The 57671-nt window shown below is 71.8% G+C and carries 49 protein-coding genes (1 of these 49 running past the window's edge); 20 read left to right on the forward strand and 29 right to left on the reverse strand.

What is annotated here, in order from left to right; genetic code table 11:
• Positions 1 to 84: 84 nt before the first annotated feature.
• Positions 85 to 708, reverse strand: a complete 624-nt coding sequence (locus OG841_RS43440; RefSeq protein ID WP_328636335.1) for an HIT family protein — start codon at positions 706 to 708, stop codon at positions 85 to 87.
• A gap of 77 nt (positions 709 to 785) precedes the next feature.
• Here OG841_RS43440 and OG841_RS43445 point away from each other — a divergent pair, with 77 nt between their 5' ends.
• The gene (locus OG841_RS43445) at positions 786 to 1751 is read left to right on the forward strand and encodes a TauD/TfdA dioxygenase family protein (RefSeq protein ID WP_328636334.1); all 966 of its coding nucleotides are present in this window, start codon (positions 786 to 788) and stop codon (positions 1749 to 1751) included.
• 438 nt (positions 1752 to 2189) lie between these two features.
• Here OG841_RS43445 and OG841_RS43450 read toward each other — a convergent pair whose 3' ends face one another.
• The 3 genes from OG841_RS43450 to OG841_RS43460 form a co-directional block, all read right to left on the reverse strand.
• Positions 2190 to 3218, reverse strand: a complete 1029-nt coding sequence (locus tag OG841_RS43450) for an LLM class flavin-dependent oxidoreductase (RefSeq protein WP_328636333.1) — start codon at positions 3216 to 3218, stop codon at positions 2190 to 2192.
• Positions 3219 to 3309: 91 nt separating this feature from the next.
• Positions 3310 to 4818, reverse strand: a complete 1509-nt coding sequence (locus tag OG841_RS43455; protein WP_371569860.1) for a metallophosphoesterase family protein — start codon at positions 4816 to 4818, stop codon at positions 3310 to 3312.
• 110 nt (positions 4819 to 4928) lie between these two features.
• Positions 4929 to 5807 (reverse strand): MHYT domain-containing protein, encoded by an 879-nt coding sequence (locus tag OG841_RS43460; RefSeq protein WP_328636331.1) that lies wholly within the window; start codon positions 5805 to 5807, stop codon positions 4929 to 4931.
• 276 nt (positions 5808 to 6083) lie between these two features.
• Between OG841_RS43460 and OG841_RS43465 the strand changes: the two genes are divergently transcribed.
• Positions 6084 to 6857: an SDR family oxidoreductase gene (locus OG841_RS43465; RefSeq protein ID WP_371569863.1), complete on the forward strand. Its 774-nt coding sequence runs from the start codon at positions 6084 to 6086 to the stop codon at positions 6855 to 6857.
• Between the two features lie 47 nt (positions 6858 to 6904).
• On the opposite strand, the gene OG841_RS43470 is transcribed toward OG841_RS43465, so the two are convergent.
• The 4 genes from OG841_RS43470 to OG841_RS43485 form a co-directional block, all read right to left on the reverse strand.
• Entirely contained in the window at positions 6905 to 7675 is a 771-nt protein-coding gene (locus OG841_RS43470) for an alpha/beta fold hydrolase (protein WP_371569865.1), read from the reverse strand.
• An 80-nt stretch (positions 7676 to 7755) separates the two neighbouring features.
• Complete coding sequence (locus tag OG841_RS43475) at positions 7756 to 8550, reverse strand: DUF899 domain-containing protein (RefSeq protein ID WP_371569867.1); 795 nt, start codon at positions 8548 to 8550, stop codon at positions 7756 to 7758.
• 98 nt (positions 8551 to 8648) lie between these two features.
• The gene (locus OG841_RS43480) at positions 8649 to 9413 is read right to left on the reverse strand and encodes an ABC transporter permease (protein ID WP_371569869.1); all 765 of its coding nucleotides are present in this window, start codon (positions 9411 to 9413) and stop codon (positions 8649 to 8651) included.
• The gene (locus OG841_RS43485) at positions 9397 to 10275 is read right to left on the reverse strand and encodes an ABC transporter ATP-binding protein (RefSeq protein ID WP_328636326.1); all 879 of its coding nucleotides are present in this window, start codon (positions 10273 to 10275) and stop codon (positions 9397 to 9399) included. The genes OG841_RS43480 and OG841_RS43485 overlap by 17 nt, the downstream gene beginning before the upstream one ends.
• A gap of 45 nt (positions 10276 to 10320) precedes the next feature.
• Between OG841_RS43485 and OG841_RS43490 the strand changes: the two genes are divergently transcribed.
• Entirely contained in the window at positions 10321 to 11016 is a 696-nt protein-coding gene (locus OG841_RS43490) for a TetR/AcrR family transcriptional regulator (protein WP_328636325.1), read from the forward strand.
• Positions 11017 to 11020: 4 nt separating this feature from the next.
• Here OG841_RS43490 and OG841_RS43495 read toward each other — a convergent pair whose 3' ends face one another.
• A complete protein-coding gene (locus OG841_RS43495; RefSeq protein ID WP_365120874.1) occupies positions 11021 to 11236 on the reverse strand; it encodes a tautomerase family protein in 216 nt (71 codons plus the stop codon).
• Positions 11237 to 11413: 177 nt separating this feature from the next.
• On the opposite strand from OG841_RS43495, the gene OG841_RS43500 reads away from it, so the two are divergent.
• Complete coding sequence (locus OG841_RS43500; RefSeq protein WP_365120877.1) at positions 11414 to 12280, forward strand: helix-turn-helix transcriptional regulator; 867 nt, start codon at positions 11414 to 11416, stop codon at positions 12278 to 12280.
• Positions 12281 to 12315: 35 nt separating this feature from the next.
• On the opposite strand, the gene OG841_RS43505 is transcribed toward OG841_RS43500, so the two are convergent.
• Both OG841_RS43505 and OG841_RS43510 read right to left on the reverse strand, forming a co-directional pair.
• Positions 12316 to 12660, reverse strand: a complete 345-nt coding sequence (locus tag OG841_RS43505) for a hypothetical protein (RefSeq protein ID WP_328636323.1) — start codon at positions 12658 to 12660, stop codon at positions 12316 to 12318.
• Between the two features lie 160 nt (positions 12661 to 12820).
• On the reverse strand, positions 12821 to 14182 hold the full coding sequence (locus OG841_RS43510) for a DEAD/DEAH box helicase (RefSeq protein ID WP_371569873.1): 1362 nt from the start codon (positions 14180 to 14182) through the stop codon (positions 12821 to 12823).
• Positions 14183 to 14320: 138 nt separating this feature from the next.
• On the opposite strand from OG841_RS43510, the gene OG841_RS43515 reads away from it, so the two are divergent.
• Positions 14321 to 15334, forward strand: coding sequence for an alpha/beta hydrolase family protein (locus OG841_RS43515; protein ID WP_371569875.1), 1014 nt, complete (start codon positions 14321 to 14323; stop codon positions 15332 to 15334).
• On the opposite strand, the gene OG841_RS43520 is transcribed toward OG841_RS43515, so the two are convergent.
• Entirely contained in the window at positions 15331 to 16086 is a 756-nt protein-coding gene (locus OG841_RS43520; RefSeq protein ID WP_365120886.1) for a dienelactone hydrolase family protein, read from the reverse strand. The genes OG841_RS43515 and OG841_RS43520 overlap by 4 nt on opposite strands.
• Before the next feature lie 123 nt (positions 16087 to 16209).
• Positions 16210 to 16830, reverse strand: a complete 621-nt coding sequence (locus OG841_RS43525) for an L-threonylcarbamoyladenylate synthase (protein ID WP_371569878.1) — start codon at positions 16828 to 16830, stop codon at positions 16210 to 16212.
• Positions 16831 to 16984: 154 nt separating this feature from the next.
• Between OG841_RS43525 and OG841_RS43530 the strand changes: the two genes are divergently transcribed.
• The 4 genes from OG841_RS43530 to OG841_RS43545 all read left to right on the forward strand — a co-directional run bounded on the left by OG841_RS43530 (position 16985) and on the right by OG841_RS43545 (position 20848).
• Positions 16985 to 17902, forward strand: a complete 918-nt coding sequence (locus OG841_RS43530) for a MerR family transcriptional regulator (protein ID WP_371569880.1) — start codon at positions 16985 to 16987, stop codon at positions 17900 to 17902.
• 244 nt (positions 17903 to 18146) lie between these two features.
• Positions 18147 to 18737 carry a GNAT family N-acetyltransferase gene (locus OG841_RS43535; protein ID WP_371569882.1) on the forward strand — a complete coding sequence of 197 codons (591 nt, stop codon included), beginning with the start codon at positions 18147 to 18149 and terminating at the stop codon, positions 18735 to 18737.
• Between the two features lie 89 nt (positions 18738 to 18826).
• Positions 18827 to 20359 (forward strand): helix-turn-helix domain-containing protein, encoded by a 1533-nt coding sequence (locus OG841_RS43540; protein WP_371569883.1) that lies wholly within the window; start codon positions 18827 to 18829, stop codon positions 20357 to 20359.
• A gap of 252 nt (positions 20360 to 20611) precedes the next feature.
• Positions 20612 to 20848 carry a hypothetical protein gene (locus OG841_RS43545; RefSeq protein WP_328636316.1) on the forward strand — a complete coding sequence of 79 codons (237 nt, stop codon included), beginning with the start codon at positions 20612 to 20614 and terminating at the stop codon, positions 20846 to 20848.
• An 858-nt stretch (positions 20849 to 21706) separates the two neighbouring features.
• On the opposite strand, the gene OG841_RS43550 is transcribed toward OG841_RS43545, so the two are convergent.
• Together OG841_RS43550 and OG841_RS43555 are read right to left on the reverse strand one after the other, a co-directional pair.
• Complete coding sequence (locus OG841_RS43550) at positions 21707 to 22450, reverse strand: CbtA family protein (RefSeq protein WP_328636314.1); 744 nt, start codon at positions 22448 to 22450, stop codon at positions 21707 to 21709.
• A 16-nt stretch (positions 22451 to 22466) separates the two neighbouring features.
• Positions 22467 to 22685, reverse strand: a complete 219-nt coding sequence (locus tag OG841_RS43555) for a CbtB domain-containing protein (RefSeq protein WP_037712826.1) — start codon at positions 22683 to 22685, stop codon at positions 22467 to 22469.
• A 251-nt stretch (positions 22686 to 22936) separates the two neighbouring features.
• Here OG841_RS43555 and OG841_RS43560 point away from each other — a divergent pair, with 251 nt between their 5' ends.
• A complete protein-coding gene (locus OG841_RS43560; protein ID WP_371569887.1) occupies positions 22937 to 23518 on the forward strand; it encodes a histidine phosphatase family protein in 582 nt (193 codons plus the stop codon).
• A gap of 449 nt (positions 23519 to 23967) precedes the next feature.
• Here the strand turns inward: OG841_RS43560 and OG841_RS43565 are convergent, their stop codons facing one another.
• Complete coding sequence (locus OG841_RS43565; protein ID WP_371569889.1) at positions 23968 to 24852, reverse strand: alpha/beta fold hydrolase; 885 nt, start codon at positions 24850 to 24852, stop codon at positions 23968 to 23970.
• Positions 24853 to 24972: 120 nt separating this feature from the next.
• Here OG841_RS43565 and OG841_RS43570 point away from each other — a divergent pair, with 120 nt between their 5' ends.
• Together OG841_RS43570 and OG841_RS43575 are read left to right on the forward strand one after the other, a co-directional pair.
• Complete coding sequence (locus tag OG841_RS43570; protein WP_371569891.1) at positions 24973 to 27057, forward strand: AfsR/SARP family transcriptional regulator; 2085 nt, start codon at positions 24973 to 24975, stop codon at positions 27055 to 27057.
• Between the two features lie 75 nt (positions 27058 to 27132).
• Positions 27133 to 30126, forward strand: a complete 2994-nt coding sequence (locus OG841_RS43575; protein ID WP_371569893.1) for a glycosyl hydrolase — start codon at positions 27133 to 27135, stop codon at positions 30124 to 30126.
• Between the two features lie 41 nt (positions 30127 to 30167).
• On the opposite strand, the gene OG841_RS43580 is transcribed toward OG841_RS43575, so the two are convergent.
• Positions 30168 to 30800, reverse strand: a complete 633-nt coding sequence (locus OG841_RS43580) for a class I SAM-dependent methyltransferase (RefSeq protein ID WP_328636308.1) — start codon at positions 30798 to 30800, stop codon at positions 30168 to 30170.
• A gap of 98 nt (positions 30801 to 30898) precedes the next feature.
• On the opposite strand from OG841_RS43580, the gene OG841_RS43585 reads away from it, so the two are divergent.
• The gene (locus OG841_RS43585; RefSeq protein WP_371569895.1) at positions 30899 to 31351 is read left to right on the forward strand and encodes a flavodoxin family protein; all 453 of its coding nucleotides are present in this window, start codon (positions 30899 to 30901) and stop codon (positions 31349 to 31351) included.
• Here the strand turns inward: OG841_RS43585 and OG841_RS43590 are convergent.
• Both OG841_RS43590 and OG841_RS43595 read right to left on the reverse strand, forming a co-directional pair.
• Positions 31348 to 32073 carry a response regulator gene (locus OG841_RS43590; RefSeq protein ID WP_371569896.1) on the reverse strand — a complete coding sequence of 242 codons (726 nt, stop codon included), beginning with the start codon at positions 32071 to 32073 and terminating at the stop codon, positions 31348 to 31350. The two genes, OG841_RS43585 and OG841_RS43590, sit on opposite strands and share 4 nt — an antisense overlap.
• Before the next feature lie 202 nt (positions 32074 to 32275).
• Complete coding sequence (locus OG841_RS43595; RefSeq protein WP_328636305.1) at positions 32276 to 33574, reverse strand: sensor histidine kinase; 1299 nt, start codon at positions 33572 to 33574, stop codon at positions 32276 to 32278.
• A gap of 216 nt (positions 33575 to 33790) precedes the next feature.
• Here OG841_RS43595 and OG841_RS43600 point away from each other — a divergent pair, with 216 nt between their 5' ends.
• Positions 33791 to 34483, forward strand: coding sequence for an ABC transporter ATP-binding protein (locus OG841_RS43600; protein WP_365120903.1), 693 nt, complete (start codon positions 33791 to 33793; stop codon positions 34481 to 34483).
• Positions 34480 to 36828 carry an ABC transporter permease gene (locus tag OG841_RS43605; RefSeq protein WP_371569899.1) on the forward strand — a complete coding sequence of 783 codons (2349 nt, stop codon included), beginning with the start codon at positions 34480 to 34482 and terminating at the stop codon, positions 36826 to 36828. Before OG841_RS43600 ends, OG841_RS43605 begins: the two co-directional genes overlap by 4 nt.
• Positions 36829 to 36831: 3 nt before the next feature.
• On the opposite strand, the gene OG841_RS43610 is transcribed toward OG841_RS43605, so the two are convergent.
• Together OG841_RS43610 and OG841_RS43615 are read right to left on the reverse strand one after the other, a co-directional pair.
• Positions 36832 to 38001 (reverse strand): alanine--tRNA ligase-related protein, encoded by a 1170-nt coding sequence (locus OG841_RS43610; RefSeq protein ID WP_371569901.1) that lies wholly within the window; start codon positions 37999 to 38001, stop codon positions 36832 to 36834.
• A gap of 210 nt (positions 38002 to 38211) precedes the next feature.
• Positions 38212 to 38583, reverse strand: a complete 372-nt coding sequence (locus OG841_RS43615) for an ANTAR domain-containing protein (RefSeq protein ID WP_328636301.1) — start codon at positions 38581 to 38583, stop codon at positions 38212 to 38214.
• Between the two features lie 209 nt (positions 38584 to 38792).
• On the opposite strand from OG841_RS43615, the gene OG841_RS43620 reads away from it, so the two are divergent.
• On the forward strand, positions 38793 to 39752 hold the full coding sequence (locus OG841_RS43620) for a helix-turn-helix transcriptional regulator (protein WP_328636300.1): 960 nt from the start codon (positions 38793 to 38795) through the stop codon (positions 39750 to 39752).
• A gap of 96 nt (positions 39753 to 39848) precedes the next feature.
• Positions 39849 to 41561: a hypothetical protein gene (locus OG841_RS43625; protein WP_328636299.1), complete on the forward strand. Its 1713-nt coding sequence runs from the start codon at positions 39849 to 39851 to the stop codon at positions 41559 to 41561.
• A 61-nt stretch (positions 41562 to 41622) separates the two neighbouring features.
• Here the strand turns inward: OG841_RS43625 and OG841_RS43630 are convergent, their stop codons facing one another.
• From OG841_RS43630 to OG841_RS43655, 6 genes are all read right to left on the reverse strand, one after another.
• Positions 41623 to 42264 (reverse strand): cutinase family protein, encoded by a 642-nt coding sequence (locus OG841_RS43630; protein ID WP_328636298.1) that lies wholly within the window; start codon positions 42262 to 42264, stop codon positions 41623 to 41625.
• Between the two features lie 80 nt (positions 42265 to 42344).
• The gene (locus OG841_RS43635) at positions 42345 to 43577 is read right to left on the reverse strand and encodes a PucR family transcriptional regulator (protein WP_371569904.1); all 1233 of its coding nucleotides are present in this window, start codon (positions 43575 to 43577) and stop codon (positions 42345 to 42347) included.
• A gap of 122 nt (positions 43578 to 43699) precedes the next feature.
• On the reverse strand, positions 43700 to 44623 hold the full coding sequence (locus tag OG841_RS43640; RefSeq protein WP_371569906.1) for an alpha/beta hydrolase: 924 nt from the start codon (positions 44621 to 44623) through the stop codon (positions 43700 to 43702).
• A 22-nt stretch (positions 44624 to 44645) separates the two neighbouring features.
• Positions 44646 to 48623 (reverse strand): beta-ketoacyl synthase N-terminal-like domain-containing protein, encoded by a 3978-nt coding sequence (locus OG841_RS43645; protein WP_371569908.1) that lies wholly within the window; start codon positions 48621 to 48623, stop codon positions 44646 to 44648.
• Positions 48620 to 50320, reverse strand: a complete 1701-nt coding sequence (locus tag OG841_RS43650) for a fatty acyl-AMP ligase (RefSeq protein WP_328636295.1) — start codon at positions 50318 to 50320, stop codon at positions 48620 to 48622. The genes OG841_RS43645 and OG841_RS43650 overlap by 4 nt, the downstream gene beginning before the upstream one ends.
• Before the next feature lie 25 nt (positions 50321 to 50345).
• Positions 50346 to 51887 carry an acyl-CoA carboxylase subunit beta gene (locus tag OG841_RS43655; protein ID WP_328636294.1) on the reverse strand — a complete coding sequence of 514 codons (1542 nt, stop codon included), beginning with the start codon at positions 51885 to 51887 and terminating at the stop codon, positions 50346 to 50348.
• 510 nt (positions 51888 to 52397) lie between these two features.
• Here OG841_RS43655 and OG841_RS43660 point away from each other — a divergent pair.
• The 3 genes from OG841_RS43660 (at position 52398) to OG841_RS43670 (ending at position 55194) form a co-directional block, all read left to right on the forward strand.
• Complete coding sequence (locus OG841_RS43660; RefSeq protein WP_365120924.1) at positions 52398 to 52832, forward strand: DUF485 domain-containing protein; 435 nt, start codon at positions 52398 to 52400, stop codon at positions 52830 to 52832.
• The gene (locus OG841_RS43665; RefSeq protein WP_328636292.1) at positions 52826 to 54418 is read left to right on the forward strand and encodes a solute symporter family protein; all 1593 of its coding nucleotides are present in this window, start codon (positions 52826 to 52828) and stop codon (positions 54416 to 54418) included. The genes OG841_RS43660 and OG841_RS43665 overlap by 7 nt, the downstream gene beginning before the upstream one ends.
• Before the next feature lie 107 nt (positions 54419 to 54525).
• Positions 54526 to 55194, forward strand: a complete 669-nt coding sequence (locus OG841_RS43670) for a YceI family protein (protein WP_328636291.1) — start codon at positions 54526 to 54528, stop codon at positions 55192 to 55194.
• 72 nt (positions 55195 to 55266) lie between these two features.
• Here OG841_RS43670 and OG841_RS43675 read toward each other — a convergent pair whose 3' ends face one another.
• Positions 55267 to 56610 carry a cytochrome gene (locus OG841_RS43675; RefSeq protein ID WP_371569912.1) on the reverse strand — a complete coding sequence of 448 codons (1344 nt, stop codon included), beginning with the start codon at positions 56608 to 56610 and terminating at the stop codon, positions 55267 to 55269.
• 211 nt (positions 56611 to 56821) lie between these two features.
• On the reverse strand, positions 56822 to 57671 hold the 3' portion of the coding sequence (locus OG841_RS43680; protein WP_328636289.1) for a glycoside hydrolase family 53 protein. Its footprint extends 269 nt past the window's final position; 850 of the gene's 1119 nt are visible here — the last part of the coding sequence; its start codon lies off the right edge, out of view; it ends in the stop codon at positions 56822 to 56824.

Raw genomic sequence — 57671 nt, forward strand, 5'->3', positions numbered from 1 at the left:
CTTGACTGAGTCGTCCCCCCAGCCTCACGGACAGGGCGGGCAATGATCAACCGGACGGGCGCGGACGAGGACGGCGGACCCTCGTCAGGGGACGGTGTGGGCCGTGCCGCCTTCAGCGGCGAGTGCTTCGGCGATCCGCCGGTGGGCCTCTCGGCGTTCCCCGTCCGGGAGGGGCGGCAGGAGCTCTTCCCATACGGGAAGGAAGGTTCCCCGAAGCTGCATCAGCCCAGCAGGTCGCGCGAGCAGCCAGAAGTGCAGGTGGGCGGCTCCGTCGCCCCACCGGTTGACGTGGACACGGGCGACACCGTCGAGAGCGCGCACCGCCCGCTCCGCCCGCTGGAGCAGGGGGCCGAGCTCGGCCGCGCGTTCGGCGGGCAGGTCGGACAGGTCGTAGTGGCCGCGCGGCTGCAGCATCACCACCGCCGGGAGGCGGGACTCGGTGCCGACCGCGTCCAGCCGCCAGTGGTCGTCGGACCAGAGGGCTTCCGTCACGGGCTTGCGGCAGGTGGGGCACTCCTCGGGGCCGTCCTCGCCGGAGCGGGCGGGCTCGGGGAGGACGGGGGGCTGCAAGGGCTTGACCCGGAGGTCGCCTTCGAAGGGGAAGGTTTCCCAGGCAGTCACCGAATCGGCGGGAAGGGGCAGCTGTTCGCCCGCCCGCAGGCGCCGTACGAAGGGGCTGGGCTCCTGGGGAGTTGAGGGAACGGTCACGCTGGGCAGTCAACCATGGGTGACGTGCCCCGTGGGGCGCGGACTTCGGACGGATGACGGCGATCAACGGAGCACGCATGACGACGGACACGGGCACGGCGGAGTGGGACGCGGGCATCGAGGTGAACCCGGTGGCCGGGCACATCGGAGCCGAGATCACCGGGGTCGATCTGGCCGGCGAACTCGACGACTCCGTGGTCGCCGCGATCCGGGCGGCGGTGCTGCGCTGGAAGGTGGTGTTCTTCCGCGGACAGAAACTCGACCACGCCGGCCATGTGGCCTTCGCCCGCAGGTTCGGTGAGCCCGTCGTCCTGGGCAGGCGCGGCAGCGCGTCGCCCGCGGAGTTCGCGGAGGTCGAGACGACCGCCGACCGTCTGGAGCTGGGCGGGAAGTTCGGCATGGAGCACGAGGAGTGGCTGCAGCGTCGGCGGCACACGCTGCTGCGCGGCTGGCACTGCGACCACGGCGCCCGCATCGACCCGCCCGCGGCGACCATCCTGCGCGCCGAGACCGTTCCGCCGTACGGCGGCGACACCACCTGGTCCAACCTCGCGGCCGCCTACGCCGGGCTGTCCGCTCCGGTACGGGAGTTCGTGGACGGCCTGCGCGTGGAGCACCGGCTCGGCGTCGGCTACCAGCCCCGCCCGGGCGACGACGCCTACGTCCGCCACCTCCTGGACCACCAGGTCGCCTCGCTGCACCCGCTGGTGCGGGTGCACCCCGAGTCGGGGGAGCGGATCCTCTACGTCAACGGCTACTACGTCGAGCAGATCGCCGACCTCTCCCGTGCCGAGAGCCGGGCGATCCTCGACATGCTCCTCGAACAGGCGGTCCGGCCCGAGTACACGGTCCGCTTCCGCTGGGAGCCGGGCAGTGTGGCCTTCTGGGACAACCGGGCCACCATCCACCTGGCCCCCGGCGACAACGCCCACCTCGGCTTCCCCCGGACCATGCACCGGGTGATGCTGGCGGGGGACGTGCCGGTGGGGGTGGACGGGAAGCCGTCGGAGGCGATCACCGGGACCGAGGTGGGGCGCTGGTGACGGCGCCACGGGGCGGTGCCGATCGGACCGCTCGACCGGCGGCCCCAGCCGGTGGCCAGGTGGCCCGGGTCTGACGTCGGTACCCCCGTTCGTCAGGGGGTGGGTCGGGGGCGGGCCCGTGCCGTCGGTGCTGTGGGCCTCGCTTCTCAGGCCGCCCGGGGCGTCGGCCCTGCGGCCGATTTCTCCCGTTGGTACTCCGGGGCGTCGTTGCTGGGGTCGTTCGGGGCGTCGGTGGCGGGGCCGGCCTGCGTCGCGGGTGCTGTGGGCCGTCGTTTCTCGTGTGCCCTGGGCGTCGGCCCTGCGGCCGACTTCTCCTGTCGGCGCTCCGGGCCGTCGCCCCTCCGTCCATCCGGCCCGTCGCACGTCGGCCCGCCCCCGGCGTCGCTTCTCGGCCCGCCCGGGGGCGTCATCTCTCGGCCCCTCGGCCGCCGGCCAGGCCTACGCGCCCGGCCGCCACCCCAGCGCCGGTCCCAGTTTCGTCGCCATGTCGGTGAGGATCTGCACGTAGTCCTCGTGCTCGAAGGTGAACGGCAGTGCGAACGCCACCTCGTCGACCTCACGGAACGCGGCGTGCGCGTGCAGCCGTTCGGCGATCTCCTCCGACGTGCCGACGATGTCGGGCGCGAACATCAACCGCGCAGGGCCCTGCGGTGACGTGGTCCGAGGGGTGCGCTTCGCCGCGTACGCCTCGTACGTCGCGCGCTGCTCCGGCGAGGCCGAGTCGGTGGGGATGACGACGAGCCCCTGGGACACCCGGGCGTCCGCGCCGTCCGGGTGGGCCGCGCGGAAGGCGCGGATGTGAGAGAGCTGGATCTGAGCGAAGTCGTACGGGCCCTCGGTGCCCTCCGCCTTGACGACGCTGCTGGTCAGGAAGTTCATGCCGTGCTCACCGGCCCAGCGTGCGGAACTCAGGCTGCCGCCGCCGTACCAGAGCCGTCGGCCGAGGCCGGGGGAGTGCGGCTGCACCCGGTCGGAGAACACCTCGAAGCCCTGCACTCCGCTGAAGTCGCTGGCCGGCTTGCCGCGCACGAAGTCCAGCAGCCGTCGCACCCGCTCGTAGGAGAAGTCCTCGGCGTCGGCCGTGTCCGGGTACAGCGCCCCCTTGACCTCGTCGAAGTGCATCGGCGGGCCCACGCTCACGCCCGGGTTGATCCGGCCGCCGGACAGGATGTCCACTGTCGCCAGGTCCTCGGCCAGCCGCAGCGGGTTCTCCCAGCCGAGCGGGATCACGGCCGTGCCGAGCTCGATGCGGCTGGTGCGCTGCGAGGCCGCCGCCATGACGGCCACGGGGGACGAGATGCCGTACTGGAGATGCCGGTGGCGCAGCCACGCGCTGTCGAAGCCGAGCCGCTCGCCCAGCTCGATGATCTCCAGCGTGGACTCGTGGCCGCGCCGCGGATCCGCCTCGTCGAACAGGCCGATGGTCAGGAAGCCCAGCTTGCGCAGAGGACGGGGGGACGACGGCACGGGCTCCTCCGGGTTGTTTGATGTATCAAGTAGTACGTCAGGGCCAACCCGCCCGTCCCGCATGATGTTCCCGATCGCCGGGCCCTTCGAGTCACGATCGGGGCAAGGGAATGGTCACCTCGTCCTCGACCGGCGGGTCGATCTCCTGGGCGAGGTTGCCGGTGGCCGCGAAGCAGCGCAGACGCACCGCCTCCGGAGTGACGTCCAGGCGCAGGAAGCACTTGAAGAACGGCGGGCTGTAGGTCGCCGAGCTGGGCGAGAACAGCTGCGTGTAGATCTTGCGCACCGGCAGGCGGAACCGCGAGGTGCGGTCCGGGCGGCCGCCCGCGCCCAGGAGACTGGCGACCAGGCGGGTACGGAAGGTGACAGGCGCCGGCTCGCCCCGGAGGCGGGTGGGCGGGATGCCGAGCCGCTCGGCGATCACCGCGGTGGCCTCGGCCTCGGTGAGGGTGAAGAAGCGGCGCAGGTGCAGCCGGCGGCCGTAGAGCCTGCTGTAGAAGGCCAGGGAGTCGCCGCGCAGTGGATAGCAGCGGAAGTCCTTCTCCGCGACGTTCGCGATCGAGATGTGCGGGATGGTGTGGGTGGCGTGCATGAACGCGCCGCCGCCGCCCGAGACGACGTACTGGATGGTGCGGCCGTCCACGTCGACCGGGTAGCGCTGGTAGTTGTGGATGTCGCCGCCTATCGCCGCGACGTAGTGGTGCTCCGGGGCGCGCACGATGTCGTCGACCGTGCCGCCGCCCTCGATGGCGCAGGGGTGGTGCTCGCCGTCCACGTACAGGGGCGAGCCCGTGATGAGGATCTTCGGGCGCGGGCCCTGCGAGACCTCGCGCAGCCAGGCTCCCTGTTCGGCGTCGATGGTGCCGAGCAGCCCGGTGTCTATGCCGATGATGCGCAGCGGGCCGGCGTCGACGGCCCAGTACGGACCCGGCTGGACGCTCCGTTGAGCCGGTGCCGCACGCAACCGGCGTGCCTCGTCGAGGCGTTGGCCGTCCTCGGCGCGCGGTCGGTGCCACAGCAGGGAGCGCAGCCAGGCGCGGGTCAGGGGGCGGGGCGCGGGCTCGGGATCGAGGGGCGGGGCGTCGTCGCAGAAGACGCGCATGAACGCGCCGAGGTCCTCGTACCAGTCGTGGTTGCCGGGTATCGCGTAGATCGGCGCCGGGTAGTCCTGGTACGGCCGGAAGAACTTGGTGCCGTAGTCGTCCGCGCTGCCCACCGGGTAGATCACGTCACTGGCGACGACCGCGAACCGGGTGTCCTGACCGATCTTCAGGAACCCCGGCACGACGGCGTATTGAGGGTCGTCGCCCTCGCCGGTGTCGCCGATGACCATGAAAGAGAACCGTTCGGGGTCCGCGCGCCGGATCACCTTGTCGGCGGGTGCGCCGGCGGCCGCGCGCTGGGCCACCCATCGGTTCCGGATACGGCCCGTAGGGTCCCCGAACCAGGAGGCGACCACGCCGTTGCGGGCGGCCCACAGCGTCCTCGGGTTCAGCCACGAGATCTTCTCGACCTTGGACGGCATCAGCCGTCGGTACTGGCCGAGTTGGGCGGAGCCCCAGCCGGCGCCTTCGGCGGTATCGCGTGAGGAGTCAGACACCGGTGCACCGTAACAACGATCTAGAACCAGCCAGGAAGGGGGGAGTCCCGTAAGACACTCCCCCGTTCCCGGGCATCACCGGATCCGCGGGGACTCCAGGGGGATGACTCTCACCTCTGCGGGCTGTGCGGTGCGGCCCACTGCGGATCCTGCGGTGCGCGGGCGTGGACCACCCTGTCCTCCTGGTTCTCGAAGAGCGGGTCGGGCTGCGGTGCGGCGCTCTCCGTCGAGGCGGACGAGCGGTTCCAGTCGCCGTCGCCGAGCACCAGGAGCGGGTCGAACATGACCACCACTCCGGCCAGCAGCAGAAAGATCACCGGTCCCAGGAGCATGGGCAGCAGCAATGAGGTGGGCGACTCACCCGCCCACGAGCCGCCGGTTCTGCTGTGCACATGGACGCTGACCGCGGACATGCCCGTGTAGTGCATCCCCGTCACGGCGACGCCCATGATCAGACTGGCCCCGAGGCTCGTCATGAAGCCCCGGATCGTGACGGCCGCCCACAGTGCCGCGGTCGCCGCGACGATCGCGATGACCACGGAGAGCGCGACGGCGGTGGCGTCGTACCGGATCGTCCCGTTGAGGTGCAGCGCCGCCATACCGAGGTAGTGCATGGCCGCCACGCCGAGTCCGGTGATCACACCCGCGAAGGACAGGTTCAGGGTGCTGGCGCCGCGATAGCCGACGATGAACACGCCGATGCCCACGACGACGATGGCCACGGCGAGACTGAGGACGGTGAGGCCGGCGTTGTAGCGGATCCGGGTCTCCACGACCTGGAAACCGATCATCGCGATGAAGTGCATCGTCCAGATGCCGCAGCCGATCGAGGCGGCACCGAGCGCCAGCCAGCCTGCCTTCCACGCCGGGTTACTGAGCAGGGTGCGCACGATACAGCGCAGCCCCAGAGCCCCTCCCAAGCACGCCATCAAGTAGGCGGCGACCGGGGTCACCGCACCATAGCGGAACCCGTCAACCGTGCCTTCCATAAGCCAACTCCCCCCAGGGTCTTGGCTGGTTGTCGTCGAAGGGTTACGGCAGGCGATCCGGTAAAGCAAGGCATTACCGGTGGTAAGCGGAGATCTCTCGAATAGCGCGGTTGAACTTAAGTCACCATGAGGCGGGTTTCAGCCAAGCGGCCTTCCAGGGGCCCCTGCTGTGCCAGAGTTGAGCGAATGTCAGGTCCTCGACCGGGGACTGGGGCGCGTCCGGGGTCGGGAAAAGCGCTTGCCGCTCCTGGGGTCGCTCGTGAACGATCCCGTCCCGTGACATCACCATCTCTCTCTGCCGCCCGCCCCCTCGCCCTGATCACCGGTGTGGGCCGCACCGTCGGTATCGGCGCCGGCATCGCGCAGCGGCTGGCGGGCTCGGGGTGGGACGTCGCCTTCACCTACTGGAACCCGTACGACGCCCGCATGACCTGGGGCACCGAGCCCGGCGCGACGGATGCGATCGAGGCGAGCCTGTCCGAGCGGGGCGCGGCAACCGCCGCCATCGAGGCGGATCTGGCCGACCCCGACACACCGGCCCGGGTCTTCGACCAGGTGGAGCGGCGGCTGGGCCCGGTCACCGCGCTGGTGATGAGCCACTGCGAGTCGGTCGACTCCGGCCTGCTCGACACCACCGTCGAGAGCTTCGACCGGCACTTCGCCGTCAACACGCGCGCCACCTGGCTGCTCATCCGGGAGTTCGGCCGCCGTTTCACCGCGGACAAGGGCACCGGCCGGATCGTCAGCCTCACCAGCGATCACACCGTCGGCAACCTGCCCTACGGGGCGAGCAAGGGCGCCATGGACCGCATCACGCTGGCCGCCGCCCACGAACTCGCCCATCTCGGCGTGACCGCCAACGCCGTCAACCCCGGCCCCGTCGACACCGGTTGGATGACCGAGGAGGGCCGCGAGCACTGCATCGGCGCCACCCCGCTCGGCCGGATCGGGACCCCGCAGGACACCGCCCACCTGGTGGACTTCCTGTGCTCACCGGAGGGCCAGTGGATCAACGGGCAGCTGCTGAAGAGCAACGGGGGCCTCGCGTAAGCCTGTTCTGCCTCGCCCCCCGCCGCCGGACCCCTGCGCCGGTCACGTCACGCGAAGAACTCGCCCAGCAGCGGCAGCAGCAGGGATGTCCGTCGCATGAGGGACATGTGCGTGGTGGCCGGCAGGACGGCCAACTGCGCGTCAGGGATCAGTTGTTGCATCTCCGCGGCGTGCTCCACCCGTACGAAGTCGCGGTCACCGACGAGCAGCAGCGTGGGCGCCCGCAGTCCGCGCAGGTCCTCGGCGGTCCAGGGCAGCGGGGCGTGCGCAGCCGCCGAGACCTTGGCGAGGAAGTCCTGGAAGTGCTCGGGGTCGGGCGCGACGGCCGCGTACGTGTCGGCCATCTCCTGGAAGTCGGCCTGGCTGGGCAGCCGGGGCGAGCTGTAGTCCGGGACGCGGACCTCCTCGTGGACCCCGTCCTGGGTGTACATGGTCGCGGCGAGCGCGAGCCGTCCGACGCGCTCCGGGTGCCTGACGGCGAGCTCCAGCGCGGTCAGCCCGCCCAGGCTGAACCCGAGGAAGTCGGCCTGTTGGATACCCAGTTCGTCGAGCAGTGCCACCACGTCCGACGCCAGATCCGGCACCGTGAGTTCACGGTCGGTGTCGGCGGTGTGGCCGTGGCCCTGCAGCTCGGGAGCCACGACATGCCGGTCGGCGGCCAGGGCGGGCAGTACGGCGGAGAAGGCCAGACCGACCGTCTGGCCGCCGCCGTGCAGCAGCACCAGCGGACGGCTCCCGTCAGGGGCGTGGCCATGGGTCTCGTAGTACATCTCCAGGCCGTTGACCTTGGCGCGGGCGGAACTGTTCGGCACGGTCATCGCATCCGTTCTGCGGGAGCGGTATATGAGAGAGACCCTGCGCGGACGCGGAAGTCATCGCTGCGGTGTCACTCGTCCGCTCAGTCGTACTCGTCGGGAAGCCGCATCGCCGGACCGCCGACCTGGAGCTCGAGCGGGGTCGCGCGGCCCTTCGGCTCCTCCCATGCCTCCTGACGGCCGAGGGCGGTGAGGTCGAGGTGGGGATAGGCGTTGTGGAACTCCTCGATGCCCCGGCCGAAGGTGGAGTAGGTGTGGAAGACCTCGTCGCCGACCCGCAGGAAGGCGCTGATCCCCGGCCAGTCGCCCCGCATGCTCGGCGACCAGGGCGTCCCGGCGTCGGCGAGCTCGGCCTCGGAGCGGTGGAAGATCTGTACCGGAGCGACCCGCTCGTCGACGGTCGCGTGGAAGTCGTAGTTGAAGTCGCCGCCCGCCGAGGAGTACCAGGGGAACGACCAGCCCATCCGCTCCCGGAACGCGGCGAGTTTCGCGTACGGCGCCCTCGTCACCGCGGCCAGCGAGGTGTTGCGGACATGGAGTTGCCGCAGGTCGCCGATCTGGTCGGCCGCGGAGGAACAGCTGGGGCAACCGGTGTCGCGGGGGTGCTCGGTGCCGTCGGCGTCGAGATCGAAGGTCCACATGAAGTGGTGGACGACCAACTGGGCCCGTCCTTCGAAGAGTTGGAGCAGGCTCACCTCGCCGTGCGGCCCTTCGAAGGCGTACGGCTTCTCGACGCGGACCATCGGTAGCCGCCGCCGGGCGGCGTTGACCCGGTCGCGCGCCCGGGTGACCTCCTTCTCCTCGGCCGGCAGCCCCTTGCGGGCGCGGAGCCACTCCTTGCGAGAGACCACCTCGGGCAGATGCGCCATCGCCGTCATCTCGATCCTCCCAACCGCTCCTGCCGTCTGCCGGGCAAGGGGACACCGGCCACCTCTCCAGCTTGCGCCCGACGCGGACACGGGGCGAACGTGCCTGCCTAGAGCGCCACCACCCGCCCGCTGCGGCCCTGAAGCCGGACCGAGGCCACGGTGGCGCAGACCACGGCCACGCCGCAGAGCGTGCCGCAGGCCACCGCCGCGGTGCGGGCGTCACCCGCGAGAGCGGCGCGCAGGCCGTGGGCGGCCCAGTAGCCGGGGGAGGCCGGAGCCACGTCTGCCACCCACGCCGGCAGGACGCCGAGCGGGACGAGCGCACCGCCGACGCTGCTGAGGAGCATGCCGCCGATGTCGTAGGCCGCCGAGAGCTCGCCCATGGTGCGCACCAGCACGCCGAGCAGCGCCCCGAGCGCGAGCAGCGTGCAGCTCCAGCTGAGCAGGACGCCCAGCAGCAGGAACGGATGCGGGACCCGCAGCCCGAACACGCACACCCCGAAGCCGACGATCAGGAGCTGCTGGGCGAGCAGGGCGGTGAGGACAGGGACGGCCTTGCCGAGGAGCAGCTCCGCCGGACGCAGCGGCGTCCCGCGCAGCCGGTCCCAGGTGCGGCCGAGCCGCTCGGTGAGGATCGCGTTGCCGGAGATGCTGAGCGCGAGCAGCGAGAAGGTGACCAGCGTGCCGACGACGGCTTGTTCGGTACCGGCCGTGCTGCCCTGCGCGGACAGGTAGAGCGGACGCAGCAGGGTCATGAAGACCAGCGGCAGGATCATCCGGCTCAGCAGCGGGCCGGGTTCGCGCAGCATCAGCAGAGCGTTGTGACGTACGAGGACGCCGAGGCGGGTGGCGGACTCAGGCGGCGGCGTCATGGGCCTGCATCCCCTCGCGCGCTGCGGATTCCAGGGCGTGGTAGAGGTCGTCCAGACTGGGGCGGTCCACGTCGACGGAGGCGGGCGTGCGGCCGGAGGCGAGTAGAGCGGCCAGATCGGCTCCGGGATCCGTGGTCGGCATCCGCAGCTCGGGTTCCGCGGGGTCGGCGAAGGTGACCCTGAGCTCGCCGGGCAGGTGGCGGGTGAGTTCCTGCTGGGTGCCCCGCGCGATGACCCGGCCGGCCCTCGCGAGCGCCAAGGTGGCGTCCAGGTCGACGAGTTCGGGAAGGTAGTGGGTCGTGTAGACCACGGCGACTCCTGTCTCGGCGCGCGCCCTGACGGCGGCCAGCAGTGCCGAGCGGGTCTCCGGATCGGCCCCGGCGGTCGGCTCGTCCAGCAGCAGAAGGGGCGGAGAGCCGACCATCGCGGTGGCCGCCTGGACCCGGCGGCGCTGCCCACCGGACAGCACACCCGCCGGCCGGTCCGCGAGCGTCGACAACTGAAGCTCCTCGAGAACCCGCGCGATCCCCGCCTCGCGCCGCCGCCCGCGAAGCCCCGCGAGGCCGGCGAACAGCCGCAGGTTCTCCCGGACCGTGACGCCGCCGTACAGGGCCAACTCCTGGGGAGCCACCCCGATGAGCCGTCGCGCGGCCCGCCCTTCGGCCAACGCGTCGTACGGCCCGATGCGGATCCGGCCCGTGTCGGGACGCAGGAGACCCGCGACGATCTCCACGAAGGTGGTCTTGCCTGCCCCGTTGTGGCCGATCAGGCCGACGATCTCGCCGGGCTCGACCGTCAGATCGAAGCCGTCGAGCGCGCGATGACGGCCATGACACTTCACCAACCCGCCCGCTGTGAGCATCCTTCCCCCTCATGTCTACGGCGTATACGTCTACACTGTAGACCCATGAGTGGCAGGCGGGAAGAGATCCTGGACGCGGCACTGGACATCGCCGACGAGCGCGGCCTGGAGGCGGTGTCGATGCGTGCGCTGGCCGAACGGGTCGGTGTCACGCCGATGGCGTTGTACCGGCACGTCAAGGACAAGGCGGCGCTGCTGGACGGCATGGTCGGACGCCTGCTGTCCGCCCTGTTGCCGTCGGACACGGTGGAGGAACAGGCCTGGGACGAACGGCTGAACACCCTCGCGCACGCCTGCCGGACGGTGACCCAGCGTCATCCCTGGGCCGCGCACCTGCTCTTCTCGCGCCCCGCCGTCACACCGGACGCCGTGCGCGCGGTGGACATCATCTACCTGGCCCTGATCGAGGCCGGGGTCCCGGACCCGGAGGTGCCCCGCCTGGAGCGCCTGATCAGCACCTTCGTGATCGGCTTCGCCACGTCTGAGGCCTCGGGCCGCTTCGCCCCCGGCGCCCTTGACCCACGCAGCCGCCGCGGCCAACTCCCGGACAGCGAACTCCCCGGCCACAGCAGGCTCGGGCGGTGGCTGGACCTTCCCGTCGACCTCACCGCGGAGTTCGAGGCCGATCTGTCGGACATCCGGCGACTGGTGGTGGGGGCCGCGCGGGGGAGGGGTGAGGTGGGTACGGCCGGTGGTGGGAGCACCACCGAGGCCGTCGACCGCTCAGCCCCTCACGGCTGAGCGGTCAACTCCCCGCCGTTCGCCGGAGTTCGGCGAGAGTCAGTACGTTGCCGCCGATGCCCCAGCCGCCGTCGGTGACCTCCTCGACGAGGACGAGGGTGGTGGCGCGGGCGCGTTCGCCGTAGATGTCCACGTAGAGCTCGGTGGTGCGGGTGATGATCTGTTCCTTCTGCTCCTCGGTGAGGGTGTCGGCGGGGACCTTGAAGTTCGCGAACGGCATGTGCTGCTCCATCTGTCTGGGTGTGTCTGCGGGTGGCGAACGTGCGGACCGAAGCTGTCGGCCGGCCCGCCGCTGCACGCCACCCTCGCGCGCTGTCGGACGCACAGCCAGGGCTGCGTCCACCCTGGGGTCGGCATCCCCTGGCTCCGCCTCCGCGTCCCGGGTGATGATGGCCGGATGAACCTTGCCGAACTCGCCGCGTTTCTGAGGTCCCGGCGCGACCGCGTGCGGCCCTCCGACGTAGGACTGCCCACCGGGCCCCGGCGCCGGGTGCCCGGCCTGCGGCGTGAGGAGGTCGCGCAGCTGGCCGGTCTGTCGGCGGACTACTACACCGAACTCGAGCGCGGAGGCGACGTACAGCCCTCTGCGCAGGTGCTGGCCGCGCTCGCACGGGCGCTGCGGCTCGGCGGCGACGAACGCGACCACCTCTTCCACCTCGCCGACCGGCCCGTCCCCACGGTGGCCCGCGGCTCGAACGCTCATGCCCAGCCGGCCCTGCTCGGCCTGCTCGACCGGCTCACCACGACGCCCGCGCAGATCATCACCGACCTGCACGAGACCCTCGTCCAGAACGAACTCGCCGCCGCGCTGGTCGGCCGCGCTCCCACGCGCCGGGGGGCGGCCGGAAGCTTCGTCCACCGCTGGTTCACCGACCCCGGCTCCCGCACCGTCTATCCCGCCGAGGACCATCCACAGCACTCCCGGGCATTCGTCGCCGACCTCCGGGCCGTCGCCGCCCGGCGCGGCCGCGACACGGAAGTCGCCGGGATGGTGTCCGATCTGCGCCGACGCAGCGAGGAGTTCGCCGCCCTGTGGGACATCCACGACGTCGCCCTGCGGCGGACCGACCACAAGCGCATCGTCCACCCCACGCTGGGAGTGGTCGAAGTCGACTGTCACACCCTGTTCAGCGAGGACGGACGCCAGCGCCTGCTGTGGTTCAGCGCCCCGCCCGGCACCGAGGGTGCCGCCCAGCTGGAACTGCTCTCCGTCATCGGCACCCAGGACATGTCGGCCGACGACGAGACCACGCCCGCCTGCTGATGATCGAGGTTGCCCTGCCGAACGTCAGCTGCGAGCTAGACGTCCGCCGCGGGGCCGATAGGGCGAAGGACCGTCTCGAGTTCGCCTGTGGCGACGAGCCCGTCGATGACCTTGACGATCGACGACACCCCCGCGTCGCGGACGATGAGACCGTCCCAGCACCACCAGTAGTCGCCTTCCGGTTCGCCTGTCTGCCGGTGATGGTCCATGAGTCGGTGCACCTCGTCGAGGGTGAACACGGTTCCGGACCAGCGCTCACCGTCGTCCCGCGTGACCCACATGTCCACATTGCAGACCTCGTCGAGCTCCTCGTCCGCACCGGGCACGAAGCAGATCTCGTACCCGTCGCGCCTGACTCGGTAAAAGGGGCCGTCCCACATGTTCGCTCCCTGGCGCTCCGCCGCATGCCGCCTTCATGAACCGAGCCGGACGGCCGATGAGCACACACAACTGCGAGTCGCTTGTCCGTACGGCGACTTGTGGCATACCGAAAACCGCTGAGCTCCTGAGCAGAGACACGCCGACGCCGGGCCACGGCGCTCAGCCGCCGCGGCGCACCTGGGCCGCCCTCCGGGCCTCGGCGAGCTTGCGGGCCTCGCCGGCCTTCCGGGACTTGCCGCCGGTGCCGCGGGAGGCGTCCTTGCTGGTGCCAAGACCGCGGAAGGGGGCGTTGGTGTTCTTGGGCCGCGGCACGGCGGGTCCCCGGTCGAGAGGGGTGCCGGAGGGTGCCTTGGCCCCGGTGATCCGGCTCAGCTCCGCCTCGCCCGAGCGCACCTTGGTCACGGTCGGCTCGATGCCGGCCTCGGCCATCACCCGGCTCGTCTCGCGGCGCTGGCCCGACAGCACCAGGGTGACGACCTTTCCGGACTCACCCGCCCGGGCGGTACGCCCGGCGCGGTGCAGATAGTCCTTGGCGTCGGTGGGCGGATCGACGTTGACGACGAGGTCGAGATCGTCGACGTGCAGGCCCCGGGCCGCGACATTGGTGGCGACCAGGACGGTGACCTGTCCGTCCTTGAACTGCGCGAGGGTCCGGGTGCGCTGTGGCTGGGACTTGCCGCTGTGCAGGGCCGCGGCGTGCACTCCACCGGCCCGCAGATGCCGGGTGAGCTGGTCGACGGCGTGCTTGGTGTCGAGGAACAGCAGCACGCGGCCGTCACGGGCGGCGATCTCCGTGGTGACGGCGTACCGGTCGGGGCCGTGGACGACCAGGACATGGTGATCGCTCGTCGAGACGGCGCCTGCGGACGGGTCGACCGAGTGCACCACGGGGTCGTTGAGATAGCGGCTGACCAACTGGTCGACGTCACGGTCGAGGGTGGCCGAGAAGAGCATCCGCTGGCCGTCGGGACGCACCTGGTCGAGCACCTCGGTGACCTGCGGCAGGAAGCCCATGTCGCACATCTGGTCGGCCTCGTCCAGGACGGTGATCCGCACCCGGCCCAGGCGGCAGGCCTTGCGCTCGATGAGGTCGTGCAGCCGTCCGGGGGTGGCGACGACGACTTCGGCCCCGTCCCGCAGCGCGGCGGTCTGCCGGCCGATCGACATGCCGCCGACGACCGCGGCCATCCGCAGCCGGAGTGCGTCGGCGTACGGCGCGAGCGCCTCGGTGACCTGCTGGGCCAGCTCCCGGGTGGGCACCAGGATCAGCGCGAGGGGCTGCTTCGCCTCCGCGCGCTGCCCGGCCGTCCGGACGAGCAGCGGCAGGCCGAAGGCGAGCGTCTTGCCCGATCCGGTGCGCCCGCGCCCCAGGACGTCACGTCCCGCGAGGGCGTCGGGGAGGGTGGCCGCCTGGATCGGGAAGGGCTCGCGCACACTGTTTTCGGTGAGGGTGCGCAGCACCTGCGGCGGTAGTGCCATCTCGGAGAAGGAGGCGGTGCCGTGAGGGTCCGGGTTGTTCATGCAGAGCCTTCCGCAGAGGAGACGTACCGAGGAAGGCCCGGCAGGAAGTCATGAGCGCTCAAACGGTAGACGGTAACACAAAGTGATGGTGGGAGGGGTGGGCCGCGCGTCCTGTTCACGGCCTCCGGCGGGCCCACGATGACCCACCTGCGGCGCCACGGCCCCAACTCCTGCCTCCGACAGCTGAGTTCCGGGCCCAGCGTCCACTCCGGCGCCTCCCGCGGCGGGACCCTGGTCCGGGTCACCCGTGACGCCGAGCGGCCCGGCGGGCGGGCGGAGGTGCTGCGCGCGGGCGGACCGGCGGTCGCTGTTCTGTCGTACGCCGAACGCCCGGTCCTCGACCTCCACGCACAGCGTCTCGTCCTCGGGCCCCGAGGGCTGGCCGCCCGGCTCCACTTCCCCTCCTGGTACCGCCGGGGCAGTGGCCCGCTGCCGGTGCTCGTCGACCCGTACGGCGGAGCGGCCCTCCAGCGCGTCACCGCGGAGCTGGACTGGCGGGTCCTGCTGTCGCAGTGGTTCGCCGAGCAGGGATTCGCGGTGCTCACGACCGACGGCCGCGGCACACCGGGCCGGGGACCCGACTGGGAGCGCGAGGTGTACGGCGACCTGTTCGGGCCCGTCCTCGACGACCAGGTCACCGCCCTGCACGAGGCCGCGCGCCTGCACCCCGACCTCGATCTCGGCCGGGTCGCCGTCCGTGGCTGGTCCTTCGGCGGGGCACTCGCCGCCGTGGCCGTGCTGCGCCGCCCCGACGTCTTCCACGCCGCCGTGGCCGGTGCGGGCGTCGCCGACCAGCGGCTCTACGCCGCCCATTGGCGCGAGCGGTTCCTCGGCCACCCCGACGCGTTCCCGCAGCGGTACGACGCCTGCAACCTGCTCCTCGACGCGTCGCGCCTGACGCGTCCGCTGCTGCTGATCCACGGCCTGACCGACACCAATGTCCCGGCGGTCAACACACTCCGCCTCTCCGAGGCGTTACGGGCCGCGAGACTCCCGCACGAACTCCTGCTCCTGCCGGGCACCGGACACCAGCCGATCGGCTCGACGCTCACGGGGCAGCTGCTGGACCGGCAAGTGCGCTTCCTGCGGCGCCACTTGGACATCGGACCGACGCAGGAGCCGACCGGCCACCCCGTACGGCGTCCGTCCTAGAACGTGCGCTTGAGCAGGTCGAGCAGCGCCGCCCAGTGCCGCTCGTCGGCCTCGTGGTGGTACGAGGCGGTGTCGGCCTGGGTGAAACCGTGCGGGGCGCCGTCGTAGACCTCGCACCGGTGGCGGACTCCGGCCCGGGTCAGCGCGGTGGCGAGGCGCTCGATCTGCTCGGGCGGCAGCGACGGGTCCTCGTCGGCGTGGCCGAAGTACAGCTCGGCGGTGATGTGTTCGGCCACCAGGTGTGGGCTGTCCGGAGCTTCGGTCGCCAGACGCCCGCCGTGGAAACCGGCTGCCGCGGCCACCCGGTCCGGATAGGTACCGGCGGTGAGCAGGGACAGTCGTGCGCCCATGCAGTACCCGGTGAGGGCGACCGGCCCGTCGGCGACCTCGGGGCGGTCGGCCAGCCAGCGCAGATACGCGTCGGCGTCCCCCATCGCGAGCTCGGGCGTGAGCGCCTGCACCACCGGCATGATCTTCTTGAAGAGCTCCGGTCGCGCGCCGGGGTCGATGAACGCGGGCAGTTCGAAGACCGGCGCGCGGCCGTGCCGGTAGAACAGGTTCGGCACGAGCACCGTGTAGCCGGCCTCGGCGAGCCGATCGGCCATCGACTTCAGCTGGGGGCGCAGCCCGAACGCGTCCTGGAAGAGCAGGACGGCCGGCCTGGGCACGCCATCGCCCGGGTGGGCCAGATAGGCGTCGGCGACGCCGTCCTCGGTGGGGATGTCGACGGCGGTTCCCTGTACGGAGGTCATGGGGGGTGCCTCTCTGTGCATGCGACGGTGAGCAGGTCGCCGGCCCGACGGAACCGGGCCGGGCACATGGTTGCACGCACCATCCAACTGGCCGTCGCGACCCCCTCGCCTTTGAGAGCCGCTTTACTCGAACCGGCTGGTGTCACCCGCGCCATGCCGCACGATCTCGGCCTCGCCGCCGGAGAAGTCGATCACCGTCGTCGGTTCGGTGCCGCAGTCCCCGGAGTCGACGACCGCGTCCAGCACATGGTCGAGACGGTCCTTGATCTCCCAGCCCTGGGTCATCGGCTCCTCCTCGTCCGGCAGGAGCAGGGTGCTCGACAGCAGCGGCTCTCCGAGCTCGGAGAGCAGCGCCTGGGTGACGACGTGGTCCGGGATGCGTACGCCGACCGTCTTCTTCTTCGGGTGCTGGAGCATGCGCGGCACCTCCTTCGTCGCCGGGAGGATGAAGGTGTAGCTGCCGGGCGTGGACGCCTTGATCGCACGGAACACGTCCTTGTCGACCCGTACGAACTGGCCGAGCTGCGCGAAGTCCTGGCAGACCAGGGTGAAGTGGTGCCGGTCGTCCAGCTGCCGGATGGTCCGGATCCGGTCGATGCCGTCACGGCTGCCCAGCCGGCACCCGAGCGCGTAGCAGGAGTCCGTCGGATACGCGATCAGCGCGTCCGAGCGGATGCTCTCGGCGATCTGGGAGATGGTGCGGGGCTGCGGGTTGTCAGGGTGAACGTCGAAGTACTTCGCCATCCGCCGAGCTTATGCCGTCGCCGTACGGCGGCGACGCAGGCACATGGGTGCCGTCCCCGGCCGCCGCCGTATCTGCGCTCGGACGACCGACCGCCTCGGCGGGCAAAAGTGGCCGGGTTGAGTCTCCCCCAGAGGGAGACCGCAGGATGGGGCCATGGACGACGGCGGCACCCTTTACTCGATCGGTGAACTTGCCCGGCAGACCGGGCTGACGGTGAAGACGATCCGTTTCTACTCCGACCACGGCCTCGTGACCCCCGCCGACCGCACCCCCGCCGGCTACCGCCGCTACGGCACCGAGGCCGTCGCCCGGCTCGCCTTCGTACGGACGCTGCGCGAACTGGGCCTCGGCCTCGACGTGATCCGGCAGATCCTCGACCGTGGGATGGCTCTGGACGAGGTCGCCGCACAGCACGCCGCGGCGCTGGACGCCCAGATCGCCGTCCTGCGGCTGAGGCGGGCGGTGCTGACCGCCGTGGCGCGACGAAGGCCCACGCCCGAGGAGGCCCATCGCATGCACGAACTGGCCCGACTGCCCGAAACCGAACGCCGACGCCTGGTCGACGACTTCCTCGACGCCGTCTTCGAGGCCCCCGGCAGCGAGGGGATCCGCCGCTCCATGACGCCGGAACTCCCCGACCGGCCCACGGAAGAACAACTGCAAGCCTGGGTCGAGCTGGCCGAACTCGCCCTCGACCGGGACTTCCGGACCGGCCTTCGTCGCACTGTCGAGGCCCACCGCTCCGACGGCTCCACGCCGCCGCGCCCGGACGTCGCGGCCCTGTCCCGAGCACACGCGGAACCCGCTCTCGACGCGGGGATCGCGCCGGAGTCGCCCGAGGCTGATCCCGTCGTCACAGCACTCTGCGCACACTGCGCCCGCACCCTGGACCGCTCCGACGACACCACCCTGCGCCACCACCTGCTGAACCGCCTGGAAGCCGCCCACGATCCGCGCAGGGACCGGTACCTCGAACTACTCGCCGTCATCAACGCATGGCCCGCGCCGGGCCGCATCTCGCCGGCCCTCGCCTGGTCCACGACCGCATTGCGCGCCCGGACGGCCCGGTGACGCCGCGACAGCCTGGCGCGCCGGGACGGTTCGGTGTCACGGCCGGGTTCTCCGGTCTCCGCCGAGGCCGATGCGGTGCGTGCTGGGCCGTCTGGCTCCGGTCCTCGCCTGGTCCACGACCGCATTGCGCGCCCGGACGGCCCGGTGACACCGTGACCTCCTTGCGTGCCGGGACCGTTGGGTGACACGGTCGCATCTCCGGCCCCCGGCGAAGCCGGTCGTGCCGATCACCTACGCTCCGACCATGGACCGGACCGCCGTACGGCTGCACGCGCCCGCCACCGCCAGGGGTCTTGCCCTGACACTGCGCCCGTGGTGCCCCGCGGACGCCCCGGAACTGGCCGTCCTTCACCGGGACGAGGCTCTGCGCCGCTGGATCGGGTCCGTCGTGGACGATGAGGCGGGTGCCGTGCGGTGGGTGCGGACGCAGCAGCGGGGGTGGCTGGAGGGTGACCGGTTCGCCTTCGCCGTCGTCGAGGCACGACAGGGGCACGGGCGCGACGGTGATCCAGCCGCCGACGGACGGCTCGTGGGCCACGCCGTCCTGAAACGCCTTGCCCGGGACGGCCCGGCGGCCGAGGTCGGGTACTGGACCGCCGGGCACGCGCGAGGCAGCGGAGTGGCCCCGCGTGCCCTGGACGCGCTGACCTCCTGGGCCTTCGACACCTTCGCAGGGGACGGACTCGTACGTCTCGAACTCCTCCACAGCACCGACAACACCGCCTCCTGCCGGGTGGCTGAGAAGTGCGGATACGCCCTGACCGCGCTCCTGCCCGCGGTACCGGACCGCTTTCCGCTCGACGGGCACCTCCACGCACGTCTCCTGCCCACCTGACCGCGTCAGGCCGAGCTCCCGCCCGCCGCACGTGAGGTAACGTCCCGAGCGGTATGCCATGCAGGACGATGGGCGAGGAGAAGGGTGACGTGGCAGGTCAGGAGGGCGGGCTCGGTCGGAGCCGGGCGGCGGACGCCGGAACCCCGACATGGGCGCAGGAACTCCTCGACCATCTGCGGCCGACAGGACGTGACGTCCGCCGGATCGTCGCCTGGCTCGCGGAGACGCTGCACGGCACGGCCTCGCTCCAGGACCACACCGGAACCCTCGTCGCCGGAACGCGCATCCCGCTGGACGAGAGCCTGGTCGCCGACATCCTGGCCGGACGCATCGCCTCCGCGGCCTGGGCCGACGAGGACGGCCACCTGCGCCTGGTCAGGATCGAGCAGCCGGACCAGGCGTCCGCCGGAGTGCTCGCGGTGGCCCGCCCGGACCCCTTCGACCGGCGCGCCTCCGACATCCTCACGCACACCGTCCAGGTCCTCGAGCTTCTGCTGCGCGCCCGCGAGACGACCGCGGCCGGGCGGCGCCTGAAGCGGGCCACCTCCGATCTGCGGCTGGCCATCCTCCAGCTGCTCATGGTGGAGGACACCGTCTCCGCCCGTCGCGTCGCCGCGGGGCTCTGGCCCGGCCTGCTCGACACCGAGACGGCGCGCGTCTACGTCATCGAGGGCGACGCCGCGGAACGCGACCGGCTCGTGGAGGAGTGCCTCGGCGTGACCGGCGACCGCGCACTCGTGGTGCGCTGTCCGGCCATGGACGAGCACGTGATCATCGTGACCACCGCGGACGCGGCGGGCGAGGCCCTGCGCTCACTCGTCGACCGCAACCCCGGCACCCTGCTCGGCGGCAGCTCCCGGCAGAGCCTCGCCCGGACCGCCACCGCCTACGGGCAGGCGGTCAGCGCCCTCGCCGTGGCGCGGGTACGGCCGGACAAGGCCGCCGTGTACGCCGAGCGCAACCACCCCGAACGCTTGATGGACCCGGCCGCGCTGCGCGAGTGGACCGCCCGGCTGCTGCGCCCGCTCGACAACCTGCCGCACCACACCCGCGCCGAACTGCTCGCCACCACCCGGCTCGGACTGGAGTTCACCGCTGTGAGCGCGGCCAAGGTCCTCGGCGTCAGCCGCAACACCGTTCGCGCCCGCATGGAACGCGTCGAGTCCCTGCTGCGGACCGATTTCACCGACCTCACCGTCCGCGCGACCGTCCACCTGGCCCTGAGCACCCAGGTCAGCCTCGCGGACGGACAGGGCGATCACGGCGGCTCCCCGCAGGCCCGCACCCGGCTCGGCGACCTGCTGGCCGGACCCGCGCTGGGGACCTGGGCGCGGGAGCTGCTGGGACGTCTGGACGGCGACGCCCGCGACCTGCGCCGCACCCTGCGCAGCTGGATCGCCGCCGGCGGCAACGCGGAGCGGGCCGCGCAGGCCCTGGCCGTGCACGCGCAGACCGTGCGCGAACACGTCCGCAGCGCCGAGCCGGTTCTCGAACGCCAACTGATCGCCTCCGGCAGCGACCTCTACGAGGTCGTTCTGGCCCATCTGGCGACCGGCGAACTCGAACACCCCGTCCTGCTCCGGGACAATCCGGGCCATCCGGACGCACCTGTGCACCGGTGAGCCCTGTGCCGCGCACAGCGGGCATCGACGCGATTCACAAGGGTGCGCAGGTCACGTAAGTTCGACGCACCGCAGGGGGAACGACCGGAACGGGGGACCGGTCGCGCCCCCTGCGACGTGTTCCCGCGCGACTCCCGCCCGTCCTCGCCCACGCCGTCGACGTTGGTTCGGATTTCCGGCACCGATGTGGACTGACCTGCGCACGACGGGTACTCGTCCCCTCCGGAACGACTACCGCTGGAGGAGGTCCGAATGACCAGCCGCACGGAGACCGGCGGCGCGACCGGCACGCCGGACAAGGACTACAACCTCATCTGGTATGTCGAGGCGTGCCTGAGCAACGCGCTGCGACTGGAGAGCTACATCCAGGACGCGGAACGCGACAAGGACACCGAGGTCGCCGACCTGTTCCGCAAGGCCCAGGCGGACAGCCGCAAGGGCGCCGAGATCGGCAAGGGGCTCCTGCGCGCCCGGCTGAACGGCGGCTGACCCGGTAGGTGCGGAAGGGCCGGACAGACGGGTGTCCGGCCCTTCCATCCTGTGCGGACATCGCGTCGCCGTCCGGAATCCCGTGACCTGCGGTCCCGGTCATGCGGCCCGGCGCCGAGGCCCTCTGCGTCCGCCTCGGTCTGCGCGGTGGGCGAGGATCCGCCCTCAAGCTTGTTTCCGCGTACCGGGAGTCTCCCCCGCGTGCGGCGCGTACGAACGGCCGGGATCGCGTCCCGCAGGACGCCCGGGATCGGCCCGTCGCCGACATCGGCACGACCCTCGGGCTCGCGTGCAGGCGCACAGGGACTGAACGGGCGTAACCGATCTTCCCTACCCCAGGGTGGAGTCGTACACCGACCGGCTACGGAGAGGTTCGTGCCGGGACGAGGACGCAACCATCGGATCACCGTGATACGGCTGGGCACCCTCGTCGGGAGCCTCGCGCTGGTCACGGCCTGCGGTGGAGGCGAGGACGACACCGCCAAGGCCCCGCGGCCGTCGAGGAGTTCGGCTGCGCCCGCGGCCGGCATCGTGGCCCCGGCCAGGATCGAGGTGATCGCCGGACCGGCCGGCTGCAAGGCCGAGATCCGTATCGAGGCCGACGAACTGCGCGAGGGACTCTGCCACGCGGGGCAGGCCGACTACCGCATCACCACCTTCCCCGCGGAGAAGTGCAAAGAGGCGTGGCTCGACGCGGCCAGTGTCTACGGGGGCACGTACCTGGTGGGCCCGCGCTGGGTGGTCAGCGCCAAGGCGGAGCACCTGGGACAGGCCAGGAACAAGCTCGGCGGAACCATACGGCAGCTGCAGGGCACGTCGTGGGTTCCGCCGGGCGCGCCCCCGGCGGAACCCACACCGTCAGGCGACCAGCGCCGACACCTTGCCGCGAGCCCGTTCCGGCTCGAGGACCCGCTCCGCCAGGTAGCCGAACAGCAGCCCGAATCCCGCCCACAGCACGGCTTGGACGCCGAGGGAGGCCAGGCGGAACTCCCACAGATCGGTGGCCGGGAAACCCTTCGGGGTGTTGTCCCCGGCGGGCAGGGCGACCATCGCCACCGCCACCGCGGCGACGAAGGCCACGGCGGCCGCGGTCGAGGCGTTCCAGTTGCCCCAGGCCGGAGCCAGTCTGCGGCCCAGCAGGACCGCGCCGATCCCGAGGAGCACGCTCAGCGCGATCATCAGGACGAACAGGGCGGTGCGCTTGTCGATGGTGTCCGGGTCGCCCACCGCGGGCGGGTTCGCCGGATACTTGAGGATCGGCACGAAATAGACGGTGAGGAAGCCGCCGAGCGCGGTCAGACCCGCGGTCGCCCGGGCTCCGAACCGGCCGATCCGGCCCAGCGCGAAGCAGAACGCCAGCGCCAGGATGCCGCCGATGGCGACCCCGAAGACGAGGACACCGGTGGCGAGTCCCGCCGTCGACTGCACGGAACGGCTGACGAGTTCCTCGCCGTGCTCGTGGGAGCCGGCCTCCTCGAAGGCGATGGCCGCGTCCACCGGGCCCTCCCCGACCAGGTAGGCGAAGACGAAGGCCAGGACGCCGGCGCCGAGCCCTGCGAGCATGCCGCGCACCAACAGGGTGCGGACGACTGTGGAGTTCATGGTGGTCCGCCCCGCCTCAGTGGCAGGGGAAGCCGAGCAGGTGGCGTGCGTCGTGCACCCACTCGTGGACGCCCTCGCCGGAGACGAGTGCGGTGGCGCCCTGTTCGGCGCCGACGAAGTACAGCAGGACGAGCATCAGGACGCCGAAGAAGACGGCCCAGGGGACGAGCGCCCGCACCGGCAACGGGGTGATCGCAGGGGTGGTGGGCGTGGGGGCGGCAGTGGACTGCGCCATGGCGAGACCTCCTCGGGAACAACGCGTCCCGCATCGTGTGGAGCATTCGACGACGGCAATGGGTCTGACTCACCACCACCTCGTCGGCCGAGGGGCGGCACACAGTGGCGCGACCGTGCCGGGCTTGCACCGGACTTCCGTGGCGCCGTCGTCCTTGTCGTCCCAGATGGTAGGGGCAATGAGGGCTTCGGCCAACATGGCGTACGCCACCTACGATGAACCGCCCCCGACGACTCGACGAAAGGGCCCCTATGACCGTCCGGCTCACCCTCCTGTGCGCCGCCGCCCGCACGGAACGCGCCGTACGCTTCGCCGACGCCCCTCTCGACGAGCGGGCACTGCGCCGGGTGGAGGCCGTCGCCGCAACCCTCCCGCAGGCCGGCACCGTTTACACGGCACCCTCTCGGCGCTGCACCGGGACGGCCGAGGCCCTTGGGTGGGAGGCCGTCACGGCGCAACCGGCGCTGCGGGACCTCGACATGGGTTCCTGGTACGGCCGCACCCTCGACGAGATCGCGGCAACCGACGCCTCGGGACTGGCCGGTTGGCTCACCGATCCGGAGGCGGCGCCGCACGGCGGGGAGAGCGTGCAGCAGATCTGCGACCGCGTCGCCGCCTGGCTGGGCGCGTTGCCGTCCGACGCGGGACGCGTGCTGGCGGTGGTCGAACAGGCCGTGGCACGGGCCGCCGTGGTGCACGCGCTGGGGGCACCGCGCCAGGCGTTCTGGAGGATCGACGTGCCTCCGCTGTCCACCGTCGACCTCACCGGGCGCGACGGCCGCTGGAATCTGCGGATGGCCGAGCTGCCGCTCGGTCCTCGCCCACCACGGTGAGGTCGTCACCGAGGGCCGCGGCGATCGTCCAGCCGGCGGGTGAGGCAGGCGCAGGTGTGCCCGTGCCGCAGCGACCGGACGAAGCTCAGCGTCCAGGTGAGCTGGGTGCCGAAGACCCGTCGAAGCCGGTGACGTGGGCGACGAGGAGCTCGGCGTGCAACTCGGGGCCCAGGAGGTTGGTGGCCCCGAACACCGACTGCCGCCCCGCCCGGGAGTTCGTCCAAGCCGTGTCCGGAACACCGTCGGGTATCTCCGGGCCGGCCCGCCCGGCGGGTGAGCACCTGGCGCAGGGTGGTCCGCTCCTTGCCGTGGACTCTGTACGCCTTCCAGTGCGTGGCGATCGGCTCGTCCACTTCACGGCCGTCATGCCAGACGGAGACACCCGCCCCGGTCTCCAAGCCCCTCGTCCACCAACTCGTTGTCCAGGGTGGGTATGTGGAGGCAACGGGTCACACTCCCCGAAGAGTGAGCTGGCGCAGGGCCTTCGCCACGTCCGCCGGCGCTTCCTCCGCCATGAAGTGTCCGCAGGAGACGGTCGTATGACGAAGGTCGTCGGCCCAGGCCGCCCACAGGGCGGTGGCGTCGTAGCCGAGCGCGGCTCCCCAGTCCTGCTGGAGCACCGTCACCGGCATGCCCAGCCGGTTCTCCGCGGTCCGGTCGGCCTCGTCGTGCTCGACGTCTGTGCCCGCGGAGGCGCGGTAGTCGGCGACGATCGACGGCACCGCCTCGCGGCAGGCCCGCAGGTACTCGGCACGGACCTGAGCCGGGATCGCGTCGGGGCGGTTCGCCCACACGTCGAGGAAGTGGCCGAAGAACGCGTCCGCGCTCGCGGAGATCATCCGCTCGGCCAGACCGGGCGGCTGGGCCATGAGGTAGAGGTGGAAGGCGACCGCCGCCGACGTGCCGTGCAGGGCGTCCCACATGTCGAGTGTCGGCAGGACGTCCAGACAGGCCAGGTGGGAGACCGCGTCCGGATGGTCGAGGCCCGCGCGGAAGGCGACCAGTGCGCCCCGGTCGTGCCCGGCCAGCGCGAAGCGGGGGTGCCCCAGCCGGCGTGCCAGGGTGACGATGTCGTTCGCCATGGTCCGCTTGGAGTAGGTGTGGGGGCCGTCCTCGCGCGGCTTGTCGCTGTCGCCGTAGCCGCGCAGGTCGGGGCAGATCACGGTGTGGTCGGTTGCCAGGTCCGCCGCGACGTGGCGCCACATCAGGTGGGTCTGCGGGAAGCCGTGCAGCAGGACCACGGGTGTGCCGGTCCCTCCCACGGCCACATGGAGGGACACGTCCTCGGCGACGGACACGCGCTGGTACTCGAATCCGGCGATGGTGGGTCTCACGGCGGGGCTCTCTTCGGTCGTACGGCGAGTGGGAGGCATCGGTGCCCGGGCCCGGGCACCGATGAACCCAGGGTCCGGGGAGCGAATGAGCAACGAATGAACGCGTGTACGTTGAGGCATGTGCGTGTGGTCGAGTTCGGGGTCCTGGGGTCGGTGGCGGCCTGGGACGAGACCGGGGAGCCGATCGCCCTGAAGGGCCCGAGGCATCGTGCGGTGCTGGCCCGCCTCCTCATCGCCCGCCGCAGGGTCGTGCCCGTTCCCCGCCTGGTGGAGGACCTCTGGGAGGGGGACCCGCCGGCGGATGCCGTGGGCACCGTCCGGACCTTCGTCGCCGGGCTGCGGCGCGCTCTGGAACCCGAGCGGCCCCGCCGGACCCCGTCCCGCCTCCTCGTCACCGAAGGCCCCGGCTACGCGCTGCGGGCCGAACCCGCCCACGTCGACGCCCGGCGGTTCGAGCACACCGTCGCCGCCACGGCGGACCTGCCTCCCGCGCAGGCGGTGTCCCGGCTGACCGAGGCCCTGGAACTGTGGCGCGGACCCGCCTACGCCGACTTCGCCGAGGAACGCTGGGCGCGCGCGGAACGCTCCCGGCTCGCCGAGCTCCGGCTGACCGCCGTCCAACGCCGGGCCGAGAGCCTGCTCGCCCTCGGCGCCGCGGCCGACGCGGCGGCGGACCTCGACGCCCATGTGGCCGAGCACCCCTGGCGGGAGGACGCATGGCAGCTGCTCGCCCTCGCCCTGTACCGCTGCGGACGCCAGGCCGACGCCCTGTCCGTCCTGCGGCGCGCCCGACAGCTGCTGCGCGAGCACCTCGGTGTGGAGCCGGGCCCCCGGCTGAGCCGCACCGAGCAGGACATCCTGCGACACGCCGACCACCTGGACCCAGGCCCCTCGGACCCGGGCCCCTCGGACCCAGGCCCCTCGGACCCGGGCCCCTCGGACCCAGGCCCCTCGGACCCGGGCCCCTCGGACCCAGGCCCCTCGGACCCGGGCCCCTCGGACCCGGCCGCGCAGGTCTGGGAGCAGGCCTCCGCGTCGTACGCGAGCATGGTGCCCCAGCGGGCACGCACCCGTCTGGAGTCGACCGCGGGGTTGATGCGCGACCTCGCCGTCACCGGGGGCGGCGGCCTGGAAGCGGCGCGGCGGCACCGCGCGGCGGCCGTGGCGGCGGCGGAGCAGCTGGGCGATCCGGAGCTGACGGCACGTGTCATCGGCGTCTACGACGTCCCCGCAGTCTGGACCCGTTCCGACGACCCGGCCCAGGCCGACCGGCTGGTGGGTGCGGCGGAACGCACCCTGCTCCTCCTGCAGCCGGGCACGTCCGAGGCGGCAAGGGCGCGGCTCCTGGCCACCGTGGCGGTGGAGTCCCGCGGCACGCTTCCCGAGGGGACACGCGCGCTCCAGGCGGCCCACCAGGCCGTGGAGAGCGCACGCCGACTCAAGGACGCCAACCTGCTCGTCTTCGCCCTCAACGGCCTGTTCATGCAGACCTTCGAACGAGCCGGACTCGCCGCCCGGCGGGACGAGATCGGCGCGGAGATCACCGAAGTGGCCGCTCGGCACGGCCTGTTCACCTACGAGGTCCTCGGCCACCTGATCCGGCTTCAAGCACACTGCGCCACCGCCGACTTCACGGCGGCCGACCGGCACGCGGACGCCGCCGACGCACTCGCCGAACGGCACGAACTGCCTCTCGTCGCCGTCTTCACCACATGGCATCGCGCCCTGCGTACCGCGACGACGGAGCCCCCGCAGGTCGGCGAGTCCGCGTACCGGGCCGCCGCCACGTCCCTCGAGGGCGCCGGAATGCCCGGCCTGGAGCGGGGGTTGCTGCCCCTGGCCCTGCTGTGCCTCCGGCTGCACCACGGACTTCCCGTGACCGCCGACCCGCACACCGACTGGGGCCCCTACGAGCCATGGGCGCGCCCCCTGACGCTGCTCGCCGAAGGGCGCGACCAGGACGCCGTACGCCTGTTGGCTTCCGTGCCCTCTCCGCCCGGGGACCTCCTGTACGAGGCCCTGTGGAGCCTTCTCGCCCGCGCGGCGATCCAGGTGGACGACCGTCCGCTGATGCGGCGTGCCCAGCGTGCGCTCGAACCCGCCAGGGGTGAACTCGCGGGCGCCGCAAGCGGATTGCTCACCGCCGGTCCTGTCGCGGCCCACCTGGACGCGCTCGCCGCTGCGCTCGCACCGCACGCCTCTTGACCTTGGCTGGAGCGGCGGCTTAACGTTCCGGCGTTTGCCGGTGATTGAAACGATTCAATACTTTGGGGCGCCCACATGCATGAAGCCAACCCGCAGCGCGACGGCATGTCCCGACGCGCGGTCCTGGCCGCCGGACTGACCGCGGGCGCCGCCCTGGCGCTCGGGGTGGGGGCCTCATCGGCGGTGGCGGGGGCGGGAGGCGCCGCAGACTGGTTCGCGGCCCCGGCCCGCTCGGTGCGGCCCCGGTTCCGCTGGTGGTGGCCGGACGGTCTCGTGGACCCGGACGAGATCGCCCGCGAGATCGACCAGATCGCGGACGCGGGCTTCGGCGGTGTGGAGATCGCCGCCGTCCACCACAGCATCAAGGACAAGTCGGTCCTGGACACCGCGCACCACGGCTGGGGGAGCAGACCCTGGCGGGACGGCGTCGAGGCCGCGCTGCGCCGCGCGGCGAGACGTGGTCTCACCGTCGACCTCACCCTCGGCCCCAGCTGGCCCGTGGCCGTCCCCGGTCTCACGCCCGACGATGATGCCGCCGCCAAGGAACTCGCCCACGGCCGCGCCCCGTTGACCGGTGGGAGCACCTACCAGGGGCCCGTCCCGCCACCCGTCCACGCCGCGGCCGCGGGGGTGACCCGTCAGCAGCTCCTCGCCGTACAGGCCGCCCGGGTCGAGCCCGCCCACTCGACCCGCAAGGAGACCGGACTCGACCCGGAGAGCGTCCAGGACCTCACCGCGACCGTCACCGACGGCACGCTGACCTGGACCGCGCCGGAGGGCGGGGACTGGGTGCTCATCTCCTACTGGGTGCGTGGTTCGGGCCAGCAGCCCGAGTCCGGCCCCCACTCCGCCCCGGCCGCCTACGCCGTCGACCACTTCAGCCCGGCCGGCACCACAGCGGTCACCTCCTACTGGCAGGACCGCCTGCTGACCCCCTCCGTGCGGCGCCTGTTGCGAGCCGCGGGCGGCTCCTTCTTCGAGGACTCCGTGGAGTTGGAGAGCGACGGACTGACCTGGACACCCCTGCTGCCCGAGGCCTTCGAGAAGCACACCGGACGGCCGCTGCTGCCGTACCTGCCCGCCCTCGTCCTGGACAACAGCAACCAGGTCTTCGCCTTCGAGGCGCAGTTCACCCGCCAGATCCGGCACGACTTCTGGGAGACCGTCTCGGGCCTCTTCAACCGCAACCACCTGACGGCCCTGCGGAACTGGGCGCACGCCCTCGGCATGACCCTGCGCTCGCAGCCCTACGGCCTCCAGACGGACGCCATCGCCTCGGCCGCGATCCTCGACATCCCCGAGGGCGAGTCCCTCGGCTTCAAGAACCTGGACGACTACCGTTGCCTGGCCGGCGGCCGGGACATGGCGGGACGGACCGTCCTGTCCTGTGAGGCGGGCGCCTACAACGGATCCGCGTACAGCACGACGTGGGACCGCTTCCTGCGCACCATGGGCGGCGCCTACGCGGCCGGCGTCAACCAGACCGTCGTGCACGGCTTCTCCTACGCCACCGCCCCCGGGGTGAACTGGCCGGGATTCGCCGCCTTCAGCCCGTACAACGGCACCGCCGGCTACGGCGAATCCTGGGGACCGCGCCAGCCCACCTGGCGGCACGTCGAGGACATCTCCGGATACCTGGGCCGGGTCCACCAGGTGCTGCAGAGCGGGACCGCGAGAGCGGACGTCGCCGTGTTCCGGCAGACCGGCTACACCGCCACCGGAATCGGCGCCTCCTGGTTCACGGCGACCGGCGTCCCGCTCGGCTGGACCCATCAGTTCCTCAGCGGACCCCTCCTCGACCTGCCCTCCGCCACCGTCTCGGACGGCCGGCTCGCCCCCGACGGCCCCGCCTACAAGGCCCTGTTCGTCGAGGGCGACTTCTTCTACGGCTCCACCCCCACGCTCGCCGTCGAGGACGCCCGCAAGATCCTCGCCCTGGCCGAGGCGGGACTTCCCGTGGTCCTGTTCGGAGCCTTCGACCAGGCGCTGACTCCCGGCGTCCCGGACCAGGGGGAGACGGACCGGCTGCGCGACCTCCTCGGCCGGCTGCTCACGCTGCCCCACGTCGTCCGCGTCACCGACAAGGCCGCGGTCGGCGACGCCCTCGCCGGGCTCGGGGTGGGCGCCGACGTCCGGCACGCCACCGCGTCCACGCTCCTCAACGCCCACCGGGTCACCGCCGACGCGGACTTCTACTACCTGTGCAACGGCAAGCACGCCGAGACGGTCAAGCCGCCCGTGGCCGCGATCGACCACGACGTCACCCTGCGCCGCACCCACGGCGGCCAGACCGTGCCGTATCTGCTCGATCCCTGGACGGGCGAGGCGGTCCGGCTCGCGCGCTACACCGACGACGGGGCCGACATCACCCTGCGGGTCACGCTCCAGCCGGGGCAGACCACGATCGTCGCCCTGGGCCGGCCGGGGCTGTTCGGCGACCGGCATGGCACCAGTGCGCACGCCGAGGCCACCGACGCCGACGCGGTGCTGTTCACCGAGCGGGGGCTGACCCTGCGTGCCCGCACCGCCGGTACCTGGACCACACGCCTGCCCCGGGGCCGTACCGCCACCACCAGGATCCCCGCCGTGCCCGCGCCGATCACGCCGGCCCGCTGGGAGCTGGAGGTCGAGGACTGGTACCCGGGCTCGGACGCCACCCGGACCGAACACGTCCGGCGCGGCGTCACCCTCGAGACGCTGAGGCCCTGGTCGCAGATCCCCGAGCTGGCCGACTCCGCGGGCATCGGCCGGTACCGCACCACGGTCACTCTGCCGGCCGACTGGACGTCGTCCCACGGCGCCGAGTTGGAGCTCGGGCAGGTCAGCGACACCTTCCGGGTGAGCGTCAACGGCAGGCGCCTGCCCGCGGCCGACCGGCTCCACCCCGTCGTGGACCTCGGCCCCTTCCTGCGGCGCGGTGCGAACACGCTCGAGATCGAGGTGGCTACCCCGCTCATCAACCGGCTCAGGGTCGCTCAGCCCACGGTGTTCGGCGGGGTCGCCCGCCAGGATCACGGTCTGATGGGGCCGGTGAGACTGGTTCCGTATGTGCAGGCGGTCGTGCGCTGACCGACGAAGGGCGCGCCCGTCCCGTGCCGGGCGCGCTCTTGTTACGTAGGAAGCCCGCAGTACAGGAACAGATGCGGTTCGGTAGCGCCGTCGGGATGGTCCGGGGTGAACTCCACGGCCTGCTCGTGCTCCACGGCCAGACCCGCGTCGCGCACCACGGCCAGCATGTCCTCCGCGGCGAAACTCGTGGCCCGGACCGGCTGGCCCATGAACTCGACCGCCAGGTCCTCCACGTCCACGGGCACGGTGGCGAGCACCAGGCTCCCGCCCGGCCGCAGAGCCCGCGCCAGCCGCCCCAGCACCTCCGACTGCTCCGCGCGGGTCATCTGGAGCAGCGAGAAGTACACGCACACCGCGTCGAAGGAGCCCTTCTCCAACGGCAGTTCACGGATGTCCGCGTGGCGGAACACGGCCTGCGGCACCTGCCGGGCGGCGAGGTCGACCATGACGGGCGAGACATCCACTCCCAGCACCTCGTGGCCCGCCGCCACCAGCGTCGACGCCGTGGGACGGCCGGTTCCGCTGCCGACGTCCAGGACCCGGCTGCCGGGGCCGAGCCTCCCGAGCAGCCACTCCAGGGACGCCAGGTGAGTCTCGGAACGCGCGAACGCCTTCTCGTACGTCAGCCCCAGCGCGTCGAAGACCGCTGCTGCCCGCTGCCCTTGGTCTGCCACGACCTGCTCCCCCCTCGCGGTGTCCGGGCATCGTAGCCCGGCCGTGCCCGCCCCCGGCACGGCTTGCGGACGAGAGCCGAGGCGGGCAGGGTTCGACCGTGGCCACCCTGCTGATCGTGCATCACACGCCCTCGCCCAACTGCCAGGCGATGTTCGAAGCCGTCGTCTCCGGTGCGACGGCGCCGGAGATCGAGGGCGTCCATGTCGTGCGCCGCGCGGCCCTGTCCGCCACGGCCTCGGACGTGCTGGAGGCGGACGGCTACCTGCTGGGCACCCCGGCCAACCTCGGGTACATGTCCGGAGCCCTCAAGCACTTCTTCGACCAGGTCTACTACCCCTGCCTCGACGAGACCCGCGGCCGCCCGTTCGGCGTCTACGTGCACGGCGGCAACGACGTCACCGGCGCCCTGCGCGGCATCGAGTCGATCACGACGGGTCTCGGCTGGCGCGGTGCGGCCGAACCGGTGACCGTCACCGGCGAACCGGCCAAGGCCGACATCGAGGCGTGCTGGGAGCTGGGGGGGACGGTCGCGGCAGGACTGATGTCCTAGGGGTCGCGGAGGGTGCCTTCCGCGGTGCCGCCCGGTGTGATCAGGCCGCTCTCGTAGGCGAGGACCACCGCCTGGACACGGTCGCGCAGCTCCAGCTTCGACAGGATCCGGCCGATGTGCGTCTTCACCGTCGTCGGACTGAGGAACAGCCGCTCCGCGAGTTCGGCGTTGCTGAGCCCCGTCGCCAGCAGCCGCAGCACCTCCAGCTCACGAGGCGTCAGTCCGGACAGGTCCCGGTGCGGGTCGGCCGAGGGAGCGGCCTGTTCACGCCGGGCGAAGCGCTCGATCAGACGGCGTGTGATCGTGGGCGCCAGCAGGGCGTCGCCGGACCGCACCAGCCGTATGGCGGCCACCAGATGCTCGGGCGTGACGTCCTTGAGGAGGAAGCCACTGGCCCCGGCGGTGAGCGCGGCGTAGACGTAGTGGTCGAGGTCGTACGTGGTCAGGATGAGCACCCGGAGCTCGCCCGCGGCGTCGTCGGCGAGGATCCGCCGGGTCGCCTCGATGCCGTCCATGCCCGGCATCCGGATGTCCATGAGGACGACATCGGGGCGGGTCCGCCGGACCGCGGCCACCGCCTCCGCCCCGTCCGCCGCCTCCGCCGTCACCTCGATGCCGTCCGCGGTCAGGATCATCCCGAACCCGGTCCGTACGAGGGCCTGGTCGTCGGCGATGACGGCCCGCAGCCTGTTGTCGTGCACGGTGTTCACGCCGTCAGCCAACGTAGCCACTCCTTGCCTGTGCAGTCCGCCGACGCAGCGGCTCCACCAGTTCGTCGACCCGCCGGGGTGGCCGCTCCGCCCGATTGCTGCCGGAGCCGTCCCGTCGCGGTGGCCGCTCCGCCCGATTGCTGCCGCAGCCGCGTCGCCGGGGTGGCCACTGCGCCCGACCGCTGCCGGAGCCGCCCCGCCGAACCGTCGCCGCTCACACCGTTCGCCACGGCACCTCCGCCCTGATCCGGAAGCCCCCGGCGAGGGTCGGGCCGGCCGTCAGTTCGCCGCCGTAGACCGCGAGGCGCTCCCGCAGACCGATCAGCCCGCGGCCGTTCCCGTCCGCGGCCACCCCGTCGCGGACTCCGCCGGTGTCCATGACCTCGATCTCCAACCGTTCACCGGACCAGCCGACGGTGACGACGGCCTCGGCGCCGGGCGCGTGCTTGATGGTGTTGGTCAGCGCCTCCTGGACCACCCGGTACGCCGTGAGGTCCACGCCGGGCGGCAACGGTTCCGGGGGCAGCGAGACCGCGACGCCGACCGGTGTCCCGGCGGCCCGCACCCGGTCGATCAGCGCGTCCAACTGCCCCAGGCCCGGCTGCGGTTCCAGGCCGTCGGCGGGGGAGTCCGGGCGGCCGGTGTCCGGCGCGGCCAACAGGCCCATCACATGCCGGAGTTCGGCCATCGCGGCCCGGCCCCCGGCCTCGACCGCGAGCAGCGCCTCCTTGGATCGCTCCGGGGCCGCGTCCATGACCTTGCGCGCGGCGCCCGCCTGGATGACCATCACGCTCACATTGTGGGTCACGACGTCGTGCAACTCGGCGGCGATCCGCGCCCGTTCCTCCTCCACGGCCCTGCGCGTCGCCTCCCCGTGCGCCCGCTCCAGCGCGGCGAACCGGTCCCGGCTGGCCGCGAGGCGACGCCGCCCGAACCGGACCACGCTGGCCACCACCCCCGCCACCAGCAGCACCACCCCGGGACTCGACCACCCCGGCAGCACCGGCTGCGTCGACCGGAAGGCCACACCGGCAAGGACGGCGGCGACAACGAGCCCGACCATCGCACCCGCCCGGTGCCGGCTGTGCATCACCGCGCTGTAGGTGCCGATGACGCAGGTCAGAACGTTGATCCAGGAGGCGTCGTCGCCGATGGCCAGCCCCGCGCAGAGCACCACGGCGAACACGGTCAGCGGAAACCGCCGCCGTGCCGCCAGCGGCAGCGCCGACAGCATGATCAGTCCCCACGGCGGTGAGGATGCCGACGGCTCGATCCGCCCGCCCGGAAGAACGGGAGGCCGGGGCGGCACCGGCGCCCCGTACTCCATCTTCGACACCTGTACCGGCCCGTCACCGGGATAACGCGACGCCACCACCAGCGCGACCACCGTCAGCAGCACGGCCAGCACTACGTCGAAGTACAGCGACCGCCGTGACAGCGCGGCGCCCTTCGCCTCCGGCCGCAGTGCGAAACGCACCTGCCGTAGCCATCGGCGCAGGTCTTCCGTCCCCATGAGCACATTGTGCGGTCCCGTTCCCGTCCGCGCGTCCGCCTCGACGACCAACCCGCCCTCCCGCGGGCGTACTTCGCAGGGATGACCCCCGGCCGGCTCCTCCGAGCGGAGGGCCGCATGTCGGTGTCCCGGCCGACGCGCCGGCAACCCGCCCGCCCGTACCTTCGCCACGCCGACAAGGACACGACCCGACGACCGACAGGACGGGCACCTCCCATGACCGCAGTGATCGAACTGAAGGGCGTGGCCAAGCGCTACGACAACGCCGGCGCACCCGCGCTCGGACCGCTCGACCTCTCCGTCGCCCAGGGCGAGGCCCTCGCCGTGACCGGCCCCTCCGGCAGCGGCAAGTCCACGCTGCTGAACCTCGTCGCAGGGCTCGACAAGCCGACCGAGGGCACCGTGACCGTCGCCGGGCAGCAGGTCGACCGGCTCGGCGAGCACGCCCTGGCCCGCTTCCGCCGGGAACGGATCGGCATGGTCTTCCAGTTCTTCAACCTCCTCGACGACCTCACCGTCCTCGACAACATCCAGCTCCCCGCCCAGCTCACCGGAACCTCACGGCGCACGACCCAGACGCGGGCGCAAGAGCTCATGGAGGTGCTGGGCATCCAGAAACACGCCCGCGCCTACCCCGGCCGCCTCTCCGGCGGTGAACGCCAACGCGTCGCCGTCGCACGGGCGTTGGTGAACCGCCCGGCCCTGCTGCTCGCCGACGAACCGACCGGCGCCCTCGACAGCGCCTCGGGCCAGGACGTCCGGGAACTCCTGGTAGACCTGCACCGCGGCGGCCAGACCATTGTGCTCGTCACCCACGACCCGGCCCTGGCCGAGGCTTGCGCGAGCCGCACCGTCCACCTCGTCGACGGCCATGTCGCCCTCGACTCCCGTGCGGAGGCCGTGCGATGACCGGACCCCTCGTACGCGTCGTCCGCTCCGGCGTGGGCCGGCGCCGGGTGCAGACCGTCGTCATCGCGATCGCCACGATGATGGCCGTGGCGGCCGCCGTGGTCGCGGGTTCCCTCATGGTCGTCTCGAACGCGCCCTTCGACCACGCCTTCGCCGCCCAGAAGGGCGCCCACCTCACCGCCGAGTTCGACCCGGCGAAGGTCACCGCCGAACAGCTCGGGGCCACCGGGCAGGTGGACACAGTCAGCGCGAGCGCGGGGCCGTACCCCTCCACGGTCATCGAGGCGACGGACTCGTCCGGCCGCCGGCCTCCCGCCATGACCCTGGTCGGACGGCCTCGTCCGCACGCGGATGTGGACGACCTGGACCTCGCGTCCGGCCGGTGGGCGAGGAAACCCGGCGAGATCGTGCTGAGCTCCTCCTACCAGGGGCCCGCCTTCACGCTGGGCGACACCCTGACAGCCTCGAACACGACTCTCACGGTCGTCGGTTTCGCCACCTCGGCCAGCAAGACCGCCGACCTGTGGGCAACTCCCGCGCAAGTCAGGGCCCTTGCCTCCAAGGAACACCCCGTCACCAGTCAGATGCTCTACCGCTTCGACTCGGCGGGCTCGAAGGGGGACATCTCCGCCGACCGCAAGAAGCTCCTCGCCGCCGTCCCGTCCGGTGCGCTCCTCGGGACCCAGTCCTACCTCGACACCAAGCGCGCCGCCGACCACGGCGCCGCCCCGACGATCCCGTTCCTGGTCGCCTTCGGGGTCCTCGGCATCGTCATGTCGGTGATCATCGTCGGCAGCGTCATCAGCGGCGCGGTCGGCACCAGCCTCCGCAGGATCGGCATCCTCAAGGCCATCGGCTTCACCCCACGCGAAGTCGTCCGCGCCTACGTGGCCCAGGCGCTCATCCCGGCAACCGTGGGCATCGCGCTGGGAGTCGTCCTCGGCAACCTGCTGGCCGTGCCGCTCCTCGACGACACGGAGCAGGCGTACGGCACCGCCACTTTGTCCGTCGCCTGGTGGGTGGACGTCGTGGTCCCCGCCGGAGCGCTGCTGGTCGTCGGGATCGCGGCCTTCGTCCCCGCGCTGCGGGCCGGGAGGCTGCGCACGGCCGAGGCCATCGCCGTCGGCAGGGCCCCGCGCACCGGACGCGGTCAGTGGGCGCACCGCGCGGCGGGCCGACTGCCGCTGCCGCGAGCGGTGACCTACGGCCTCGCCAGTCCCTTCGCGCACCCGGTCCGCACCCTCGCGATGCTGCTCGCGGTGGCGTTCGGCACGATCGCGGCAACCTTCGCCGTCGGCCTCACCTCCTCACTGAACGAGGTCAACGCGGTGCAGGACCCCGAGAACCGTTCCGCGGTCACCGTCTTCACCGGCGGTCCGGCCGTGGCGGGTGGCGAGCACGTCCCGGCACCGGGCACTCCGGAGCCCGAGCCGGCCGACCCGGCACAGGTGAGTGCCGCCATCAAGGGGCAGTCGGGCACCGTCTCGTACTACGGCATGGGCCAGCAGGACGCCACCGTGGCCGGGGTCTCCGGAACCGTCCGGGCGACCCTCTACCAGGGCGACTCCCGTCGGGGCGGCTACGCCATGATCTCCGGGCACTGGCTCACCGGCGCGGGCCAGGTCGTCGTGCCCGGCCAGTTCCTGGAGACCACCGGCACCGAGGTCGGCGACACCGTACGCGTGACCGTCGGGAAGGAGACCGCCGTCCTGCGGATCGTCGGCGAGGCCTTCGGCACCTCGGACGACGTGCTGGAGATCCAGGCGAACTCCGCGAACTTCCCCGCGACCAGGCCGCAGGTGTTCCTCGTCGACGTGAAAGCGGGCGTCTCCGCGGTGGCGTACGCCGAGAAGCTCGCCGCGCGGATCGAGCCCCTCGGCGCCGACGCCCGGGCCAACACGCCTTCCGAGCAGGACAACTTCGTGCTCGTCCTGAACACGATGGCCGCGCTTCTCACCCTCATGCTCGTGTCCGTCGCAGCCCTCGGCGTCCTCAACTCCGTCGTGCTGGACACCCGGGAGCGCGTCCACGACCTGGGCGTGTGCAAGGCGCTCGGCATGTCACCCCGGCAGACCGTGAGCCTCGTCCTCGCCTCGGTGGCCGGCATCGGCGTGCTCGGCGGTCTCGTCGGCGTCCCCGCCGGATACGCCCTGCACGGATTCGTGCTCCCGGTCATGGGACACGCGGCCGGCACCAACCTGCCCAGGTCGGTCCTTGACGTCTACGACACCCCGCAACTGCTTCTGCTGGGCCTGGCCGGTCTCGTCATCGCCCTGCTGGGCGCGATGCTCCCGGCGGGCTGGGCGGCGAAGTCCCGCACGGCGGTGGCCCTGCGCACGGAGTAGCCCTCACTCCTCTCGGCGCAGGCTGAGAACCAGGTCGCGGGGCAGGCCGTGGGTGTCGTGCAGGTACTCGTAGTCCTCCTCACCCAGCGGCCCCCGGTACCGCGGCCCGGACAGCAGCCGCCGACCGCGCTCCAGCAGCCTGTCGAACCGGCGTTCCTCCTCCAGCAGCACGTCATGGACGAGCCCTGTCCCGCAGCTCGTCCGGAAGTGGTCCAGCGTGTGCCGGAGGAGCTCCACCGGCAGGTCGGAGAGCGTGCGGGACGGGTCGTCGCGCCGCAGGGTGGTGAGCAGGCGGCGGACGACGCGGCGCAGGACGTAACCGCGGCCGGTGGTGGACGGCCGGACCCCGTCACCGATCACGACGACACCGGAGCGCAGATGGTCGCAGACCAGACGCAGCGGCGGCTCGTCGAGTCCCCACAGGGGAGGCAGCAGTCGCATCCATGGCTCGAACAGGTCGGTGTCGTAGACCGAGCCATGGCCCTGCAGGATGGTGACCAGGCGCTCCAGCCCCATGCCGGTGTCGATGCTCGGACGCTCGAGGGGCTGGAGGGAGCCGTCCTCGAGACGGCGGTACCGCATGAATACGTGGTTCCAGATCTCCACCCACCGCGGGTCCGTGGTGGGGGTGCCCTGGGGCGGGGTGCCGCCGGTCCACACGAAGATCTCCGAGTCGGGGCCGCACGGGCCGACGGGCCCGTGGGACCACCAGTTGTCCTCCCGGGTGAGTTCCACGGGCACTCCCGACTCCTGCCAGGTGCGCAGCGATTCGAGGTCGGGGCCCACCTGCTCGTCACCGCCGAAGACCGTGACGTGGAGTCTCTCCCGGGGAATGCCGAAACCGTCACGGAGCAGCTCGTAGCCCCAGCGCAGGCTCCGCGAGTGGCCGTAGTCGCCGAGCGACCACGAGCCGAGCATCTCGAACACCGTCAGATGGGTGGAGTCGCCGATCTCGTCGAGATCGGTGGTGCGCAGACAGCGCTGCACGTTGACGAGGCGGCTGCCCCGGGGGTGGGGGCGGCCCTCCAGATAGGGGGGGAGGGGGTGCATGCCCGAGGTGGTGAACAGCACCGGGTCGCCGGGCGGTGGCAGCAGTGTGCTGCCGGTGATCAGGTGGTGTCCGCGTTCGCGGTAGAAGTCGGTGAAGAGGCTTACGGTCCGGTCGGTGTCCATGGCAGTGGTCCTTCGGTCTCGTGGGACCGGAAACGACCGCGGGAACAGACGGCGACCAGAGGTCGTGCACCGGCGGTCCGTCTCCGGCCGCCGGGGGAGTGGGGGAGGTCAGGCGTCGGCAGCCGGCGAGCTGGTCGCTCGCGCGGCTGCGGTGTGGGTACAGCTCCTGATCTCCATACGGTCAACGGTACGCACAGGCGTCCCGGCTCGTCACTCGGATTTCGCGGAGGGGGCCCTGCGGAAGCCCCTGCACCGCTGTTCCTGCCGTATCAGCGACCGGCTTCCGTGCGCGGCCTGCGCCTCGGTCAGGGCGATGCGCAGTGCGGGCTCGATCTCCGCCGGCAGGCCGCCGAGGTCGGGCCGGCGCACGATGTGCTGGGCGACGTCCCGCAGCTTGGTGTTGGTGCGCTGGGACACGGTCTTGAGAACCTCCCACCCCTGGTCGGGACGGAGACCGCTGAGGGCGAGGACGACACCGATCGCCTGGTCGACGACGGCGTGAGAGACGAGGGCCTGCCGGAGCTGGGCGTTTTCCTCCTGCAGTTCTTCGATCTTCTCAACCAGCTCTTCGTCTTGCGTCATGCAGTCCTGTCGCCCTCTCCTCCGGTGCCCGGCGACTTCCGCGGTCGCCATCCGTCCAGCCTGGACGGGTGGGACCGTCCGTGACGAGCCACCGGACGCACACCTTGTGACCAGGCAGGACAGAAAACGAAACGGGGTCGCGAAGCATCGTGGCATTCGCGGGTATGTGCGAAGAGGAGCCGAGCCGAGAGTGGGAGGACCTGGCTGCGATGGAGACGCTGACGTTCGACAGCGACGACCTGGACCGTACTGAGGACTTCCTCAGTCATGCCTACGCGAAGATGCGGATCGGCAGCGGTACCTCGGACAGCAGTCGTGCTCGCATCCACCGCACTGCCATCGACTCGGTCAGCGTCGACGAACTCGACCTGGACTTCGACATGAGCTACGCCGTCACCCCGCTGGGCCGGATCTGCCTGTGCGTCGTCCACGAGGGCACCATCGAGGACCACGTCTACCAGGGTGTCTCGGACTCCTTCGGCCCCGGCGACGTGGTGTCCTTCGCCCCTCCGGAACTTTCCTACGCGGGCCGCATCCACGCGGCCCGCTACAACATCACCATGCTGGACCCGGAGCTGCTCACCCAGGTCGCGGGGGCCACGGGCGGACGGCGCCCGGAACCGGTCCGGCTGACCGGTCACCGGCCGCACACCCCCGCCGCCGGTGACCGGCTGCGGTCGACCATCCGCTATGTGCAGGACCACGTGCTGTCGGATCCCGCGGTCGCCGACCAGCCGCTCGTCGCCTCCACGGCCGCCCAGCACCTGGCCGCGACCGTCCTGGCCACGTTCCCCCACACGGCCTCCGCCGACCCCACCGGCTCCGAGCGCCAGGACGCCCACCCCGCCGCCCTGCGCCGCGCCCTCGCCTACATCGACGACCATGCCGACCGGCCCCTCACCGTCGCCCAGATCGCGGAGGCGTCCCACATCAGCGTCCGCGCGCTGCAGTACGCCTTCCGCCGGCACCTGGACAGCACCCCGCTCGCGTACGTCCGGCAGGCCCGCCTGTCCCACGCGCATGACGAGCTGACGGCCGCCGACCCCGAGGACGGAGCCACGGTCACCGACATCGCCGCCCGCTGGGGCTTCTACCACCCGGGGCGCTTCGCCACGCTCTACCGGCACTCCTACGACCGCTCACCGCGCCGTACGCTGCACGACGGCTGACGTCTCCTCTGCGGCTGGTGACAAAGCGTCCACCGGGCCCTGCGTTCTTGTGAGCAACCACCGAGAGCCGCGCCCGCGCAGCCCTACGGTCCCAGCATGAACACGAGTCGCAGCAGAGGAAGAACCCCGAGGACGCTACGTGTCGCGGCGCTGGCGGTGCTGCTGACCACCGGGGCGTTCACGCCGGCGGCGTCCGCGCAGAGCGCGAGAACCGAGACACCCGTCGGGACGAGCGGGGGTGTGACCGAGACCGTCGTACGCGTGAAGGCACCCCTGCCGGCGTCCTTCGGGGCCCGTCCGGCGGCGTGCGACTGGCTGTCGTATCTGCGCTACCGGTCCTCGTCGGGGCCCGTGTCATCGGCGGACGCCGACCGGGTCCTGGTCGCTCAACCGGGCATCCTGGAAGGTGCCGGAGCCTTCGACAGCGTCGCCCGCAACACCGTGACCCGCGCCGCCGAGCAGGGCCGGCACATCGAGTTCTGGGCCCTGGACCGGCGGTCCAACTGTCTCGAGGACCGCACCGGAATCGCCTCCGGCGACCAGCACAGCGCCGTCGACTACTACTACCGCGGCAAACAGGTCCAGGGCCGCACCTTCGCCGGGTTCGTCGGCAACGACAAGCTCGGATGGATGGCGAAGCTCGGCATCGAGCAGACCGTACGCGACGAATACGACCTGCTCGCCGCCGAGTTGCCCGACCAGGGCGTCCGCAAGGACAAGGTGCTGTGCGGCGGTCACTCGCTCGGCGGTGTCATCACCGGGTACTTCGCCGCCGCCGACTTCGACGGCGACCCCGCCACCACCGCCGACGCCGGACACAACCAGTGCGCCGGCTACTTCGCCCTCGACACCACCGTCTCCACGTCGCTCGGCGACCTGAGCGGCAGCATCCCGGACGACACCAACCTGCCGGACGTGGGCCTCGGTTACGGCGTGGTCCAGGCCGGACTCGACAGTGGACTGCTCCCGCGCTCGCTGTCGGCGCCCGTCCTGCTCAACCCCGAGACCATGACCCTGCTCGCCATCGCGGGCGTGGGTGCCCTGCAGGATCCGGGCGGCGAGGCCGACCTGCCGCGTTATCTGCCCGCCAACACCAACATCGAGGCCACCAACCGCTTCCTGTTCTCCAAGGACACCGCCACCTTCCTCACCGGCTCACCCGCGGTGAAGGACTTCCGGCTCACCAACGAGGCGATCCTCGGTTCGCTGATGGACGACCAGTCCGTCCCGCTCGCGTTCCTCCAGAGCAGCGTGGGCTTCTTCGACGGCGGGCCCATCACCGACAAGAACTTCCCCGCGGCCAACGGGAGTTCGTCGCAGCCGGGCCTCTTCGGCACCGAGTACAAGGCCGTTCCCGCCGAGCCGCACGGTCCGCTCTACACCTGGCGCGACTACGACCGGGTCGGCGACCCGGACGACCCCGGGTACCGGTCGTCGGACGGAACGCCGTTCACCGCGGCGGGCAAGGAGGTCACCGCCATCCAGGAGCTGGCGCGCAGCATGGCCGCGCAGCCGCTGGACTTCACCGAGCAGTACTTTCCGACCAAGCTGGTCACCGACCTCGAACTGGCCACCTCCCCGCAGGTGAAGCGGCTCGTCGTGCACCCCGACGGGCTCACCGCCAACCCGACCCTCACGGTCCTCGCGGGCGACGGACTGCTCGCCGGCTGGGTTCCGGCCGACCTGCACCCCGTGGTCGCGGACGGCTACCAGCACCTCGACGTGCTGACCGCGGCGCCGGTGCAGAACGACGGTCGGCCCGAGCCGGTGTCCTCCGCCCTCACGGAGTTCGCCCGCACTCCTCGATAGCCGGACGGCACGTGGATGGGCCCGGGAGGAACTCCTCCCGGGCCCATCCGTGCGCCGTCGCTCAGACCTTGCCCGCGGCGAAGGTCGCCGCCGCGTCGGCGTTCGCCGTGTAGCCGAGGTGCGCCAGCGTGTCGTTGCCGCCCGCTTCGCAGACGGGGTCACCCTTGGCGCAGAAGTCGATGGTGCGGCTCTGGTACGTGCCGGTGACGCTCTTGCCGATCGCCCGGATCGGGTTGCCGAACAGCAGCACCGCGGCCACCCGTGACTCCAGCGCGGCGGGAATGGTGGCCACGATGGGACTGCCGACCACGGCACCGGCGCTGCTGATGCCGAGGGAGTTGTCGACGACGTTCGCACCCTGCGAATAGCCGACCAGAAGGAAACGCTGATTCGGACAGGCGGCCGCCTGGCTGTTCACGTGGTTCACCAGATCCGCGTTGCCCTGCGCGGCCGAGGTGAGGGAAAGGTCCGCGGGATAGTTCACCTTGTAGCTGGTCAGATTCCGGCCCGTGAGTTTCTTCTGGAGCGCGGAGTACACCGGGTCACCGACGATCAGGCCGAGGTTGCCCGGCTCGAACGTGCCGCGAGCGGCGACGACGTCGATGTCCGAGCAGGCCGCGGCGGTTGCCGATGGTGCCGAGACGGTGGCCACACCGGCCCCGCCGACCAGCGAGAGCGCGGCGAGGTACAAGCGAATACGCATGGGGATCCTTTGAGGGTGGGGCGTGTGATACGCCTGTGGAAAGGACGTCCCGAAACTTATTCGCTTGACCGTGCCCGGTGTTATGGACGGGAATTCAGAAATTCCTCGCTCTTTTGTGCGGTGGTGAGTGCCAGAATGAGATCCAGACGGGCGCCTGGATCGTGCAGGGCGTCACCGAAGACTTTCTCCAGCTGACGCAGCCGATAACGCACCGTCTGCGGATGGACATGGAGACGGGCGGCGACGTCGGGCACATTGCTGCCGCTCAGCAGCCACGCCAGCAGCGTCTCGGCGAGCCGCTCGCGCTGCCCCTCCGACACCGTGTCGAGCGGTGCGAGGGCCCGCCCCCGCAACTGGTCGAGCATCGGCTCGTCGCTGTGCAGCAGCAGGGTCGACAAGTGGTCCGCGCAGCGCACCACCCCCTGCCGGGGGAGGATCCCGCGCCCCATCAACCCCAGCGCCCGGGTGGCCCAGCGCAGCGACTGGGCGGCCTCCACGAGGGGCACCGTCGGTCCGATCGCGGCCGGCCGCCCGCGCAGCGCGAGGCTGAACGCCCGGCCCCCGAAGCGCCCGGAGCCGTCCGGGTCGGGGATCAGCATCCGCGGCGGCCGCGACTCCATGTCCACCAGCGCCCCCGCGGTGGCCAGCGGCCACTCCTCCTCCCGCTGGTCCGGCGTCGCCGCGAGCGCGACGACCGCGACCTGCCCGGGTACCGACCAGCGGGCACCGTGCGCCATGTCCTGCACCGCCGCCGGCGCGACCGGCCCCTCGCCGAGCAGCAGGTCCAGCAGGCGTCTGCGGCGCCGCTCCAGCTCGTCCGTGTTGTGTGCGCGGGCCTCGGAGTACCCGGCCGCCGCCGCCTCCGCGACCTCGTGCACGGTGCGGAAGGCGAGCTCGCCCAGCGCCGTGACCACGGCGGAGTCGAGGCCGAGTTGCTCGGCCGTACGGCCCATCAGGCGCCACGCGTGTAGCCCGCCGACCCGCAGCGCGGACTGCAACGCGTCCAGACTGCGGCCCTCCAGGGCCTCACCGCGGCCGAGTTCGTAGTAGGTCGCCGCGATCGCGTCGCCGCGGCCGCGCGGGTCGGCGATGTGGTCGACGAACAGGGTCAGCGCCTGCACCACGCCGGCTCTGAGGTTCTCGCGGTAGGTCCCGTCGGCCGGGCGCGCGTACTCGGGCACCTGCCGGCAGACCTCCTCCTCGACCTCGTCGGCGACCTCCTCCAGTTGGGCGCGCAGCAGTTCGGCCAGGCCGGGTGGGACCGCGGCGGCGCCGCGGCCCTCCGGGACGCCGTGCGGGGCGGGGGTGGCCAAGGGGGGCCCTCCTTTCACCCGGAAGCGGCTCACCCGCGGGCCGTTGCCCGTGGGGCGAGGGGTGAGTCCTGTGTTGGACGGACGACCCCTGCGTTGCGTTCCGTGTCCCGAAGGTACCGACATCACTGCGGCACCCCCAGACCTCGGGCGAGCATCGGCCACGACGCGGTGAACTCCTGCTTCCAGTACGCCCAGCTGTGCCCTCCTCCTGGGTAGAAGTGTGTGGTGACCGGGATGCGCTGCAGCGCGAGCGTGTCGGTGAAGCTGTGGGCGGAGGGCCACAGGGCGCTCTCCAGGGCCTCGGGCAGCCAGTCACCCGTGCCCCCCGCCAGCCCGCTGCCGCTGGAGACGTACAGGGCGGTGCCGCGCAGCCCCGCGGCCCGGTTGCGCGGGTTGAAGTCGAGCCAGGTGAGCAGGTTCAGGAACGGATTGCCCCACAGCGAGGTGGGCACCAGGTTCTCGCGGGCCACGATGGCGTCCATCAGGGTCGGGACACCGGGCGCCATGGTGTCGAGGATCCCGCTGTAGGAGGCCGCCGCGGTGAACATGCCCGGGTGCCGGGCCGCGTGCGCCATGGCGCCGTAGCCGCCGGTGGACACCCCCGCGACGACCCGCACTCCGGAGGCCCGGTAGTCGCGGGCGAGCAACGCCGGAACCTCCTTAAGCTGGAAGGTCTCGTAGTCGGGCCCGCCGCGCCAGGCGGTGGGAATGCCGGTGGGCCCCGCGTCGGGCATCGCCACGATCAGGTCCCGGCCCTCGGTGAAGGCCTCGATGTCCGTCTCCCGCGTCCAGGACGTGTAGTCGTCGTGAGCGCCGTGCAGCAGATACAGCACGGGGTAGGTGCGGGTGGGCTGCGAGCCGAAGCCCGACGGCAGGATCAGCCGCACCGGCGCACTGCGGCCCAGGGCGGCGGAGGACACGGACACGTCGACGGTGCGTGACCCCAGGGCGGCGGCGGTCCGGGCGCCGAACAGGACGGCCAGACCGGCACCGGCCGCGGCCTTGGTGACGGTACGTCGGGACACTCCGGTGGTGCGACGGTGCATGGCGGCTCTCCTCGGATCACGTTCAGCGGGTCCCTTCGGCGAGCTCGCGCCCCAGACGGGCGGCGATCTCGTCGACGTGCGGCGGGTCGAGCAGCGACAGGTGGTGTCCCGCGACCGGTACGACGGTCAGGCGCGGGCACACCTCGTCCCAGCCCAGCGTCCGGTCGTCGCGTTCGTAGGCGGGGTCACGCACGGTGTGCGGAGCGGGCTCCGTGGCCCGGTACAGGACCACCCGCCCGTCGTGACGGCCCGGCCGGTGGGCCTCGCCGATCCTCAGGTCCAGGTAGGAGGAGCGCTGGTGCTCCAGGGCGGCGGGCGGCACATCGGCGGACGCGCGCAGGATCTCCAGCACGGCGTCGATGCGTTGTCCGTCGTCGTCCATCGCGACGAGGTCGTCGTACGGCAACTCGAGCCGGACCCCGTAGGCGTCGCGGACGTGCCGGGCGAACCCCTCGAAGTGGGCGCGCAGCCGCTCGGCCGGTGTGCGGTCCGGCCGGGGGAGGGGGCGTACGGAGTCGATGAGGACCACGAGCTCCACGTCCCGCCCCGCCGCGGTCAGTTGCCGCGCGGTCTCCTGGGCGACGAAGCCGCCGAAGGACCAACCACCCAGCAGAACCGGCCCGTCGGGGTGGACGGCTGTGACGGCCTCGGCGTAGCGGCGCGCCTTCTCGGTCACCGTGGGGGCGTCCTCGAGGCGTTCGAGACCGTACACCGACAGCTCGGCGCCCAGCCGTTCGGCCAGTGCCCGGTAGACGTCGGTCGTACCGCCGGCGGCGTGCACGAGGAAGACCGGGGGACGGCCGGCGGTGACGTGCAGCGGGCGTACCGGCCCCGGCCGGACACGGTCGGCCAGCTCTTGGACGGTGGCGGCGCCGAAGAGGTCGCGCAGTGGCAGTTCGATCCCGAACTCGCGCTCGACGGCGGTGCGGACACGGACCGCCATCAGCGAGTCGAGCCCGAGGTCGGCCGGCGCGGTGGCGGGAGTGACCCGGCCTGCGGGGTGGCCGGTGACCGCGGCGATGTGGTGGCACAGTCGGGCGGCGACGGAGGTGTCCTCGGGCACCGCGGCCCGGACCTTCGCGGACGCCGCTCCCGGAGCGTCGGCGGGCACCTCGGTCCGCGCCTTCGTGGGTGCCGCCCCGCGCCCGTCCGTCCACCAGTGCCGCGTGTGCTTCCAGCGCGGCGTGGGCAGGTCCACGACCCGCCCCGGCGGCAGCGGCAGCCGTCCGCCGGCGCAGTACAAGGCCCCCACCTGCGTGAGGAAGTCGGCGCATCCGTCGGCCTCCCGTCGGAGCGTGCCGATCGTGAGGGCACCGGGCACGTTGTCCGTGATGGCCCGGGCCAGGACCGGGTGGGGCGAGATCTCGACGAAGGCGGTGTGACCGTCGGCGGCGGCCGCCGCGACGGCCCGGTCCAGCCGTACGGGTCGCCGCAGGTTCGCGGCCCAGTGCGCGGCGTCGAAGACACAGTCGCCGCGCGGGTCGTCCAGGACGGTGGAGTACACCGGCACGAGGGGCGCTCTGCCTCCGACGTCGGCCAAGGACTCGGTCAACTCCGCGAGCAGCGGCTCGACCTGGGGCGAGTGCCCGGCGCCGACGACCCGCATGGACCGCGCCGCTCGCCCTTCCCGCTCCAGCCACCGCACCAGCCGTGCCACCGCCGGTTCCTCACCGGTGACGACCTTCTGCCCGGGCGAGGAGTGAACGGCGACATGCACACCGGGGAAGTCCCGGGCCAGGGCGTCGAGTTCACCGTCGTCCAGGTCGACGACCGCCATGGCCCCGCCCTGCAGCCTGCTGAGCAGCCCGGCCCGTACGGCGACGATCCGGGCGCCCTCCGACACGTCCAGCGCACCCGCGCACACCGCGGCGGCCACCTCGCCCAGCGAGTGGCCGATGACGGCGGCGGGCTCGACGCCGTAGGAACGCCACAACTCGGCCAGCGCCACCTGGAGTCCGAACAGGACGGGCTGGGCCACCTCCAGCCGGTCGAGTTCGCTCCCGGACGCGAGACGGTCGTACAGGGACAGCCCGCACTCCGCGTCGAGCTTCTCCACGGCGGCGGCGAAGGCGGGCTCCTCCGTCAGCAACCGGCGTCCCATTCCTGCCCATTGGCTGCCGTAGCCGGAAAAGACCCATACCGGGCCCGGCCCCACGAGGTCACGTTCACCGGTCACGACCTGCCCGTGCGGGCGGCCCCGGGCCAACGCGTCCAGTCCGCCGGCGAGTTCGTCACGGTCGTGTGCGACCACTGCCGCCCGCACACCTCCGCGGCCGGTCCGTCCGGCCAGCGTGCGCGCCACGTCGGCGGGATGCGCGGCCGCCGTCCGCAGCCAGTCGGCGAGCCGGGACGCGGTGTCCCGCAGCCGCTCCTCGTCCACGTCGGACAGCAGATGGAGCCGGGCCCCGGGCTCCTCGCCCGGTCGCGCGGGCAGCACGCCGGGTCGCCATTCCTCCAGCACCGCATGGGCGTTGGTGCCGCCGAACCCAAATCCGGAGACCCCGGCCGTGGCGGTGCCGCCGTAGCGCGGCCACGGCTCGTCCTCGGACACCACCCGCAGTCGTACGTCGTCCAGGGCGCTGCCCTCGGAGCAGTGCAGGGAGGGCGGGATGACGTCGTGATGCAGGGCGAGCACGGTCTTCACCAGCCCGGCGATGCCCGCGGCGGACTCCAGGTGCCCCAGGTTCGACTTCACGGAGCCGAGGAGCAGCGGCTGGTCGGGGTCGCGGCCCGCACCGAGCACGGCGCCGAGCGCGCCCGCCTCGATCGGGTCGCCGAGCGGGGTGCCGGTGCCGTGCGCCTCGACGTAGTCGACGTGGGCGGGGGTGAGCCCGGCCCGGGCGTACGCGGTGGTCAGGAGGGCCTGTTGGGCGGCCGGGTTGGGGGCGAGGAGGCCGTTGGAGCGGCCGTCGGAATTGACGGCCGTGGCGCGGATGACGGCGAGCACCCGGTCGCCGTCCCGCTCGGCGTCGGACAGCCGCTTCAGGAGCACCGCCGCGCAGCCCTCACCGCGGCCGATGCCGTCGGCGTCCGGCGAGAACGGCTTGCACCGGCCGTCCGGCGCGAGGGCGCCCGCCCGCCGGAACGCCACGGTGACGGTGGGGGAGAGCAGCAGGTTGACGCCCGCGGCGATCGCGGTGTCGCTCTCGCCCGTGCGCAGGCTCACGCAGGCGTGGTGCACCGCGACGAGCGAGGAGGAGCAGGCGGTGTCCACGGCCATGCTCGGCCCACGGGTGTCCAGCACATACGCGAGCCGGCCCGCGGCCACGCTCAGCGCACCGCCCGCCGGCGCCCAGGGATCGACGGCCGCGGGGTCGGCGCCGGTCAGCGAGCCGTACTCGGGGGCGGAGACCCCGACGAAGACACCGGTGGCCGTGCCAGCGAGGGACGCGGCCGGGACGGCGGCATGGGCGAGGGTCTCGTGGACGACCTCCAGGAGGATTCGCTGCTGCGGGTCCATCACGGCGGCCTCGCGCGGGGTGATCCGGAAGAAGTCGGCGTCGAACCCGGCGATGTCGTCGAGGTAGCCGCCGTAGGGGAGCGCGTCCTCCGGCGGGAAGGGGGTGAAGTCGCGCCAACGGTCCTCCGGGACGCGTCTGATCGCGTCGACGCCGTCGGTCAGCAGTCGCCAGTAGTCGGCCGGGCCGTGCACGCCGCCGGGGAGGCGGCAGCCGAGCCCTATGACGGCGATGGGCTCCGAGGTGGGCGGAGCCACCGCGGCGGGCGCGGGCGGCGTGGTCTGCGATGGCGTACGCGACGGCGTACGGCACACGTGCGCCACCAGAGCCTCCCCGGTGGGCGCCTCCCACAGCAACGTCGCCGGCAGCTCCCGTCCCGTCAGCCGGGAGAGTTCCCCGGCCAGCACGACCGCGTCCCGCGAGGACATGCCGAGATCCGCCAGCGGCCGGTCCATCGCGACCTCCACGACGGTCGTTCCGGTCCACGCGGCGACCCGCTCCGCGATCAGGCGGCGTACCGCACCCGCATCCACGGCCCTCACTCGGCGCCGTCCGCCGCATAGGCGCCCGCCAGATACCGCTCACGGGTCAGCGCCCGCGACACCTTGCCGCTCGACGTCCGCGGCACCGTGCCCGGCGGGACGAGCAGGACGTCGGCGAGGCGCACCCCGTGCCGTCCGGACACGGCCGCGCGCACGGCCCGCACCAGCGCCGGTACGTCGATCTCGGCGAGGCTCGTGGTCCGCGTGTGCTCGGCCACCACGACCACCCGCTCACCGGAGCCGCCCGCGACCCCGAACGCGGCGAGCCGGTCGCGCCGGACAGCCGGATGGGTGTCCTGGACCGTGGCCTCCAGGTCCTGCGGATAGTGATTGCGTCCGTCGACGACGATCAGGTCCTTCAGCCGACCGGTGACGATCAACTGCCCCTCCAGGACCGTCCCCAGGTCACCGGTGCGCAGCCGGCCGTCGGTTCCGAAGACCCGCCGGGTCTGCTCTTCCTGGTTCCAGTAGCCGCGGCCCACGTTGGGACCCCGCACCTGGATCTCACCGACCTCGCCCTCGGACAGACGGTCGCCGGAGACGGGATCGACGATACGGACCTGCTGCCCCACCGGAGTGCCGCAGCCCGCCAGCAGCACGGCCCGGGGATCGTCGGGGCGCGCGGGCAGCGCCTTCCCCTCGGCGAGCGCGTCCCGGTCGAGGGCGAAGCGCCGCACCGGTTCCCCGGGCCGGGCGGCGCTGACGAAGACGGTCGCCTCGGCGAGCCCGTACGAGGGACAGTGCGTCTCCGCGACGAGCCCCCGGCCGGCGAAGGCCGCCTGGAACCTGTCGGCCGTGCCGGGGCGGACCGGCTCACTGCCGTTGATCAGCGCGACGACCCCGTCCAGCCGCAGATCCGCCTTCTGCGCGTCGGTCACCGCCGAGGCGCAGTAGTCGTAGGCGAAGTTGGGCGCCGCGCTCAGCGCGCGTGGATGTGCGGCCAACAGCCTCAGCCAGCGCGCGGGTTCGTGCAGGAAGGCGACCGGATCCATGAGCACCGACAGCAGCCCCCGTACGACCGGGGCGGCGATGCTCAGGACGAGCCCCATGTCGTGGTACAGCGGCAGCCAGCCCACGCACGTCACCGGATGGGCATCGGCGCCGTAGGCGCTCAGCGCCTGACGGGCGTTCGCGACGACATTGGCGTGACTGATCTCGACACCTGCCGGGGTACGGGTCGAGCCGGAGGTGTACTGGAGGTAGGCGACCTCCGCGTCGGCCGGATTCAGGTCTGTCGCGGCGGCATCCGGGACCTGGTCCACGGCGACGACCCGGTCGCACAACTCCCGCACCTCACCCAGGTGCCGGCTCGTCGTCACGACGACCGAAGGACGCGCGTCGGCCAGGACGGCCGTCAGCCGGTCCCCCTGGCCCGGCAGACCGGGCGGATACAGCGGTACGGCGATGAGGCCGGCGGCGAGCGTCGCCAGGAACCCGGTGACGTACTCCAGCCCTTGGGGGCACAGCAGCGCGACCCGCGCCCCGGGCTCGGCCTCGTCGGCGAGCCGGGCGGCCACCGCGCGCACGCGCACGTCGAGCCGGCGCCAGGTCAGCGTGCGGTGGACGCCCCGCGAATCCGGGGCGGGATGGTCGACGAAGGTGAACGCCCTGCGGTCGGGAGTGGTTCGGGCCCAGTGCTGTACGTACTCCGGCAGGCTCCGGAACGCGGGGGCGAGCGGGGGACGGCGGTTGTCCATCGGGCAGGTCTCCTCGCGAGGCGGGTCAGAGCGGGATGTTGCCGTGCCGGCGCTCCGGCATCGGGGAGCGCTTGCCGCGCAGCGCGCGCAGGGCACGGCAGATGTGGTCACGGGTGTCGCGCGGGGCGATCACGGCGTCGACGTACCCACGCTCGGCGGCGAGATAGGGCGTGCCGTGCGTGCTCTCGTACGCGTCCACGAGCCGGGCCCGCAGCGCCTCGGGGTCCTCGGCGGCGGCGAGTTCACGCCGGTGCAGGACGCCCACCGCGCCCTCGGCGCCCATCACCGCGATCCGTGCGGTGGGCCAGGCGAGGTTGATGTCGGCGCCCAGGTGCTTGGAGCCCATCACCGCGTACCCGCCGCCGTACGCCTTGCGCACCACCACCGTCACCTTCGGCACGGTCGCCTCGGCGTAGGCGTACAGCAGCTTGGCGCCGCGCCGGATGATCCCGGCCTGCTCCTGCCGGACCCCGGAGAGGTAGCCCGGCACGTCGGCGAAGGTCAGCAGCGGAATGCCGAACGCGTCACAGAACCGTACGAAACGCGCCGCCTTCTCGGAGGCGTCGATGTCCAGCACACCGGCCGCGTGCGACGGCTGGTTGGCGACGACGCCGACGGGCGCCCCCTCGACGAGCGCGAGCGCACAGATGATGTTCGGCGCGAACAGCTCCTGGACCTCCAGGAGTTCACCGTCGTCGACGACCGCCCGCAGGATGTCCCGCATGTCGTACGCCTGCCCGAGCCGGTCCGGCACGATCTCGTCGAGCGCCACGTCGGCGGGCGGTGGCAGGGGAGCGTACTGCGGCGGCCGCTCCAGGTTGTTGGCGGGCAGGTACGACAGCAGCTCCCGTACGGTGTCCAGGGCCTCCGCCTCGTCGGCGGCGAGGAAGTGGGCATTGCCGTTGAGGGAGTTGCTGGTGCGGGCACCGCCCAGCTCCTCGGCGCTGGTGCGTTCCCCGGTGACCGCCTCGATGACGTCGGGACCGGTGACAAACATGTGCGAGGCGCCGTCCACCATCACGGTGAAGTCGGTGATGGCGGGGGAATAGGCGGCCCCGCCGGCACACGGGCCCAGGACGACGGAGATCTGCGGGATCACCCCGGACGCCTGGACGTTGCGGCGCACCAGCTCGGCGTAGAGGGCGAGCGAGACGACGCCCTCCTGGATGCGGGCGCCGCCACCGTCGTTGAGCCCGATGACCGGGCATCCCGTCCGAAGGGCGAGGTCCATGAGGGCCACGGTCTTCTCGCCGAAGGCCTCGCCCATGCTGCCGCCGAAGACCGTGGAGTCCTGGGCGAACACGCAGACGGGACGGCCGTCGATCGTGCCGCACCCGGTGATCACCCCGTCCCCGTAGGGACGGCGGGCACCGCCCCCGGTGGGCCGGGACCGTACGAACAGACCGGTCTCGGTGAACGAGCCGGGGTCCAGCAGCAGGTCGATCCGCTCCCGGGCACTGAACTTGCCCCGTCGTCTCGGCCCGCCCCCCGCCACGGCCTGCGCCCGCCGGGCCTCGAGCGCGAGGACGCGGTCGGCGGTGCGGTCCGGCAGACGTGTCGTCGTCACCTCTAGTGTCACAGCCACCTCCGAAGTGGCCTTCGAATATGGCAGCGCCCCCGCGGCGGGCCGAGCCCAACGCCGTTCTGTTTGCGCGAGGTGAGTCCCGAGGGGCCGGCCTTAGTCCGTGAGTGACAAGGGCCGTTGCCGGACGCCGAGCGCCCCCTGTGCACTGCATTTGAGACAACCTGGCCGGAGGGAAGGTGCAGACCTATTCCGGAGGTCGGCCTTTTCGCAGGCTGTGGGATGGCGCGCACGCGTATCGAAGCACGTGAATGAGTCAGTTCCCCGATTCGGTTCGACCGGACGGTTGATAGTTCAACGGGGGCGCTGCAACAATCCCGGTCCTGGCCTCGTCGCCATCCCCGACTCCCCGGCCGACCGCCCTGGCAGGCTTGTCTTCAAGCGCGAATTCGCCTCACGTGAATTCAGGATTCACGAACCCCCCACACGTCAGCACGAGCTTGACTCCGGCGTGCCTTTGATGCAATGACCGGCGCGGCAGTAAAGAAGGTGCATGTGTCACGGCACTCCACGGGGCTCGGCGGGCCGCCGCCCCCCTACGAAACGGGACCCGAACCGGCGGACCGGCAATCGGTGTCCCGCGAGCCCGCGTATCAGTCGCTGCGCCGCAGCCACCGCCTTTTCGGTGTCCGGGCCACGGCCGTCGCCGTCGGCGGCTTCCTGCTGTACGTCCTGCTGTCCAGCTTCGTGCCCAGCCTGATGAACACCTCCGTCAGCGGCCATCTCACGGTCGGACTGGCGCTGGGTCTTGGGCAGTTCGTGCTGATGGGCGTGATCGTGTGGCGCTACCTCGTGCACATGCGCACCCGGGTCACCCCGGTGGTCCGCGGCCTGCGCGGGCTGGTCCGCCACCACGAGGCCGCGGACCGCGAACGCGCCGCCTTCGAGGCACGCACGGCCCCCCGCGGCGAGGAGTACCGCCCATGGTGATGTTCGGCGCCGCCGTCGTGGACCGCCTCAGCCTGCAGCTGACGCTTGTGCTCTTCCTGTCCGTGGTCGTGGTGACCCTGTTCACCGCGTTGCTCACCGCCCCCCAACGCGACGAGATCGGCGAGTTCTACCTCGGCAACCGCGCCATGTCCCCGCTGCGCAACGGACTGGCGATGTGCGGCGACTACCTGTCCGCCGCGACCCTCCTGGGCAGCACCGGCCTGGTTGCCCTGACCGGCTACGACGGACTCCTCTACCTGTGCGGCACCGCGGTCGCCTGGATGATGGTCCTGCTGCTGATCGCCGAACCCCTGCGCAACACCGGCAAGTTCACCCTCGGTGACACCCTGGCCGTACGGCTGACGCGTATGCAGCGGCCGGTCCGCCTCGCCCTGGCCCTGTGCACGCTGGCCGTCACCACCCTCTACCTGGTCGCTCAACTCGTCGGCAGCGTCGCCCTGTTGACCCAGTTCACCGGCGAACCCAGCGCCGCCACCCGCACCCTGTGCGTGATCGTCATCGGCACCGTCGTCATCGTCTACGCCGCCATCGGGGGCATGCCCGGCGCCACCTTCATCCAGGTCGTCAAGGCGGTCATGCTCATCTGCGGCGTCACCGTGGCCGGTCTGATGGTGCTCCACCGCTTCGACTGGAACGTCGAGAACCTGCTCGCCGCCGCCGCGGACAACAGCGGGCAGGGCACGCGGTTCCTGGAGCCCGGACTGCGGTACGGCGCCAGCGCCACCAGCAAACTCGACTTCTTCAGCCTGCAGTTGGCCATCGTGCTGGGCCTCGCCGCTCTCCCGCACGTGATGATGCGCCTGCTCGCCCCGAAGTCGGTCGACGTCCTGCGTACCTCGGTGGTGTGGGCCATGGGCCTGGTCAGCCTCGTCTGCCTGGCGGCCGGCATCCTCGGCCTCGGCGCCACCGCGGTCCTGGGCAGCGACACCATCGCGGAGAACGACCGCACGGGGAACGCGGCCGTGCTGCTGCTGGCGCACGAACTGGGCGGCGCCATCCTGACCGCCCTGCTGTCCTGTCTCGCCTTCGTCACCCTCCTCGCGGTCGCCGCCGGTCTCACCCTGGCCGCCGCCTCCTCGCTCGCCCACGACCTCTACGGCGAGGTGATCCGCAAGGGCAGGGCGACGGAGACGGAAGAGCTGGCCGTGGCCCGGCTCGCGGCGGCCGTCATCGGCGTCCTCGGCATGTCGCTCGCGCTGATCTCCTGGGGCGCCAACTCCGCGACCCTCGCCTTCCTCGCTTTCGCGATCGCCGCCTCCGCCATCCTTCCGACCCTCGTCTACAGCCTCTTCTGGCGACGGTTCACCGCTCAGGGCGCCCTCCTCAGCCTCTGCGGGGGGCTGCTCACCTCGATCGTCCTCGTCGTCTTCTCCCCGGTCGTCTCCTCCGCCCCCGCCTCGCTCTATCCGGACGCCGATTTCGCCTGGTTTCCCTTGCAGAATCCCGGAATCGTCTCCATCCCGGCCGGCTTTCTCCTCGGCTGGCTGGGCTCGACACTCAGTCCACCGGAAACGAAGGAGACCTACGAGGACTTCGAAGTGCGCACCCTCGTCGGGGTCGACTAGCCGATTTCGCCCCACCTCCCGGGAATCGTGTGACGAATGCGTGGATATTTCGTCGACGGCAGATCATGGCTTGCGACAACAACTCCCGTGCAGTAATTAGGTGATGTATGAACTTGTTCAACCGTGGCACCCCGTTCCGTCGCGCGGACCGCACGGAACCCGCCGCCGTCACCCAGCCCCCCACCGGGTCGTCGGCCACTGCCACAGCCGTCCTTCCTGATCCTGGACTGGCGGCCCTGACCGGGGAATGGGCCATCGACCCCGCACACAGCAGGATCGGCTTCTCCGTACGCCACGCCATGGTGACGACCGTGCGCGGGGCGTTCCTGGAGTACCAGAGCCGTCTCTACTTCGACGGCCGCGACCCGTCCCGCTCGAAGGCGGAGATCATCATCTCCACCGGGAGTGTCGACACCGGCGTGGAGCAGCGCGACGGCCACCTCGTGGGCCGCGACTTCCTGGACGCCGCGAGCTATCCGCGCATGCGGTTCGTCAGCACCGCCGTGGAAGCGGTCGGCCCCGACGTGTACCGGATGAGCGGCGACCTCACCATCAAGGCGACCACCCGCCCCGTGGTCCTGGAACTCACCTACATAGGCCATGTCACCGACCCGTTCGGCTACCAACGGGCCGGCTTCGACGGCACCACCACCATCAACCGCTCCGAATGGGGCCTGACCTACAGCACCAGGCTCGCCGAGGGCGGCGCCATGGTCAGCGAGAAAGTACGCCTTCAGTTCGACATCGCCGCGATCCGCACGCCTCCGGCCGGCTGACCGGGCCCTACCGCGAAGAGTGGGCCACGAACTCGTTGGAGTTCGTGGCCCGCTCCGGTGTTCCAGGGGCCGTCAGCGCCCGCGCACCAGCCCCGCCAGATAGCGCCACAGCGACGAACGCGGCCGTACGGCGGTCTCGTCGGCCGGAGCCGAGCCGACCGGCACGGGGAGGGCCGGGGGAGTGGGCACCGGCAGGGCTGCCGCGTCCGAGAGGGTGTAACGCACCGGGAGTGACCGCAGCCCCCGCATGAACGGCGAGGAACGCCAGGGCAGTTGATCGACGGGCAGTGACAACTCCAGCCCGGACAGCCGGTCGAAGAGCCTGCTCACCCCGATCGCCGCCGCGCCACCGGCCAGTTCCCGGGCCGGACACTGCCGTGGACCCGCGCCCCAGGACAGATGGGCCCGTGTGCTGATGGTCGACTCGGGGCAGACCTTGCCCGCGAAGGCCGGATCCGCGTGCGCTGCGCCGACCGACACCCACACCGGATCACCCGCCGCGATGGTGTATTCGCCGAGCCGCATGTCGGTCAGCGGGAACCGGGGCACGAAGTTGATCAGCGGGGGCTTCTGCATCACCACCCGGTTCATGGTCTCCCTGATCAGCCCCGCAGACAGACTGGCGCTCGAGGGGAGGTTCCCGGTGATGACCTCGACGACCGTGTTGGAGATCAGGATGCCGACATGGTCCGAGGTCATCCCGAGCAGCATCATCAGCTCGCGCGACAACTCCTCGACGCTCAGCCCGGGATGCGAGGCGAGCAGGTAGGAGGGGAAGTCGTCGCCGGGTTCCTTCATCTTCGACGCGCCCAACTCCGACAGGGTCGCCAGCAGGCGCTCCAGCGCGGGGCCCGCGTCCGGCCCCGCGTCCAGCACCCGCCACATGTCCATCAGCGCGTCGTCGTGCTGCGAGCCGGGGAAGCCGAGCAGGTGACTCGCCACCATCAACGGCAACGGCCGCGCGAACTGGGCCGACAGATCGGCCCACCCCGTGCGCCCGCCCTGCGAGAACAGCGTGATCAGCTCGTCGGCGTCTCGGGTGATCTTCGCCTTGAGCCGCTTGGCCACCGGATGCCGGGGATCCTGGAACGGCCGGAGCGCGGTGTCCCAGGCGACACGGAGGCCCCGGTAGCCCTCACCGCCCTGGATCAGCACATGGTTGACGTCCAGCGACGGCGCGAGCGGCCAGTCCTCGGGCAGCCGCCCTTCCCGCCGCGCCCGCCAGTTCTCCAGACCCTTCGGCCAGGCGTGGTCGTCACGGAGAACCTGGAACGCCTCCTCGTAGCCCAGCACGAGCCAGACGGGCACCCCCAGCAGGTCGACCGGCGCGACCGGGCCGTGCACCCGGCGCAGACGCTCGTACACGATCGCCGGATCCCGCTCGTAGTCGCGGGTCATGAGCGGTTCGAGACTCATCGACTCCAGCGACCCGTGACCGGCTGCCGATCCGCTGTTCCGTTGGACCCCCATGGCTTCCTTCCCTCGGTCAGGCGCTACGCCAGAGTAATGTGACCCGCTGCGCTGCTCTCATGGCGGGGGGTGATTATCGCCCCAGTGCTCCGGGAAGCCGGAGCAACGACGAACGGCACCGCCTGGCGGCGGTGCCGTTCCTGGTCCAAGTCGCCTCTTACGGGGTCCACTTGATGTTCGGGTTCACATTGCCGGTCCAGTTGAAGACGGCCATGTTGTCCCAGCCGTTGCCACTGTTGTTGATGTCGGCCGGGTCCCATCCGTTGCCGGTCACCGCGTACCAGGTGGGCTCCCAGTAGAAGACCCCGATCGCGCCGTTGCTGCGGGCGGCGTTCTGCACGGCGGTGAAGTTGTCCGCCTGTCCCTGCCAGCTGAGCGGATAGCCCGAGCAGCCGGTCGTTATGGAGTTGGCGGTGCTGTCCGCGTTGGCCGAGGTGAACGGGTACGCCGTCTCGGCGATGATGACGTTCTTGCCGTAACGCGACTTCATGTCGGCCACGACACTGCCCATGTTGGCGATCGTGCCGTGCCACGGGCAGTAGTAGGACAGCCCGGTGATGTCCCAGTTGACGCCCTTGGCCTTGATGCCGTCGTAGAACCAGCGGGCGTTCGCGTCACTGTCGGCGTCGGCGGTGTGGATGATCACCTGGGTGCCGCTGTTGCACGCCTTGGTCGCGTTGTAGCCCGACTTGAGCAGCAGGCTGAGGTTGGTGAAGTCGTTGTTGACGACCTTGCCCTCGTTCCACAGCATACCGACGTTGATCTCGTTGCCGATCTGCACGCTGTCCGGTGTCGTGCCCTGCGACTTGAGGCTGTTGCAGACGTCGTACGTGTAGTTGTAGACGTCGGTCTGCAGCCGGCTGATGGTGTGGCCGGCCCACGCCGCGGGCTTGTTCTGGTTGCCCGGGTCCGCCCAGGTGTCCGAGTAGTGGAAGTCGACCAGCAGCTTGAGCCCCTTGGCCTTCACCTGCTTCGCGTACGACAGCACCTTGGCCTTGTTGTTGTAG

It is taken from the genome of Streptomyces canus (assembly GCF_041435015.1).
GTDB classification, from domain to species: Bacteria; Actinomycetota; Actinomycetes; order Streptomycetales; family Streptomycetaceae; genus Streptomyces; species Streptomyces canus_G.

Coding starts and splice junctions, on each gene's coding strand:
- OG841_RS43445 (WP_328636334.1), top strand. CDS start 786: ATGACGACGGACACGGGCACGGCGGAGTGGGACGCGGGCATCGAGGTG.
- OG841_RS43460 (WP_328636331.1), bottom strand. CDS start 5,807: ATGGAAGGCACGGTTGACGGGTTCCGCTATGGTGCGGTGACCCCGGTC.
- OG841_RS43470 (WP_371569865.1), bottom strand. CDS start 7,675: ATGACCGTGCCGAACAGTTCCGCCCGCGCCAAGGTCAACGGCCTGGAG.
- OG841_RS43475 (WP_371569867.1), bottom strand. CDS start 8,550: ATGACGGCGATGGCGCATCTGCCCGAGGTGGTCTCTCGCAAGGAGTGG.
- OG841_RS43480 (WP_371569869.1), bottom strand. CDS start 9,413: ATGACGCCGCCGCCTGAGTCCGCCACCCGCCTCGGCGTCCTCGTACGT.
- OG841_RS43485 (WP_328636326.1), bottom strand. CDS start 10,275: ATGCTCACAGCGGGCGGGTTGGTGAAGTGTCATGGCCGTCATCGCGCG.
- OG841_RS43490 (WP_328636325.1), top strand. CDS start 10,321: ATGAGTGGCAGGCGGGAAGAGATCCTGGACGCGGCACTGGACATCGCC.
- OG841_RS43495 (WP_365120874.1), bottom strand. CDS start 11,236: ATGCCGTTCGCGAACTTCAAGGTCCCCGCCGACACCCTCACCGAGGAG.
- OG841_RS43500 (WP_365120877.1), top strand. CDS start 11,414: ATGAACCTTGCCGAACTCGCCGCGTTTCTGAGGTCCCGGCGCGACCGC.
- OG841_RS43505 (WP_328636323.1), bottom strand. CDS start 12,660: ATGTGGGACGGCCCCTTTTACCGAGTCAGGCGCGACGGGTACGAGATC.
- OG841_RS43510 (WP_371569873.1), bottom strand. CDS start 14,182: ATGAACAACCCGGACCCTCACGGCACCGCCTCCTTCTCCGAGATGGCA.
- OG841_RS43515 (WP_371569875.1), top strand. CDS start 14,321: ATGACCCACCTGCGGCGCCACGGCCCCAACTCCTGCCTCCGACAGCTG.
- OG841_RS43520 (WP_365120886.1), bottom strand. CDS start 16,086: ATGACCTCCGTACAGGGAACCGCCGTCGACATCCCCACCGAGGACGGC.
- OG841_RS43525 (WP_371569878.1), bottom strand. CDS start 16,830: ATGGCGAAGTACTTCGACGTTCACCCTGACAACCCGCAGCCCCGCACC.
- OG841_RS43530 (WP_371569880.1), top strand. CDS start 16,985: ATGGACGACGGCGGCACCCTTTACTCGATCGGTGAACTTGCCCGGCAG.
- OG841_RS43535 (WP_371569882.1), top strand. CDS start 18,147: ATGGACCGGACCGCCGTACGGCTGCACGCGCCCGCCACCGCCAGGGGT.
- OG841_RS43545 (WP_328636316.1), top strand. CDS start 20,612: ATGACCAGCCGCACGGAGACCGGCGGCGCGACCGGCACGCCGGACAAG.
- OG841_RS43550 (WP_328636314.1), bottom strand. CDS start 22,450: ATGAACTCCACAGTCGTCCGCACCCTGTTGGTGCGCGGCATGCTCGCA.
- OG841_RS43555 (WP_037712826.1), bottom strand. CDS start 22,685: ATGGCGCAGTCCACTGCCGCCCCCACGCCCACCACCCCTGCGATCACC.
- OG841_RS43560 (WP_371569887.1), top strand. CDS start 22,937: ATGACCGTCCGGCTCACCCTCCTGTGCGCCGCCGCCCGCACGGAACGC.
- OG841_RS43575 (WP_371569893.1), top strand. CDS start 27,133: ATGCATGAAGCCAACCCGCAGCGCGACGGCATGTCCCGACGCGCGGTC.
- OG841_RS43595 (WP_328636305.1), bottom strand. CDS start 33,574: ATGGGGACGGAAGACCTGCGCCGATGGCTACGGCAGGTGCGTTTCGCA.
- OG841_RS43600 (WP_365120903.1), top strand. CDS start 33,791: ATGACCGCAGTGATCGAACTGAAGGGCGTGGCCAAGCGCTACGACAAC.
- OG841_RS43605 (WP_371569899.1), top strand. CDS start 34,480: ATGACCGGACCCCTCGTACGCGTCGTCCGCTCCGGCGTGGGCCGGCGC.
- OG841_RS43610 (WP_371569901.1), bottom strand. CDS start 38,001: ATGGACACCGACCGGACCGTAAGCCTCTTCACCGACTTCTACCGCGAA.
- OG841_RS43615 (WP_328636301.1), bottom strand. CDS start 38,583: ATGACGCAAGACGAAGAGCTGGTTGAGAAGATCGAAGAACTGCAGGAG.
- OG841_RS43620 (WP_328636300.1), top strand. CDS start 38,793: ATGGAGACGCTGACGTTCGACAGCGACGACCTGGACCGTACTGAGGAC.
- OG841_RS43625 (WP_328636299.1), top strand. CDS start 39,849: ATGAACACGAGTCGCAGCAGAGGAAGAACCCCGAGGACGCTACGTGTC.
- OG841_RS43630 (WP_328636298.1), bottom strand. CDS start 42,264: ATGCGTATTCGCTTGTACCTCGCCGCGCTCTCGCTGGTCGGCGGGGCC.
- OG841_RS43640 (WP_371569906.1), bottom strand. CDS start 44,623: ATGCACCGTCGCACCACCGGAGTGTCCCGACGTACCGTCACCAAGGCC.
- OG841_RS43650 (WP_328636295.1), bottom strand. CDS start 50,320: ATGGACAACCGCCGTCCCCCGCTCGCCCCCGCGTTCCGGAGCCTGCCG.
- OG841_RS43665 (WP_328636292.1), top strand. CDS start 52,826: ATGGTGATGTTCGGCGCCGCCGTCGTGGACCGCCTCAGCCTGCAGCTG.
- OG841_RS43670 (WP_328636291.1), top strand. CDS start 54,526: ATGAACTTGTTCAACCGTGGCACCCCGTTCCGTCGCGCGGACCGCACG.
- OG841_RS43675 (WP_371569912.1), bottom strand. CDS start 56,610: ATGAGTCTCGAACCGCTCATGACCCGCGACTACGAGCGGGATCCGGCG.